The sequence below is a fragment of the Ruegeria sp. HKCCA4633 genome, from assembly GCF_013034605.1.
In the GTDB taxonomy this organism is placed as follows: Bacteria; Pseudomonadota; Alphaproteobacteria; order Rhodobacterales; family Rhodobacteraceae; genus Ruegeria.
In genome coordinates, this window is sequence record NZ_WQGJ01000016.1 from 1 (window position 1) to 44,197 (window position 44,197).

Below are 44,197 nucleotides of genomic sequence, written 5' to 3' on the forward strand. Positions count from 1 at the left end.
TGTGTCACCGCCGCTTCCGCAGCGTCCCAGCGCCTCAGCAGCGCCGGTGAAGGGGGTTCTAAGGTTTACTCCCAAAACCCGCAACCCAAAAAAACAAAAAATCAAAAGTTTTTCTCTGATGCAGATTTTTATACTTAAAATCAATTAGATATGATGGAATTCTCTCGCCCAAAACCGCCTAAACCAGCCAAGAACACTCGAAACTTCAGAGCCCTGCCCCCTTATGCACACGGTTACCCACAGACTCGGCGTCGATTCAGGCGGAGTCTGCAGTTTTGCTTCCGGAAACGAGTCTTGGAGTCGGCAAACGCAAGGCAAGAAGTGTGAGAATGATCGTCAGATAGACAAGCGGCTCGATCTGGAACCCTTTGGCCAGCATCACGAAGTGTAAGGCACCCAACAGAGCGACTGGGTACACCAAACGGTGGAGCTTGCGCCAACGCGTCCCTAACCTGCGCACCGACCAATTGTTGGAAGTCACCGCCAGCGGCACCATAAGAAGGAAGGCCGCCATGCCGACCGTGATATAAGGACGCTTGAGAATATCCGCCCAAATCTGACTGGGAAGCTGTACATCCAAGATCAGCCAAACAAGAAGATGCAGACTGACATATGAAAATGTCAGCACTCCAATCGCGCGCCGGAACTTCATCAGGTTCAGACCCGCAATCCGGCGCAGGGGCGTGATTGCCAGACCAGCGATCAAAAGTTGCAGGGCCAGTTCGCCATAGCGATGCTCCAGCGCTTCGATCGGGTCGATACCCAGCCCCCCGGACAGGCCGAGGTAAAACAGCCAGGGCGCAGGTAGCGCGCCAAGCAGGTAAATGGCCCATACCGGAATACGGCGGAATATCTGGTTCACGGCCTGCATGGGCTTAGTAGTTTTTGGCCAGATCCAAGCCTTCATACAGGCTGGCGACCTCTTCCTCGTAGCCGTTGAACATGAGAGTGGGGATTCGTTTGGCAAACAGACCGCCGCCAATGCGACGCTCGGACGCCTGAGACCAACGCGGATGATCAACCTTCGGATTCACATTGCTGTAAAACCCGTATTCGCGGGGGTTCGACATGTTCCAGCTTGTGGGCGGCTCTACATCGGTCAGCGTGATGCGCACGATCGATTTGATCGACTTGAACCCGTATTTCCACGGAACCACCAAACGCAAAGGCGCGCCATTCTGGTTCGGAATCGTTTTCCCGTAAATTCCGGTGGCTATGAACGTCAGAGGGTGCATCGCCTCATCCAGACGCAAGCCTTCACGATACGGCCATTCAAGAATGGGGAAGCGTGTTCCGGGCATCTCATCCGGGCGGTACGCGGTTTCAAAGGCCACATATTTCGCACTCTCCTGAACTCCGGCCATATTCAGCAGGTCGGCGAGTTCGAAACCGTTCCACGGAATGACCATTGACCACGCTTCAACACAACGGAAACGATAGATCCGCTCTTCGATGGTCATCTCAGACAGAATATCCTTAAAGTCATACTCACCCGGGCGATCCACCAAGCCGTCGATCTTGACGCTCCAGGGTTCGGTCACAAGAGAACCGGCATACTTAGCAGGGTCATCTTTTCCGGTCCCGAACTCATAATAGTTGTTGTAGCTCGTGATCTCTTCCCATGTATTCGGTTCCAACGCGTCTTGCGCTGCAGCCGGGCGCGCCATCGCGGTTAGCCCAACACCTGCCAGACCGGCCATCACCTGCCGCCGGTTCAGGAACGCCGCCTTTGGCGTGACGTCGGCTTGTGTCAAAGTATTGGTCCAGCGATGCGCCATGTATGTCTCCGTCGTGTCCACGTGTCAGTCTTGACTTAATGCGCTGATAGCACAGCGCCAGCGAAACAGGCGTAACGATTGAGCGAAGTGACTGTAACGTTCTCAAATCGGACGCCTCGAAAAGACCGGAGCATTCTGCCTGTTCAGCTCTTCTTTTCGACTGCTTTGGCCGAGCTATTTATCGGAAACCTTTACAAAAGCGCCTACCGGACTGCACTCTGTCACGCAGGCATCGCACGCGTTCCTGCGCGTTGCTTGTCTGTTATTGTAGCCGTTTCGCCGCAAAAGGGAGGAAGAACTATGTGTGACATCTGTGTAATGAATGCCGTCAAGGACAGGATGCTGTCTCGGCGCGGGTTCTTCAAAGCTGCAGCTGCGACAGGCGTTGCCGCCGTCGCAACCGGTGGTACGGCCCCCGCATCGCTGGCCGCAGGACATGGCGGCATCGAGGATATGACCCACACGCTCAGCCCGGAATTTCCGACATGGGGCGGTGACCCTGGCATTTCGGCAGAACAGGCTTTCAACTTTGCAGATCACGGTTTCAACCTGTTCAATTTGTCGATCAATGAACACACAGGCACCCATATCGACGCCCCGCTGCACTTTTCCGCGGATGGCACATCGGTCGATGAGATCCCGGTCAACGACCTGGTCGCGCCATTATGTGTAGTCGATATCGCCGCCCGCGCGGCTGAGGACGCAGACACACGAGTCACGCCAGACGATCTGAAGGCATGGATATCGGCGAACGGAGACATCCCTGACGGTGCCTGCGTGGCGATGCATTCCGGCTGGGGCGGAAAAACAGCCACAGATGAATTCCGCAACTTCGATGGCGAAGCGCAGCACTATCCCGGCTTTCATGTCGAAGCGGCGCAGATGCTGATGGAAGATACCGGCGCGCGGTCGATTGCTGTGGATACGCTGTCGCTGGATCACGGCATGTCGGCAGATTTTGCCACCCATTATGCGTGGCTGCCTTCAGGCCGGTTTGGGATTGAATGCCTGGCCAATCTGGATCGGGTGCCGCCATCCGGCGCGACGCTGGTCATAGGCGCGCCAAAACACGCAGGCGGTACTGGCGGCCCAGCGCGGATTTTTGCGCTAGTGTAAAAAACTGCACAAAATAAAATTAAGGCTCACCCTGATGGTGAGCCTGTTTTGAACTGATCCCCAGCTGTCAGGATGTTCTGCTTGACCTAAAGGTACCTTGAGCAATCAAGGTGCCTCGGGAAAGCCAGATTGAATCAGAAAGTCCCGATCATGCACATCCTGACCGTCCTTGACCATCCAGACCCAAACTCATTTACCGCCGCCGCAGCGCGGATGTTCATGGATGGTGCGAAGGCAGCCGGTCACACGACAGAATTTGCTGACTTGCATGCCGAGGAATTCGATCCGCGTTGGACTGTGGCGGACATAGAGGGGGATTCGGCGTCCGCACCACTTGCAGACATACGATACGAGCAAGAACGTATCTCTCGCTCGGATGCTATCTGTCTCGCGTTTCCGCTTTTATGGTGGGGAATGCCGTCAATGATGAAAGGTTGGGTTGACCGCGTCTGGTCATGGGGTTGGGCATATGATCAGTTGGATGATCGCGAAAAATCGCTGCAACGGCCCAGATCCGGGGTCTTGCTGATACCCGCTGGCGCGCGATCCGACGAAATGGAGGACGCCGGATATCTGAATGCAATGGAAACCCTCTGGACACAGGGCACATTCGGATGTTTTGGGTTCTCGCCCCGCAAGCTGGAAATCCTCTGTGGATCCACAGGGTCAGAAGAACGTCGCGAAGCCCTTCTGGAGCAAAGCTACAACGCAGGTCTGACCATACCGCCACCTCGGCAGCCCAGAGGTTTATGGGCGCAATGGAACATCAGGCATTGATATATGGTAGATGCTGAAAAAAGACCCGCTGAAACAGCGGGTCTCTCTTTCCGTTTTGATCAATGCACCACGGCATCATCCGGGCGAGGTCGGTCTGACGTGCCCAAACGGTCGCCTATGATCAGACCATCGGTTCCGGCGGTCACCGGAACGGTCTCTCCATCCTTGATCTCGCCGGCCAGCAGCGCTTCGGCCAGCGGGTTCTGCAAGGCGCGCTGAATCACACGCTTCAAGGGACGCGCGCCAAAGACCGGATCATAGCCTTCATTGGCCAGCCACTCCTTGGCACCGTCGTCCAGCACCAGCTCGATCTTGCGAGCAGCCAGTCGTTTCTGCAGACGCGCCATCTGGATATCAACGATGCCATCCATATCGGCCCGCTTGAGCCGGTCAAAGATGATGGTCTCGTCCAGACGGTTCAGGAACTCGGGCCGGAAATGCGCCCGGACCGCATCCATCACGTCACGCCGCGCTTGCGCGCTGTCCGCACCTTCGGGCAACTGGCTCAGCGCCTGAGAGCCGAGGTTCGAGGTCAGGATGATCAGCGTCTGCTTGAAGTCCACGGTGCGGCCCTGACCATCGGTCAGAACGCCATCATCCAGAACCTGCAACAGCACGTTGAACACATCAGGGTGCGCTTTTTCGACCTCGTCAAACAACACAACCTGATAGGGCCTGCGCCGTACGGCTTCGGTCAGCACACCGCCTTCGTCATAGCCGACATAGCCCGGAGGGGCACCTATCAGACGGGCAACCGCATGTTTTTCCATGAACTCGGACATATCGATGCGGACCATCGCATTGTCGTCGTCGAACAGGAAATTCGCCACGGCTTTGGTCAGCTCTGTCTTACCCACACCGGTCGGGCCAAGGAACAAGAACGAGCCCAGCGGACGACCTTCGTCGTTCAGCCCCGCACGCGCACGACGTACGGCATTGGCGACAGCGGTCACCGCTGCATCCTGACCGATCACGCGAGAATGCAGATCATCTTCCATCCGCAGCAACTTCTCGCGCTCACCTTCCAGCATTTTCGAGGTCGGAATACCCGTCCAGCGTTCGACCACAGCAGCGATCTGCGTCGGGCGCACCGTTTCCTCGGCCATCATGGCGTTGCTTTCGGCGTTTTCGGCCTCGGTCAGCTTTTTCTCAAGCTCTGGGATGACGCCATAGGACAGCTCACCGGCCTTGGCCAGGTTACCTTCGCGCTTGGCGATTTCCAGATCAGCCCGCGCTTTGTCGAGCTGCTCTTTCAGATCACGGGCACCAGCCAGCTTGTCGCGTTCGGCCTGCCATTGGGCCGTCATCTCGGCAGATTTCTCCTGCAGGTCGGCCAGATCCTTTTGCAAGGTTTCCAGACGGTCCTTCGAGGCCGCGTCGTCTTCAAGCTTCAGCGCCTCTTCCTCGATCTGCATCTGCAGGATCTGGCGATCCAGCTGGTCGAGCTCTTCCGGCTTACTATCCACCTCCATCCGCAGGCGCGACGCTGCCTCATCAACAAGGTCGATGGCTTTATCTGGCAGGAACCTGTCAGTGATATAGCGATGCGAGAGCGTCGCCGCCGACACCAATGCCGAATCCGAGATGCGCACGCCATGGTGCAGCTCGTACTTTTCCTTGATGCCCCGCAGGATGCTGATCGTATCCTCGACGGTTGGCTCGGTCACCATCACGGGCTGGAACCGGCGCGCAAGGGCCGCGTCTTTTTCAACATATTTACGGTACTCATCCAGCGTGGTCGCGCCGATACAATGCAGCTCACCCCGGGCAAGCGCGGGCTTGATCAGGTTGGCGGCGTCCATCGCGCCGTCGGACTTCCCGGCCCCAACCAGCGTATGCATCTCATCGATGAACAGAATGATCTCACCAGCGGCCTCGGTCACTTCGGTCAGAACGGCCTTCAGTCGTTCTTCGAACTCACCACGGTACTTCGCACCAGCAATCAGCGCGCCCATGTCGAGCGCGAGCAGCTTCTTGTCCTTCAGCGATTCCGGCACGTCGCCGTTGACGATGCGCAGGGCCATTCCCTCGGCAATCGCGGTTTTACCCACGCCAGGTTCCCCGATCAGAACCGGGTTGTTCTTGGTGCGGCGCGACAGAACCTGCATCGAGCGGCGGATTTCCTCATCCCGCCCGATGATCGGGTCAATCTTACCTTCAGCCGCAGCTTCAGTCAGATCGCGCGCATATTTCTTGAGCGCGTCATAGCCCTCTTCCGCCGATGCGGTATCAGCGGTGCGACCCTTGCGGATGTCATTGATCGCCTCATTGAGTTTCTGGGCAGACACCGCACCAGCCTCCAAAGCGTCCTTAGCTTTGGATTTCACCATGCACAGCGCCATCAGCACCCGTTCAACCGGCACAAAGCTATCGCCCGCTTTGGTGGCGATCTTCTCAGCCTCGTCCAGAACTTTGGCGGTCTGTCCGTCCATGTAAATCTGGCTCGCGTCGCCGCTGACCTTCGGGATTTTGCCCATCGCGACGTCCAGCGCCTCGACCACGCGGTTGGGCGCGCCGCCAGCACGTGTGATCAGGTTGCTCGCCAGCCCCTGATCGTCATCCATCAATGCTTTGAGTATATGTGTTGGCTCCAGCCTCTGGTGCCCCTCGCGCAGCGCAATGGTCTGCGCAGCCTGCACGAATCCCCGTGCCCGCTCAGTGAACTTGTTCAAGTCCATGATATTCTCCTTTTCCAAGCGCCCCGTTTTGACATGCCCGCTTGGCGGCACATATCGGTCGAAGCCTCACATTCAATCTGGGAAATATCTTTGCCGGTTCAAGAGGCTAAGACGCAGAAATCGCCGTCATTCGCGCTGTATGGTGTAGACGGTGTAACCTCCGGTCTCGGCGACCTGAACCGCACCCAGATCATCCACGAGGGACTGTGCCGCCGCGCTTCCTGTCGGGCATGACACCAGATCAGCCGTATGGTCCAGGAATTCCACGGTAAAACCCGTTTCGCCCGTAAGCTGGCACCAATCATCCTCGGACCTGTAGCCACCCACAAGACGCAGATCATCATTTGTGGGTGCAGGAGCAGCCCCGGTTTCCGGTGTTTCGGGCGGGGTTTCGTCACATGCAGCCAGCGCAACCAATACGCCCAGCACAACCAGCTTTTTCATTTTCTGTCCCTTGCTGTGAAATCAAATACTCAATACCCGGCACGATAGCACAAAATGAACGTGCCCGCGCCCGGCTTCGAAGATGGACAGAACCGCCCGAACCCGCTAGGAGGCAGACGTTTGCCAAAAAGGAGCGCCCCATGTCCGATGATCGCCTTATCGTCGCCCTCGATGTCCCTAACGCCCTGCAGGGTCTGGCCATGGCTGAACGGCTGGGCGACAGCGTGTCCTTCTACAAGATCGGCTTGGGCATGTTGACGGGTGGCGGGCTGGCTTTGGCCAATGAGCTGAAACAGGACCACGACAAACGTATCTTTCTGGACATGAAACTGTTCGACATTGGCAATACGGTTGAAAACGCAGTGCGGGGGCTGGCGCAGTTCGATCTGGATTTCCTGACTGTACATGGCGACCCACATGTTGTGCGCGCCGCCAAAGAAGGTGCATCGGGCAAGGATTTGAAAATCCTTGCTGTGACCATCCTGACTTCGCTGAACCGCGACGATCTGGACGCCAGCCTGATCAAAGCTGGCGACGTGCAGGACCTGGTGGTCGAACGCGCAGCCAAAGCGCTGGAGGCCGGGGCTGATGGCGTTATCGCCAGCCCGCAGGAGGCTGCCCTGATCCGCGCACTGCCTCAGGCCGACGGTCGCCTGATTGTCACCCCCGGTGTGCGTCCAGCAGGCGCAGCACTTGGTGATCAGAAACGAGTAGCAACACCGGCCAACGCGATTCGGAATGGTGCGGATCACATCGTCGTGGGCCGTCCGATTTATCAGGCAGAAGATCCAAAAACCGCCGCCGAGGCTGTTCTGGCCGAGTTAAATTCTCTGAAAGTGCACTGACCATTTCAAGTGTTTCGGACGGTTTTCGTGTTCGAGTTTCACCGCAACAAGTTGACGTTGCGTCAATTTTTTGCAGAACCGCGCCAAATCGTCCCTGTGCCAGAAAACACACATTCAAAAGGTGAGTTTTGGCGACACGGCCTTCCACCTATCGAAAACCGAAAAATTTAGCGATTCTTTGGGGAAGTTACTCCCCAACGGACCATTTCTTCCTGAGGTTCGTTACTTCCCCCCGCCACATTGCGGGGGGTTTTCTTTTCCTCAATGACCTATGATCGAAGTTGAGGAATGTTATAAAGAAACCCCAAGCCAACTGCGGAGCGCATGAGGACGCAGATGCCCGGTCTTTGCCGAGATTGCCTGACACCTTCAAGGAACGAACGTCGCTGTGCAGCCTGCGGCAGCCCAAGGGTCAAGTCGCACCCTGAACTGTTTGACCTGTCCATCGCGCATATGGATTGCGACGCCTTCTACGCATCAGTGGAAAAGCGTGACAATCCCGAGCTTGCGGACAAGCCCGTCATCATAGGTGGCGGGAAGCGGGGAGTTGTATCGACGGCGTGTTATGTGGCGCGCATACGCGGCGTCCGATCGGCGATGCCCATGTTCAAGGCTATCCAACTCTGCCCCGAAGCCGTCGTGATCAAACCACGCATGTCTGTGTATGCCGAAGTATCGCGCGAGATACGCGCCATGATGGATGAATTGACGCCGGTCGTGGAACCGCTGTCTCTGGACGAGGCATTCATGGATCTTTCCGGCACCGAGCGATTGCACGGGGTACCCCCCGCGATCATGCTGGCGCGGCTGGTCAAACGAATGAAGGAAGAGTTGGGCGTGACCGGCTCTATCGGGCTGAGCCACAACAAATTCCTCGCCAAGGTCGCGTCTGATCTCGACAAGCCGCGCGGCTTCTCTGTGATCGGCAAAGCCGAGACGGCAGATTTTCTGAACGACAAACCTGTGCGGCTGATCTGGGGTATTGGCCCCGCAGCGCAAGAGTCGCTGGAACGGGCCGGGATTCGAAGCTTCAACGATTTGCTGCGGTGGGATCAGGAGGCGCTCACCGCGCGCTTTGGAGCGATGGGGTATCGCCTGTGGCATCTGGCCCGGGGACAGGACAAACGGCGTGTCTCGGCCCATGAGCCTATGAAATCCATCAGCAACGAGACCACATTTTTCGAAGACACAGCTAACCCTGAAATTTTAGACGGACATCTGTGGCGCATGGCCCTGAAAGTCTCGGACCGGGCCAAGGCCAAGGATCTTGCAGGGCGGGTTGTCACGCTCAAGCTCAAGAAGGCCAATCACAAAACCCTGACAAGACGCGTGTCCCTTCGGGATGCGACGCAGGTTGCCGACCGGATCTATCGCACGGCAAAGGGGCTGTTCGATCAGGTGGGTGATCAGGGACCCTATCGGCTTTTGGGATGCGGCCTGTCTGATCTGTGCCCGGCTGATCAAGCTGATATGTCGGGTGATCTGCTTGATCCTGGTGCATCCCGCAGATCGCAGGCTGAACGTGCAACTGACGAGATCCGCCAAAGGTTCGGCTCAGACGCCATTGTGAAAGGTCGCGCGCTGCGCTGAGGTTATTCGGCCGCCAGACGAACCGAGTCCGCTCCGATGTTGGCAATCTCGCGCACCACCTGCCGCAGAAGTTTCGCAAACGCCATGAAATTGGAGTTTGGTGCGATCCTCTCTTCGTCCATATAGAGTGCGCGGTCGATCTCGATCTGGATTGCATGCTGATGGCGACCGGGACGTCCGTAAGTCTGAGTGACATAAGCCCCGGCAAACGGTGCATTGCGCGCCACGTTCAGACCTGCCGAAACAAAGGCCGATTCAACCAGATCCACAATTTCCGAAGACGCCGACGCGCCAAACCGATCCCCCAGCACGATTTCGGGCCGCTTGCTGCGGGCTGTACCGGCCATCGAAACCGCCTCATGCGGCATAGAATGGCAATCCACCAAAATCGCCTGACCGAACTTTTCATGCGATTCGTTCAGCAAAGACTTCAATCTCGCGTGATAAGGGCGCCAGTAGGTGTCGATACGCAGCCGCGCCTCATCCATGGTCAGCTTTCCACTGTAGATCGCCCGACCATTGGCCACGACGCGGGGAATCACCCCCAGCCCCGAAGCGACCCGCGGATTATGTCCATGCCGGCGCGCGCCGCTGATCAGGGCGGGGTCAAGTTCATCCAGGCTGCGATTCAAATCCAGATATGCGCGGGGCATGGCCGCTTTGATCAATGGCGCACCGCATTCAGCAGCAGGCGCAAATAGTTGATCCACAAAGGCATCTTCGGATGAACGAATCACGTTTTGGTTCAGAACCGAACGCTTCAGAAAGGCCGCCGGATACTCTCGCCCGCTATGAGGGGACGAAAAAACCACGCATGAACTGCGGTTTTCGGGCATATCCAATACAAAGGCTGCGTTCTGCATGATTTCTCCATGTTCGTAATCAACATAGACTGGAAAATTGTTCTTCCAAACCCCTTGAACCCCTGAACGACTCCTTTTATAGACCCCGCTACCGGCGCGGTGATCCGCGCCCCATTTCGTTATGGGGCTGGGCACGCAAAGGGAAAGTGGGCGGTTAGCTCAGCGGTAGAGCACTTCGTTGACATCGAAGGGGTCACAAGTTCGATCCTTGTACCGCCCACCATCGTTTCACTGTTCCGGGTTTCCGGGGCACCCGCTAACCCAGGCGCTGGCCACGTCCTTGATGAAGGCGCCGCAGATTGGAGACAGACCCATGAAGGTCAAGAACTCGCTCCGCTCGCTCAAGAACCGGCACCGTGACTGCCGTATTGTGCGTCGCAAAGGCCGCGTCTACGTGATCAACAAGACGCAGCGCAAGTTCAAAGCCCGCCAAGGCTAAGAACTGCGAAAAATCGTTTTCAGAAACCGCGCCTTCGAGCGCGGTTTTTTTTGTTTTTTTGGCACCTTTATCGTGAAAAGAATCCTGAAAATTAGAGAAAAGCAGACTTGCGACCATTTTGACCAAGTAAAACTGTCGGAATTTCTTGCATCCAATGTGAAATAGTATAATTGAGCAAAACAGTCGGGTTAATCTCCGACACGAAATTCAATTGTTGGAGTACACTATGCTGAAATCCACAACCTGCCTGGCTGCCGCCCTGTCGGCATTGGTTGCCACCACCGCTGTCGCTGAAGGTGAACTGAACCTGTATTCATCGCGCCACTATGACACTGACGAGCGCCTCTACACCGATTTCGAAGAGGCCACTGGCATCACCATCAACCGAATCGAAGGCAAGGCCGACGAGCTGATCGCGCGGATGGAAGCAGAAGGCGCCAACTCGCCCGCAGACGTAATGCTGACCGTTGACACCTCACGTCTGGCGCGCGCCAAGGACGCTGGTATCCTGCAGTCGATCGAAAGCGCAACTCTGGAAGAGCGTATTCCTGGTAACCTGCAAGACAGTGACAATCAGTGGTTCGGCTTTTCGCAGCGTGGTCGGATTATTTTCTACAACAAGGAAAACGTCACCAACCCACCGGCCACCTATGCCGATCTGGCCAAGCCGGAATACAAGGGTCTGATCTGCATCCGGTCTTCGACCAACACGTACAACCAAACCCTGTTGGCATCGATCATTACCCATGAAGGCGCGGATGCGGCCAAAGCCTGGGCAGAAGGTATCGTCGCCAACATGGCACGTGATCCACAGGGGGGTGACACCGACCAGCTACGCGGCATCGTTTCGGGTGAATGTGACATCGCTGTATCGAACACGTATTACTTTGCGCGCGCGGTCCGCAAAGATGTCAAAGGTCTTTCGGCGGATCGCGACATGATCGGCTGGGCTTTCCCCAACCAGGACAGCTATGGCGCGCACATGAACCTGTCGGGCGGCGGCGTTGCGGCACATGCACCGAACAAGGAAAACGCGGTCCTGTTCCTTGAATATTTGGCAAGCGATCAGGCGCAGCAGTACTTCTCTGCGGGGAACGATGAATACCCGGCCGTTTCAAGCGTCGAATTGGCCGAGTCGGTTGCCACCCTGGGTGAGTTCAAGGCTGACGAAGTGAACCTGTCCGAGGTTGCCAAGAACATCCCCGAAGCGCAAAAGATCTTTAACGAGGTTGGCTGGAAGTAACCGCCCAAATCGTTAATACCCATGAAGGGCGCGAGATTCTCGCGCTCTTTTTTGTTTACATTTTGTTTATTTCGTATAATTTTTCTCATATCTGAGAAATTTTCTACTAACTGCCTATGCTCGACACCCTTTCAAATCGCCTTGCCAATCGACTGAATGAGCTGCGTCGCGGGCGCGGGTGGTCTCTGGACCAGTTGTCTGAACACAGCGGCATAAGCCGTGCCACACTATCTCGTATGGAAAAAGGTGATGTAAGCCCAACGGCAGAAAACCTTGGCCGTCTCTGCGCGGCTTACGACTTGCCGATGTCACGTCTGCTTATGATGGTCGAGGACAGTTTTGACCCCAAGATCCCGTTTGAACGCCAAGCCGAATGGAGCGACCCTGAAACAGGCTACACCCGCCGTGCAGTGTCCCCCCCCGCGAATGGTCTGAACGCCGAAGTGGTGGAAGGCCACCTGCCTCGGAACACGGTCATCACCTATGATACGCCCCCCAAATCCGGGCAAGAGCATCACCTCATTCTGGTCGACGGCGCGCTTACGCTGACGGTCGACGGAACACCACACACCCTGAACGCAGGGGATTGTATGCGTTATCACCTGTCTGGCCCGACCCGGTTCGAAACAGGCACAACGCGGGGCGCCCGGTATCTTCTGGTGCTGGTATGATCACACGTTTAACCGGATCCGAATTTGATGCGGCACTGGATGACCTGACCGAGATTCTGCACACCTGTGTTCATGACGGGGCCAGTATTGGCTTTATCCTGCCGTTCACCCAAGAAGACGCGCGCTACTATTGGCAACAAAACGTGCGGCCCGGCGTGAACGCAGGTGCATTGGAAATCTTTGCAGCGTATGACGGTCCACGCGTTGTGGGCACCGCGCAATTGATACCAGCGGCAATGCCCAACCAACCCCACCGTGCCGATGTGGCCAAGCTTTTGGTTCATCCGAACGCCAGGCGCCGCGGATATGGCCGCGCTTTGATGGAGACCCTATTTCAACGCGCGCGCGACTTGCACCGCTCGACTTTGGTGCTGGACACACGCAGCACCGATCCCTCTCGGTTGCTGTACGAAAGCCTTGGGTTTCAGATTGTGGGGGAAATACCAAAATATTGCCAAAACCCGTTCGAACCCAGGTTGGAGCCGACGACATACATGTACAAAGACCTGTCCGCCTGACGGTGGACTGCGTGATTACTCGGCTGCCGCGACCTTTGCGGGAAACTTGTTGGGCAGCAGCCCCAAACCACGCGCGTTCCGAATATCGGCCAGAAGGTCGCGCTCGGCCGCTTCGAACAAATCCTCGGGATCATCCAGAACAAAATAGCCCATCTGATGCATGTCGATACGGTACGGTGTTCGCAAGATGGTTAGGATATCGAACGGGTCCCGATCTGGAATGTCACTGCTCACGGCATAAACCAGCTCGGTCGGAGAAGACGCTAAGCCCGATCCCAGTGCTTTGATCTGGCCATCCTGGCGGCGTAAACCAAACTCGATGGAAAACCAGTACAACCTGATCAGCCAAGCGTAATCCGCATCTGTCGCCTGCTGGCCTGCCTGCCCGATGGCGTGGCTAAACGCGGCAAAACGCGGGTCGCTCAGCAATGGGGTGTGACCGAAGATCTCGTGAAAGATATCCGGTTCTTCGATATAGTCGAAATCCTCGCGCGACCGGATAAACGAAGCTGCGGGAAAAACGCGATCCGCCAGCATACCGAAAAAAGTCTTGAAACCGATCAGCGCCGGTACTGGCTGCACCCGCCACCCCGTCAGGTCCAGCAACCGATCCGAGATATCCGCGCAGCACGGCACCTTGGTTTTGGGCAAGTCCAGCCGGGCAAGCCCGTCCAGGTATTCGCGCGCCATATAGCGCTGCACATTATCCGCCTGCGCTGCGTAAAGATCGGCCCAGACAGCGTTTTCTTCGTCGGTATAGGCTATGCGGCCGCGCGCGTCAGCGACCTTGGCAACGTACTTGGTCGATTTGGGCATCCGTTTCCTCCTGCTTAAATACAGGATACCGCGCCCGGCGCGGTGGATTTGTTTTGATAACTGAATTTATTTCACTAAAATGAAACAATTAATCCGGTTGGTGACAATAAGTGAAACAAATGCTTCATCCTGCTGATATAGATATTCTCCGAGAGCTTCAGATCAGTGGACGTCTGTCGATGCAGGAACTGGCAGATCGAACCGGGTTGTCGGCCTCGCAATGCTGGCGACGAGTACGCGATCTTGAAGCAAGCGGAGTGGTCACGGGTTATCGCGCGCAGGTACCAGCTAAGGCCGTTGGCCTGAATGCCATCGCCTATGTCCATGTCGCGCTCAAAGATCACCAGGAAAAGAGCATCGCGGATTTTCTGCGTCTGGTCGAAACAGAGCCGCAGATCGTCGAATGCGCCTCGATCACCGGGGATCATGATTTCATCCTAAAGGTCTACGCCAAGACGCCCGAGGATCTGGAGGTGTTTATCATGCAACGTTTGTTGAAATCTGGTCTTGTTCGCGACACCCGAAGCAATTTTGTTCTTCGGCAAACCAAGACCCGAGGACCTTTACCGATACTATAGGGGCGACGGGCGTCCGTTTGAAATCGGTCATGGCCGTCACTACAAAAAACGCCCGGTCATCTGAAGTGGCGCCCGGGCGATCCATGCTTGGTTTCAAAAAACCGTGTTTAGAAGTGCGCCGACTTCGTGCCAGCTGGTTTTTCAACCGAAGGCGCGAACTTAGTCAGGTCGATGCCTTCAACAGCGGTCTTGTATTCGTCGATATTGGGCGTCCGACCCAAAATGGCAGACAACACCACAACCGGGGTCGAGGCCAGCAGGCTTTCGCCTTTCTTGTCGGGTGCATCGGCCACGACGCGGCCCTGGAACAGACGGGTCGAGGTGGCCAGAACAGTGTCACCCTTGGCGGCTTTTTCCTGGTTGCCCATGCAAAGGTTACAGCCGGGGCGTTCGAGATACAGGATATTCTCGTACTCGGTGCGCGCCTTCTGTTTTGGGAACAGGTCGTCAAACTCGAAGCCCGAGTATTTTTCAAGCACTTCCCAGTCGCCTTCTTCCTTCAGCTCATCGATGATGTTGTAAGTCGGGGCCGCGACCACCAGCGGTGCCTTGAATTCGACTTTACCGGTTTCCTTTTCTAGGTTCTTCAACATCTGGGCAACGATCTTGATGTCACCCTTATGCACCATGCAAGAGCCGACAAAGCCCAGATCCACATGCTTTTCAGCGTTGTAGTATGAAATCGGGCGGATCGTATCGTGGGTGTACCGCTTAGAGACATCGGCGTTATTCACGTCGGGGTCAGCGATCATTGGTTCGTTGATCTGGTCCAGATCCACAACAACCTCGGCAAAGTATTTTGCGTTATCATCGGGTTGCAGCGCCGGTTTTTCACCAGACTTGATCTGAGCAATACGCGCATCAGCAATGTTGATCAGCTTTTGCAGCATGCCGTTTTCATGCTCCATGCCTTTGTCGATCATGATCTGGATGCGTGACTTGGCCAATTCCAGCGAACCGATCAGGGTCTCGTCATTCGAGATACAGACCGAAGCCTTGGCCTTCATCTCGGCCGTCCAGTCGGTGAAGGTGAACGCTTGGTCCGCCAACAGCGTACCGATATGAACCTCGATCACCCGGCCTTGGAAGACGTTATCTCCGTGCTGTTCTAACATCTGCGCCTGTGTGGCGTGAACCACGTCGCGGAAATCCATGTGATCCGCCATTTGGCCCTTGAAGGTCACCTTGACCGATTCCGGGATCGGCATCGATGCTTCACCCGTTGCCAGTGCCAGCGCCACGGTGCCCGAGTCGGCCCCAAAGGCCACACCTTTGGACATACGCGTGTGGCTATCTCCGCCGATAATGACCGACCAGTCGTCCACTGTGATGTCGTTCAGCACCTTGTGGATCACGTCGGTCATCGAATGATAGACGCCTTTCGGGTCACGACCGGTGACAAGGCCGAAGTCATTCATGAACTTCATCAGACGCGGCGTGTTGGCTTGCGCCTTGGCGTCCCAGACCGACGCAGTGTGACAGCCGGACTGATAAGCCCCATCAACAATCGGGGACACAACAGTAGCTGCCATCGCCTCAAGTTCTTGCATGGTCATCAGGCCAGTGGTGTCCTGCGACCCAACGATGTTGACCTTCACGCGCACGTCCGATCCGGCGTGCAGGGTCTTGCCCGGCGTTGTGCCGACCGCGTTCTTGTTAAAGATCTTCTCGACAGCGGTCAGGCCCTGACCTTCATGGCTGATTTCTTTGGACGGAGCAAAGACCAAAGGCGCTTCGACGCCCAGCGTTTCGGCCGCAAATGTTTGCAGCTTCTTTCCAAAGACAATGGCGTAAGAGCCCCCGGCCTTCATGAATTCCACTTTTTGCGGGGTAAAGGACGAGGACACGTCAACCAGCTCATCGCCATCCTCGCTCAGCAGCTTGTGGTCTTTGGTGTTGATCTTCAGAACTGTGCCTGTGGCGACCGAATACTTTTCTTCCAAGATCGGGTTGCCATCGTTGTTCAGGATCGCGTTGCCGTCTTCGTCCACCTTCTTGACCCAATTTTTCAGGTCAAGACCGATGCCGCCGGTCACACCGACGGTGGTCAGGAAGATCGGAGAGATGCCGTTTGTACCCGCAACAATTGGGGCAAAATTGACAAAGGGCACATATGGGCTGGCCTGCTTACCCGTCCACAACGCCACATTGTTCACGCCGGACATACGCGAGGAACCTACACCCATGGTACCCTTTTCAGCAATCAGCATGACGCGTTTGCCGGGGTGCTGAAGCTTTAGATCCTGGATTTCCTGCTGCGCCTTTTCCGAGATCAGGCACTTGCCGTGCAATTCGCGGTCAGCACGCGAATGCGCCTGGTTGCCTGGTGACAGAAGGTCCGTAGAAATGTCGCCCTCGGCAGCCACATATGTGACGATTTCAATTTCTTCGTCGATGTCAGGCAGCTTGGTAAAAAACTCAGCCTTGGCGTAGCTTTCCAGAATGTCCCGCGCGATTGTGTTGCCGGCCTCAAGCGCGGCCTTCAGACGGTTTGTGTCCGCATCATAAAGGAAGACCTGCGTTTTCAATACCTCGGCTGCCTTGCCTGCGATTGCAGCATCATCACCCAGCGCAAGATCCAGAAGAACCTCGACCGAGGGGCCACCTTTCATGTGCGACAGCAGTTCGAACGCAAAGTCCTGCGAGATTTCTTCGACGTCAGCTTCGCCCAGAATGATCTCTTTCAGAAAGCTAGCCTTTTCGCCGGCCGCGCTGGTTGTGCCGGGCAGCGTGTTGTAGATGAAATAGTTCAGCGAGTCTGCGCGATGGTCGTTCTGGGGATCACGGATCTGATCAATGATTTCCTTCGCCAAAGCCCCGTCATCGATGGGTTTAGGGCTCAGGCCCTGCTCTTTGCGGGTTTCGATTTCATTCAGGTAATCAGTATAGAGGCTCATGACGGGTCCGACCATTTAGCTGGGTGTACCGGCAGTCAAAAGGCCGGCACTTTCAATTTGTATGCGGCGGTATACTAAAACTGCGCCGCATGCAAGCCCCAGACCTGCGACCCGGTGTCCTGAGCCGGTTGCAGCCTGCCAAGGTCGTTACCATCGCAAGCGCGGGATGAAGAGGTCTGTTAAGACGAATCGTCCCCAAAGGCTGTAATCAACGCCTGCGCCAACGGCAAGGAAGAGTAGCCAAACCGGGATGGCGTCAGACCCATCCGTAGAACAACCATGTCATGCGAGGGGAAAACGCCGATGAACTGACCATCGTGCCCCTGCAGCCAATAGGCATCTTCGAACGGTGGAAAATCTCCGGGGGCTTCCAACCAAAGGTGCCCTTTGGCATAGCGCCCGTCCGAGGCATCAACAGGCTCGACCATCCAGTCCACAAAACCTTCGGGCAAGATCCGGGCGCCGTCCCAAACTCCCTTTTGCAACAAAAGCTGACCAAACCGGGCCCAGTCACGGGCCGTGGCATACATATAGCTGGACCCGATAAACGTATCGTTGGCATCTGTCTCAAGGATCGCCGAGGCCATACCCAGTGGCGTAAACAGAGCCGTTTGCGGATATGTCAGCCCACCGTCAGGCAGCTTATCCTGCCACACCCGCGAAAGAACCGTGGTTGTTCCCGAGGAATAATTGAAGTCTGTGCCGGGTTTGGCTTCGGGCACTCGTTCCGCTGCAAAGGCAGCCATATCATTACCGAGATACAGCATCCGCGTGACGTCCGAAACGTCGCCATATTCCTCGTCCCATTGCAAGCCGCCGGTCATGGACAACATATCGGCCACAGTAATGCCCCGGCGCGCATCCACGGCCCAGTCCGGAAAACTGTCGACCAGATTGTCCGCAAGGCTCATCCGACCGGTTTCAACTAAAGTGCCGATCAATCCAGCCGTTATCGTTTTGGTCATGGACCAACCCAGCAGTGGGGTTTGCGCGTCGAACCCATCGGCATACGTCTCGGTCACAATGCGCCCATTTCGAACTACCACGACAGCGCGATATCCTTCGCCAAGCAAAGCCTCGTCAGACATGATGCTTTGAATCTGCGGGTCCTGCGACAGCGCAACATCATCGCCTGCTGGCCAAAGGCCTTGTGCGGGGCGATTGGGGGGAACCAACGACTGATCACTCAGGACCGCATCATGAACATTGGTGCAGCCCAGCCCTTCGCGGAACTGCGATGTCGCCGGGGCAAAGAACCGAAACAGCCGCGCTTGCACCGATTGCGCCTCTTGATCAACGTCGATCGAGACCTGCTTGAGCAGCGGATGCCCCGGTGCCTGCACATCAACGGCCAGCACCTCATCAGGGTCTCGTCCGGCAATGAAAACGTTCGAACAGACGATTTTGGCAGAGTAATTTGTGCCAACCTTCAACAGATCCGGTGGCGCGACAAGCAGGTACCCAATCAAGCCTGCTCCACCCACAAACGTCAAAACGCCAAGTGTTTTCACTATTTTCCCGAACATCCGACAGTGCCGCCCATATTGTCTTCCTGCCACGCGACGTTAGAGGCAACCGAGCAACGGTTTCTAGACTTCCGTTACGTATAAACCTGATGTCATCGGGCCAGGCTTGAAACGAAATACCTGTTTTGATCTGGCGCACTCTCCCAAACCCAAACTGGCACCAACACTGCATGGAATGCGAGCTACGACCACAGAGGGTCGCAAAGTGACGTGACCCGTTAGATGGCCCGTGTTAGTGGCCATTTGAAAGGACGCTCCATGACCGAAGGCCAAAAGTTGCAAAACCCGACAGCTGGTATTGTTTTCATTCTGATCGGAATTTTGGCAATTTCTGTCAACGACATGGTGATCAAGTTTCTGTCGGGTGGTTACCCTTTGCATCAAATGGTATTCACGAGATCGCTGATCGGAATCGGGTTCAGTTTGGCCCTGGTGCAGATGGAAGGCGGTTGGAAAATCTTGAAAACAGATCAGCCGGGGCTCCACCTTTTGCGAGGAGCGCTCATCGTCGTTGCCAATCTGACGTTCTTTACAGCCTTGGCTGTTATGCCTCTGGCCGAAGCGACTGCGGTGTTCTTTGTCGCGCCCTTGATGATAACGCTGCTCAGCATCCCATTACTCGGGGAAAAAGTTGGCCCCATGCGAATTGGTGCCGTAATTGTAGGTTTCGTAGGCGTTATAATAATGACTCGCCCGTGGGAGGCCGGTGGCACACGTGACGTTGGCCTGGTGATGTACGCCCTTCCGGTTGTCGCGGCTTTTACCTACGCGCTTAACAACGTGCTTACCCGCTTACTTGGCGCAAAATCCAAAGCCTCGGCTATGGCTGTCTACATTCAAACGTGTTTCATCGTCGTCAGCTTGTTATTCTGGTCGGTGGCGGGAGATGGACGTTTCGCCTCAGCGTTCGAGAACGAAAGCCTGGTTTTTCTACTTCGAGCCTGGGTCTGGCCAGAAGGTACCGATCGGTGGTTGTTTGTCGGGCTTGGGTTTAATTCCGCGATCATCGGCTATTGCCTGGGCCAGGCTTACCGTTTGGCAGATGCTGCCACGGTGGCTCCATTTGAATATGTCGGCCTTCCAATGGCGATTTTTTGGGGATGGGCAATCTGGGGCGAATTGCCAAACCTGCCGGTCGCAATTGGTATCACGCTGATCTTGGGATCGGGATTGTTTGTCTTCTTGCGTGAGCGCCAAAAGAAAAGAAACGTGGTTTCACAAAAGCGCGTGCACCGCCGCTATTAACGGCCCAAGCTGGTTGATCGGCCGGGTCGCACATGGCCGCGACGCGAAATCGGATTGGCTTACTCGGCCCCGCCAGGATAAATAAACCCATTCACCGGGTAGAAACTACCGTACTGGCCCGGCTGGCTTTCGACCCGGACCATCGTCCAGTCGTTGTTTTTTGACACATCCCTGACGCCCATTTTCAAGGATACCTTGTTACGGTGCCAATTGGCGTGATTCACGATGACTTCCCGTTCGGTGACAATGTCAGACACCACGGCCACATGGCCAAGTGGCATACCGCGCGTTGCCCGAAAGGACATAACCGCACCAACAACCGGCTCATTGCCTCGTGCAAAACTATTGCGTGCTTTCCCCCACCAATCCTTTGCATTACCTCGGATTTCGATTCCGCTCAGGGTACGTGCGTAGGGCACACACCAAACTCTTTGCCCCCGAGCGTGTTTTTTCGAGACCTCTTGAAGCGCCACTAGCTGACGTTCCGGATCGAGATCCGCGTCGCTCGGGCTTTGCGCGCAGGCCGAGACAAACGCAAAAAATCCCATCGCAATCACAGCGCGGGATGTGCCGGTCAGCAGCGGCCAAATCGTCGTTTTGCTGGTCCTGTTTAGCAAGAAACTTCGGTGTAGGTTTGAGTGGTGAAGAAGTTTTAAGGCGATAATGCGCGTTATGAAAAGAGCCCTGTTAAGCTCCGGCAGAAATTCGCCGGTTTCCCATTACACTTTTGCACTGGAGTTACACACATGTCCGACTGTTGGCGGCTCACCCCGGACATGGCCGTTCTGTGGGTATGTGCAAAACACATCGCAAATCTACAACCCAATGCAGGTATGCTCATAACGCTGCATGGCACCACTGACTTCCTTGCAGAAAGCCTTTGAATCTGGCCCACAAGTTTGGGCATTCACCATTTCGGTGTCGACTTACACGTGATCAACCCCACACGAGGGGTCCAATTTGATTGCTAGTGAACAACCGGCCTTTAGTGCAGCTGGACAGTGTTTTCCGGGGCCGACGAACGAATGACCTTAAAACATTTAGACATCAGAATATCAGCAATGCATGATAGTTTCGGTCACCGAGTTGCGTCTTTTGGCGTAAATTTTCAGATCCCGGAATCCTGTTTTGGTTCCAAAAAATAGCTACGAGGTGAATAATGAACCTTGCACATTCTGAGGGTCGAACATGAGTGGCCCTGCGCAGCCCTTGATCCGGTTGTCGTCAGCGCGACCGTTCTTGAGCACGTTGAATACTGCCTGTCCGGACGCCGATGAATTGCTAACACGCTTGGGAATTTCTCGATCCTCGTGCGATGAGCCCGAAGCACATAGCCACCCAATAGTTACGTATCATCTGTTTGAAGAGGTGGAAGCCGCCACAAACGACATTGATCTACCGGGGAAGCTTGGCGCTTTTCTAACGCCATTCGAAATTGCCGCGACTGAGCATTCCGGTTCAACTGAGCACCACCTGAACATCTATGGCAGACCCGCCGTTATGTCTGAGAAACGGTGTTTCGAGACACCTTTCGTTCCGGTGCAATTAGTGGCGTTTTTTGCCTGCTTGTTTTCAGAGATTGCTGCAAGAGTTGCCGGGAGTAGTTGGTCTGCCGACAATACGTTGGTAAACGTAAGCGATCCCAACGCATTACTAGATGACTTCAAAGGTTCCAAACCAATCCTGGCACAACTGACCAAATTGACTTGCGTGGACGAGGGCACAAAACACAATGGAATTGCTTGATCCTATAGAAATCGACAGCTTTGGCGCCGTTACAATTGGGATATTGGTCTATTTCCTCGGTGCACGGCTGACCCGTCGCTATGCCGTCCTGTCCAAGTACAGCATCCCAGAACCCGTCAGCGGAGGCCTCTTGGCCGCCGTTCTGGCTCTGCTTGTAGTTTTGGCCACGGGCCGGGCGATAAGTTACGAACTAAGCGCCAGAGATTTCTTGCTGGTCTACTTTTTCACAACAGTTGGTCTCAACGCCCGTTTCGCTGACCTGCTCAAAGGTGGGCCCCTTCTTGTGCTCATGCTAGGGCTCACGATTGCCTTTATGCTCGTGCAGAATGTGGTTGGCATGGTTGGTGCGCTCGTGTTCGGTTTGCCGTCACAAGCAGGTGTGCTGTTGGGCACCGCATCTTTGATTGGTGGTCACGGCACAGCCATTGCCTGGGGCCCAACCATAGAAAACAGCTATCAAGTCACTGGCGCTTCAGAACTGGGAATAGCCACTGCCACAGTTGGTCTGATTTTAGCCAGCGTTCTGGGCGGTCCCATCGCCCGATTTCTCATCCAAAAGAACGATCTGACAAGTGCCCCGGACGTTGAAGAGGAGGTCGCGACGGTTGCGGAACCAGCCACCGACCAACCATCGACCCTGACCCATGTTGACCTGATGAATTGCGTGCTCTGGATTCACGTCGCCATTGGAATTGGATATTCAGCCTTCGAAGCACTTGAGGCGGCGGGGATCAAACTGCCTTTATTCGTACCCTGCCTTTTAACTGGTATCCTGCTATCGAACTTGTTGCCGCCGCTGCTTCCAAAGCTCTCATGGCCGGCGCGAACCCCTGCGATGAACGTGATTTCCGAATTCAGCCTGTCCGTGTTCTTGGCAATGTCGCTGATGAGCATGGAGTTATGGACCCTTGCCAGCAGCGCTGGCGTGCTGATCACAACCATGCTCTTGCAATCCATTGCGGCTGTAGCGTTCATCATTTTCATCGTCTTCCGTCTGATGGGGAAAAACTATTTCGCAGCTGTGATATCGGCAGGGTTCGCTGGTTTCTCTTTGGGCGCAACGCCAACCGCCATCGCAAACATGACTGCGGTCACACAACGCTATGGTCCTTCGCCAGTCGCGTTCATAGTGTTGCCGTTAGTCTCAGCGTTTTTTGTGGATTTGGCCAACGCGTTCATCATTCAGTGGTTCCTTGGATTTGGGTAGAGCACTGTGTTGCGCCAACGGGCTTGAAGTAAGCTCTGCAAACAAATGCCTGTTTTCCTCTCAGAACGTCCAGCCAGTTACCCCAGACCAGAGCTGCTTGGATTGCCAGATGACCAACCATCGGCTTAAGCGCGTTGAATTCTGTCCACAAAGAAACTCTGTGACTTCTATCGTATGCCCTTTAAACTGCGATCTTGTGTGTTTCATTGGTTTGCGCGGGAGCTCGAACGCAGGTGGATGGGAAGAGGACATCGGAAGAAGCCGGAAGTTCAGCGTCGTCATCTGCGCACAGTGTGGGGCTCAGCGCGGATGATCAGCAGGCGCGGTTCGAAGCAACCGCACGGGTTATGCAAGCGATCTCCGAGACCAAGGATGATGTACAGCCGGTATGCGACCTGATTGTAACACTGGCAAAAGATCTCTGTGATGCCTTTTTTGCTGGTCTGGTTCTTGGACGCGAAGGGGATGCGCGTCAGAAACTGGTTGCCAGCGTCAATCTACACCCGGATATCCAACAGCTCTGGCGCGACGGCAAGTATACGATGGAGCCGGGCAACTCGATCGTAACTGACACTATTCTCAGCGGTGAGACCAGACGCGTTGTCGACATGGGCGACACCGATTTCCATAGATCAGGAGATGAGCGCTTTAAGCTCATTGTCGACACGCATGGGTGCCGGAGCAATCTGTTTGTCCCGTTAAAGGTAGGTGGCAGCGCAATCGGTTGCCTGATGCTGGCACGGAACGAAGTGAGACCATACTCTGACGATCAGGTGCAGCTGGTTGAAACTTTCGCCGCTCAGGCGGTCATCGCGATAGAAAATGTTCGCCAGTTCAGCGAGTTGCAGGCCCAATTGGCTCGCGAAGGTGCCACGCGCGACGTTTTGGAGACGATCACCCGGTCTCGGGATGATGAAGCACCGGTATTTCAGACGATCTTGGAAAATACGGCCCGGCTTTGCGAAACGGACGTAGCTACATTGAGCCTCGTAAATGAGGCGGGAACCCATCTGGAATATGCGGCCCATTTTGGCGATCAATTGGCCACATATAAAGTCGGCGTGGATCGTTGGTCTTTGGATTCGAATTTACAGATTGCCGAAGCCGTGCGGGAAGCGCGGGTCATTCACAATGTCGATTTGCGCCAGACAGACCACTACATCAACGGGGATCGTTGGCGCCGCCAATTGGTTGATGAAGAAGGCGTCCGATCGTTTCTGACGGTTCCTTTGATGTCTGCGGATGGTGATCCTGTAGGCGTCATCGGGATTTACCGTCGGGAAGTGCGGCCCTTTACAGACAGCGAGATTTCTTTGGTCGAAGGCTTTGCGGCGCAGGCTGTGATCGCAATCGACAATACCCGCCAAATGAAAGAGCTGCGCTCTCAATTGGAACGGCAAACGGCGACACAGGAGGTACTGAGTGTCATCAGCAAAAGCCGTGACAATGACGCACGAGTCTTTGAAGCCGTGCTTCAGCAGGCCACGGAAATCTGTGACGCGGATCAGGCGGCGCTGGTTTTGGTCAACGCTGCGGGAACCCACATTCAATTGGCCGGTGCATGGGGGCACGATAGAACCGACGTTGAATTAGGAGAGGAGTGGCCTCTTGATGGTTCGGTCACGGCAGCGGCGGCGATACGAAATTGCAAGGTTGTACGTGTCGAGGACATCGCCGACACCGAGTTCTACCGCTCGGGTGATCCTACGGCTGTTACAATGGTCGAAATCGAAGGCATCAGGTCACGGGTTGTTGTGCCCTTGATGCAGGGGGAACAGGCGATCGGTGCTATTGCGGTTAGCCGCCGCGAGGTCCGCCCGTTTTCTGATCCCGACGTGCAATTCATCGAAGAGTTCGCCAAACACGCAGTCATAGCGATAGAAAATACGCGCCAATTTCGAGAGGTTCAGGAACGGCTAGAGCGCGAAAAAGCATCGCGAGAAATCCTCGAAGTCATAAGCCGCAGCCGCGATGACGAAAGACCTGTATTCCAAAGCATTCTCGAAAACTCCAGCCGTTTGTGCAAAGCGCCGTTGGCCTTTTTATGTGTCGCTGATCACGAACGCGGTCTCGCAACGATCCCGGCCAATATTGGCGCAAGAACCGATTTTGACGAAGCGCTCAAAAACTTTGTAGAGCCGCTAACGCGCACTGAATTAATTGCGATCAAACCAATGATCGATGGCGAGGTCATTCGCCAGGACGACATCGCGGACGATCCTCTTTACTTTAGGGATCGTGACCCAAAACGGGTTCAGATGGTTGAGATTGAAGGAGCCCGCTCGGTTCTGGCGGTTCCGTTGATGAAGAACGGCACCGGTCTCGGGGTGATCGTGCTCTATCGTCGTGAAGTTGCACCTTTCTCAGACGACGATGTGGCTCTGGTCCAAACCTTTGCAGCTCAAGCCGTAATCGCAATGGAAAACGTCCGCCAGTTCCGGGAAGTGCAGGATCGGACAGCCGAAGTAACGCAAGCCTTGGAATACCAGACCGCCACCTCTGACGTGTTGTCGGTCATCTCGCGATCTCCAGACGAGCTGAGACCGGTGCTCGAAGAAATCCTGAGGGTCGCAAGCCGAATCTGCGAACCAAAATACGCCGCTATTTCCTTCCTGAATCCCGAAGACGGCCTTTATCACACTGACATCATGCTCGATTTTGACAGCGAATTCATGAAATTCATGAAAGCTAACCCGGTGCCAGCAGGACACGGGAGCGGCATTGGTCAAACAGCTGCACGAGGCGAAACAGTCTATTACAAGGATACCGAGGCGGACGAGTACAAATGGAAAGAGGCCGCGCGCATCGGGAATTACCGTTCGCTCCTGGGCGTACCACTGATCAAGGGCAAAGCTGTGGTCGGAGTGATAGTCTTGTGCCACGACAAAGTCGCACCGTTTGATGCAAAGCAAATCGCCCTTTTAGAAACTTTTGCGGCTCAGGCCGTAATCGCGATCAACAATACTCAGCTGTTCGAAGAAGTTCAGGCCCGTACAGCCGAAGTTGAAGAGACACTGAAGTACCAGACAGCCACATCTGAGGTGCTTGATGTCATCTCCCGGTCACCCAACGATCTACCGCCTGTGTTGGATGCAATCCTGGAGGTATCGTCGCGCATCTGCTCGCCAGAGTATGCGTTCTTTGCCATGCGAGATGCCGACGATGGGCTTTATCGCGTGGTTGTGTCCCATAATGTAAGCGACGCGTTCCTGGATTTCTTGTCAAACAACCCAATAGCTCCTGACGAAGGTTCATGTATAGGGCGAACCGCGTTGCATGGAGAAACGGTCTATATCGAGGATACTCGGAACGATGCCTCTTACACGTGGAAAGAAGCCGCGGAGATAGGAGATTACCTTACTACATTGGGGGTCCCACTTGTCAAAAATGGTCGCACGCTTGGTGTTATTGTTATGGCACACAGGCAGGCGTCGGCATTTAGCGGCAAACAGATCAACCTTCTGGAAACATTCGCGTCCCAGGCCCTGATTGCTATCAACAACACGCAGCTCTTCGAGGAAGTGCAAAGGCGCACGGCAGAAGTTGAAGAATCGCTGGAGTATCAAAAGGCCACGAGTGAAGTACTCGAAGTTATTTCCCGATCTCCGGACGCCTTAGAGCCGGTATTGGAAGCGTTGCTTGCCGTTTCGTCCCGTATTTGCCGCCTTCAAGATGCTTTCGTGGCGCTGAAGAAACCTGAAGATGGCAAGTACCATTTCTTTGCTGGCCACAACGTGTCAGACGCATTCACCGACTTTATCAAAATGCACCCATTTGAACCGGGGGAAACATCTGCAACTGCACGGGCGCTGTTGTATGGGCGCGCCGATTACGTCGAAGATACTCAGGCCGATCCCAATTATGATCCAGTTCTGAAGTCGAACCTCGACGGTTATCGATCCGTCCTTTCGGTACCGTTGATACGTGACGGCGACACAATTGGTGTCATCAGCATGGGGAGCAGAACCCCCGCGGCTTTTGACGAGAAGCAAATCAAGCAGATGGAAACTTTTGCGTCGCAAGCGATAATCGCCATTCAAAACTCGCAGCTTTTCAATGACACGCAAACTGCACTTGCCCGCCAAACAGCAAGTGCGGACGTTCTCAGAGCTATTTCTGAATCCCCAACCGATACCAAACCAGTATTCGAGAAGATTGTCGGACTGGCAACGACGCTGATAGACTGCGACCTGGCTATTGCCATTCAAGCCAATAGAACTGAGATTTGGCAAGTCGCTGTCGCAACTCCTCAAGGTGTGGAAGAAGTCAAGTGGACGGATCGGCTGCCGATTGATCCCGAGGACAATTTACCTTCCTGGTCGATCAAAAGTGGTAAGACGCTAAACATGCCAAAGTGGCGCTACGACGAATTACCGCGGCGCGACAAAAAAATCTTTCGCGAAAAGGGATTTAAATCGTCTTTGATGGTGCCCTTGATGCGCGGGAAAGACTGTTTCGGCAACTTGGTATTTATTCGAAAGACGTCAAAGGTTTTTACGGACGACGAAGTGTCGATTGCCGAGTCTTTTGCAGATCAGGCCATCATCGCGCTGGAAAACGTGCGCTTGTTTAACGAGACTCAAGCTTCTTTGGCGCGTCAGACTGCGAGTGCGGACATTCTACGGGTGATCAGCCAATCTCCTGACGACATCAAACCTGTCTTCGAGGCCATTGCAGAGGCGGGCGTACGGCTGGTTTCCTGTGACATGGTAGCCGCCATGACGGCGCAAGATAATACGTTCGAGGTTCTGGCAAGGGTCAGTGCAGAAGGAGTTGCCACCCTTGAAGGCAACCAAAGTTTTCCGATCGACCCGGATCCGATGTCCAGCTTTCCTGCTCAGGTTCTTCATCACAAGAAGATGCTTCATCTGCCCGATTGGGACACGATCGAGCTCTCGCCATTCGAACAGATTACGTATGATCGGCATGGCGTTCGCGCCGCTTTGTTGCTGCCCCTGATGAAAGGCAAAGCGTGTCTGGGCGTGTTGGTGTTCGCTCGGAAAACAGCCGGGGCTTTCACCAAAGATGAAATCGACCTCGCGTACTCGTTTGCGGATCAGGCGGTAATTGCCATCGAGAACGTGCGCCTATTCCGTGAGGCCGAAGAGGCGCGAAAGGCCGCTGAGGAAGCAAACGAAGCAAAAAGTGCTTTCTTGGCGACAATGTCCCACGAAATTCGAACTCCCATGAATGCCGTAATCGGGATGAGCGGGCTGTTGATGGACACAGAGCTGGATGCCGAGCAAAGTGACTATGCGAATACGATCCGCGATAGTGGCGATGCGCTTTTGGGTATCATTAACGAAATCCTCGATTTTTCGAAAATTGAAGCTGGACAGATGGATATCGAGAACCATCCGTTCGACCTGCGCGAATGTATAGAAAGCGCGCTCGATTTAGTCAGCGGCAAGGCTGCCGAGAAACAACTCGATTTGGCCTATGAGTTCGATGACTCACTCCCCCAGGCGATCAGCGCGGACCTGACCAGATTGCGGCAAATTTTGCTGAATCTTCTCTCTAACGCTGTGAAATTCACCGAAAGCGGAGAAGTGGTTCTGTCAGTTGAGCAATCTGCCGAGGTAAACGGATCACTGGAGCTGACGTTTAGAGTCCGAGACACAGGTATCGGCCTATCTAAAAAGGGTATGAGCCGCCTATTTCAGTCTTTCAGCCAGGCAGACAGTTCAACGACCCGCAAATATGGCGGCACTGGTCTGGGTCTTGCGATCTCGAAACGCCTCGCCGAACTTATGGGAGGGACCATGTGGGCTGAAAGCGAAGGAGAGGGAAACGGTTCCACCTTTGTTTTCAAGATTCAGGCAAAACCTGCAAAACCAGTTAAGCCGTCCTCCCGCAATCTTGTCGGCCCTCAGCCTGAACTTGAAGGCAAACGCATTTTGATGGTCGACGATAATGCCACCAATCGCAAAATCCTGTCTCTTCAAACCGAGAAATGGGGCACCCGGACCACGACGTGTGCATCTCCGTCAGAAGCGCTGAGTATACTTGGAGAAGGCATCGAGTTCGATTTAGCAGTTCTAGACATGCATATGCCTGAAATGGATGGGGTAGAGCTTGCCAAACAGATACGCGCCAAGAAGCCTGGGTTGCCACTAATCCTTTTCAGTTCACTTGGCCCGCGCGAAATAGATTTGGAGGATGGGCTTTTTGCTGCCAACCTTGCCAAACCTTTGCGCCAATCCCACCTGTTCGATACCCTGGTCACACTGTTCGCGACTGAAAAGCTGCGCGTAAAGCCGTCAAAACCACAGGACAAACCCCAAACCGATCCGGACATGGCAACGCGCCATCCACTGCGAATTTTGCTGGCAGAGGATAATTTGGTGAACCAGAAACTTGCACTCCGCCTGCTGGAACAGATGGGCTATCGCGCTGATTTGGCCAGCAACGGTGCCGAGGCTGTCGAAAGCGTCAACCGGCAGACATACGATGTCGTTTTCATGGATGTGCAAATGCCCGAGATGGATGGGCTTGAAGCGTCTCGCCGTATCAACAAAGCGCATCCGGATGGAAGCCGTCCTCGCATAGTCGCGATGACCGCCAACGCCATGCAGGGCGACCGTGAGATGTGTCTGGAAGCAGGGATGGACGACTATATCACCAAACCGATCCGCGTGCCTGTCCTCATCGAAGCCCTATTAAATTGCCCCAGAACAAGAAGGTGATCCATGACAGACAGCCCGATTGATCATGAAATCTTCATGGAGCTAAAGGACGCCACAGGCGAAGAGTTTGCAGCAGAGCTTGTGAACACCTTTCTCGACGAAGCGCCAAGTATGATTGGCGAATTGAAAGCGGCCGCGAACGAAGCCGATGCCGACCGATACCGCCGTGCTGCACATTCTATCAAGTCGAACGCCAACACGTTCGGTGCAACGGCTCTTGCCGAACTGGCCAGGAAAGTCGAACTGGGAGAACTGCCCGAAGCCGGAGACTTAACAGAAGCTGCCGCTTTAGAGACCGCCCTCGCCACTGCAGCTACTGCCCTACGGAGCCTGATTGATGTCTGACGCCCCCGGTCATTTGCTCATCGTCGACGACAACAAGGTCAATCGCTTGCTTTTGTCTCGCAGTGTAGAACTCTTGGGCCATCAAGCATCGGTCGCGGAAAACGGCCGAGTGGCGATGGAGATGTTGTCTGGTCAGCCATTTGACTTGCTTTTGCTGGATATCGAGATGCCGGAAATGGACGGTTTCCAGGTTCTTGAAGCTGTCAAATCGGACACCGAACTGCGGGATTTGCCAGTGATCGTGACGTCGTCTGTTGAGGGACTCGACAATGTCGTACGCTGCATTGAATTGGGTGCCGAAGACTACCTGCCGAAACCAGTCAACAAGACACTTCTCAGTGCGCGCGTCTCCAGCGGCCTTGAAAAGAAAAGACTCAGGGACGAACAAAAGCGACTGCTAGAGCGTTTTGCAACAACTGAGGTGGCCCAAGACCTACAGGAATCTGGCTTTGCCATAGGTGGTAAGCGCGCCAATGCTTCGGTTCTATTTTGTGATATTCGCGGCTTTACGACCTTGTCGGAAAACCTCGCTCCTGAGGATACGATTGACCTGCTCAACACCTTTTACACCTTGATGTTTGAGGCAGTTACCAGCAATGGCGGGATTGTCAGCCTGATGCTGGGTGACGGGTTGATGGCTCTTTTCGGAGTTCCGCAGCCCCTGCCCAACTCGGCGCAAAGTGCAGTGGCGGCAGGACATGAAATGCACAACATGATCGAGATGTTAAATCTCGAACGGCGCGCAGAAGAGAAAAGCGACCTAAAGATCGGTATCGGAATAGCGACTGGCGAAGTCGTCGCTGGCTATGCCGGGACAGACAACCGGGCGACGTATACTTGTATCGGATCGACCGTAAACCTTGCTGCGCGCCTGGAAGCAGAAACGCAGAAAACCGGAAGCCGGATGTTGATTGATCAAGAAACCTTCGATCTTTTGGAAGGGGCTGACGTGTTGCAGACATTTGGTGGCACCAGGATCAAAGGTTTCTCTGATCCGATCGATATTCATGCGCTTTGACCATTCGCGCAGCGCAGTGGGTGAACTCCGTTATTCAATGAACTCAAAATTTATGAAGCAACGCCATGAGCACACCGGCACGGGTTTAGCAGACAGGTAACTATCGAGACCTGTCCAAGCGTCATCAGCTAGGACTTCGTGCAATTCGAAAACTTGGGCGTTACTTCGGCTCAAGAAGCTTTTCCAGTTCGACACCTTGGTTTGCGGCGCTCGAAAGTACGGCTTCGCGCAACGCCTTACTGCGCTTAACAAGCCTCCGGAATTTTTCTTCATCCAAAACCAATAAGGTCGTGGGTACAATCGCTTGGACGGAGGCGCGGCGTTTTTGGCGGAGCAATAATTCAGCTTGCCCAAAAATTTCACCCCTACCCAACCGCCAACTCTGGCCGCCCATCTCCAATTCAACTGCTCCTGACGCAATGAAGTACACGCTTCGCGCCGGAGCGTTTTTTTGGATGACAACTTCGCCTGCCTCAACATAGCGCGTCTTCAAAGCGCGGACGAGCTTTCTAAGCCTCGCGGGATCCACGTCTGAGAATACGGGCAATTGTTTTACAAGCTCGGTGGCCCGCGGTGCAATGTCGATCCTTGGGCGTTCTTCTTCCTTTGCACGTTTCGCGGAAACATCATTCAAGAGTACGGAATAGAGTTCTGCACCTATGAGCCCTTCATCGAACATTTCGGTGTACTCTCGTTCTTCCAGCCGCAGAGCAATTCGGCGAATGAAACGACGCTGAACTTCTTCTGCAAAACCCGGGTACTGAAGCTGAAGGCCGTCAAGAGCTGTATCGACATATTCTGCGCGCCGATCAACAAGCTCCCTTAGAATGTCCGTCACCCTTCGCCCATGTATTCGGCGAATGCGTCGTTCTAAAAACCGATAAACGTCCCGCAGAACGAGGCGTTGTGCAAGCAAGACTTCAAAACGGTGCGCGGTCACACGGGCAAGTGGTGTTTGCAGCCGGAGCTTGTTGTTTAAAAAAGCGGCAATGCGAAACAAACGTCCGTAGTCCACAGTGCGACGTGCCGCTCGCAAGTATCCCGTGCGGCCCTGCAAGCGTGTTGCTTCAATAAGCCGGTCAATATCCAGAAGCGCCTTTTCGGCCAGTCGAATAGAAAGTGATCTGTCGCGCATGTGGCTAAGAACAAAATTTCGTTCCGCTCCTGCCAGGGCAAGGAGGCCCAGGGTTACGCGGTCCCGGTCAAGAATGTCTTTGCGCTCTTCGGCCGAGCGAACCTCTGTTTCCAGTCTTTGCCCGAACTGAACAGCTTCAGACCTGATGATTTCCGGATTCAGTTCGTAGCTCGCAGTTGTTTTTTCCACATCTTCCCGAACTGTCTGGAGCGACACAGCAACAACCTGGCGGGACAAGGCTTCGTCTACTGATGAAAGCTTATCGAGCCCAAGGCGACGTATGAAGGGCCTGAGAGTCGGCCCTTGAACGATCAGGGTAAATAGGGTGAAACCCGTCGCGAGGATACCAACGGCGCGTTGCGTCTCGGCGGCGACTTGATTGTTCTCGGTGACAGCAAGCGCCAATGCCAGCGTCACCGCACCTCGCATACCGCCCCAGAGTATTGCGTAACGAAACGGACGTTCCACAAGTGGTGAAACACGTACGAGTGACAAAAATGGCAGAAAACCAAACAGAATGAAGACCCGCGCGGCAACTGCGGCAACAATCACAACCAAGATCAGCACAAAGTCTGTCCACTGAACACCGCTTAACAGTTTGGGGATTAAAAGCGCCGCTAAAATGAAGATCAAAGCTCCGGCCCAATGCGCAAGAACGTCCCATACATCTGTGAGGCTTGTCCAAGCTTGGGGGGTCAGTCGGCCGGGCGCAGATAGGTTCAATGTGATCCCAGACACAACAACCGCGATTACACCCGACGCGCCGACACTCTGCTCTGCAATGACATATGTCAGATAAGGTAAGGCAATGGAGATCGAGATTTGAGCGAGCTCGAAACCTTCAATCAAGTTCATCAACCATAAGCTGGAACGCGCGAGAACCCATCCTGTCACAGCCCCCCCAACCAAAAGTAACGGAAACTGAACCAAAGCATCTTGCGGTCGCGGGTCGGGCGCGCCGACCATGACGAATCCTATGAACAGTCCAAATAGGGCGATTGCGGCTGCATCGTTCAAAAGGCTCTCGCCTTCGATTATTCGCGCCAGTCTTTGCGGGGCGGCAATCGAGCGAAAGATGCTAACAACCGCCGATGGGTCCGTCGTTGAAATGATGGCGCCCAGCAGCAGGCAAGCAACGGTAGGAAGGGAACTAACTGCCGCAAGAGCAAACCCAACGGTGAATGTCGCCACAAATACCGCGACAATAGCCAGAACGAGTATCGGCACCCAGTCGTCCAGCATACGTCGCAAGTTCATACCCAACGTCGCCTGAAAGAGTAGCGTGGGCAAAAAAATGTAAAGAAACACATTCGCGCGGATTGGAAACCCGAGGATTGCTTCCGCCACCGGGTTCATCACTTCCGTCAGATCAGTCTGAAGGAAAAAGGTCGCGGCAACACCAATTATGATGCCTAGAACCGCAAGAACGACGCTGTATGGAATTTGAAGGCGTGCCGCAACTGGCTCGGCAAGGCCGATAACCACGAAAAGCGAAGCAACCACTGTTGTTACAAGAACAATGTCCATCAAACGTCGCCTGTTATGATGTCACGAGGCACGCTTTCATTCGCGCTCACGCGGATCACCCCCGTAAGATTCATCAGTCCTTGGGGAGCTGGCATTACGTGGAATGTTTCATTCCATACAGACTTTATCCTTAAGAACATGGGGTTCTTGTAGGATACAGGTTCTGAAAATTCGATTGCCTGAGCGGATAGAGCAAAGCGCCACCTTTCGTTTTTGGCTTCGACATCTTGCCGATGACTCTCGCCAGCTTCACCAGCATAGTGGTTGAAATCCTTCACGGTAAAACCTTTTCAAGTGCAGCCGCTTCCCCAATTACGTCGGCAAGCCGTCAGAGTATCTATCAAAAAAACTAAAGCTGAGACCCGATTGGTAAAATACTTAGAAATCCGGCGACTATATGATCCCAGGCCGACCCCGTCGGCTCTGATCGATATTCGAGAACGTTGCCATCCTCTCCTCTTGTCGTCCATTTTAGTTGACCAGCTTGCTCTAGCGTCACGTTATAAGTGTATGCGGGTAGCGCCTCGTCCAAAACACCCATGGTTTGCGTGGTCAAGGTCGGCGAATCTATCAGAATTCCCATTTCCGTGTTTATGTTGACAGAACGCGGATCCCAGTTGAACGATCCCACAAACAAGTAACGGTCATCAACTGCGAATGCCTTGGAATGTAAGCCCGACCTGGACTGAGCCCAGTTGATACCGCGGCGTTGGACCTGATAGGCGTCAGGCCGTAGCTCGTAGAGTTCTACTCCACCGCGTAATAGTGCTCGGCGTTTTTTGGCATAGTGCGCATAAACGGGTGCGACATCGTTAGATGCCAGGGAATTGGTTACAACCTTTACGTCGACACCGCGGCTTTCTAGTTCGGTCAGCCATTTTACACCATTGTTGCGCGGCACGAAATAGGCGGACACGATATTCACTTCACTGCTGGCATTCTCGAAATACGGAAGCAATTGAGACGCAAGAATTGGATCTGAGTTCTCGAGACCTGCGGCTTTTGAAGGCGGATCAGCATACAGTTTTGCGGGCAACCAATCCAATGATAGGGCTCCGTCCGCAAAATTCTCTTTTGCTGACTTTCTGAGGGCCGCGCCGTACTGCGTTTGCTTCGCTTTCTCGACCAGTTCATTCAACATGCGGCGCGCATCACCAAGATCAAATTCTTCAGGTTCACCAACGACCACACGCGCAGAAACGGCGAACTCGCTGTTCCAATACGCATCGAAACTGCGGGAGACCTCACTTACAACAGGACCTGCTGCCAATACGTCCAAATCTGCGTAGTTCATTTCCTTCCGTGCCAGAAAATACTCGGCACCGATGTTTCTGCCACCCACTATTGTAAACACGTTGTCAGCCGTCATGGACTTGTTGTGCATTCTGCGATTGATGCGTTTGAAATCTGTCAGCCCTGCAATCAGCAGGCTTTGATCCCTCCAAAACGGGTTGAACAGCCTGATCTCTATGTTCTTGTGGTTGTCCAAAGCGGCGGTCATCGCGTCATAGCTGGACGTATCCATGTCATCCAGCAGAAGCCGGACACGAACACCCCGATCTGCTGCCTGCAACAGACTGGCTGCGAATAGGTGGCCCGTGGGGTCGTCGTGCAGAAGGTAATATTGTGCGTCAATTGTTCGCTCGGCTGCAGCGGCCATCAACAGCCGAGAGACAAGCGCTTCTTCCCCATCACTGATTAGCTTGACACCCGACCGACCGTCTTTGGGGTCGCCAAGCCGGTTGGCTGCCTGTCCCAAAGTTGTATTTGCACTCGCTGGCAGCGAAGCCGTCACTGTCTTTTCATATGTACGTGTTTTGGGGGCACAAGCGACCAGTGCAACCGTGCAGAATAGATAAACCACGAATTTCCACGGCGCCATCGACATCCTCCAAAACCCATGCCCTAGGTGACTACGACGGGGCACGCGATTGCAAGTTTGTTCTTTGAAGCCATTGGTTGTTTCTTTTGCCGGTGTTGTATTCGCAGGAGTTTTGTCGCTGACCTCTGGAGTCGCGATTTTGACTCTATCCCATTTCAAACGCACTCTGACATCAGCCAAGTGGGGACGGGAGCAATGCCTCACCAAGAGAACAGAAATGACCCCACCCCGGATTCTGCGCCGCAAGCCGCGGTATGTGGCTCTGTTCCCTGTGGGTTTCCTGCCCACCACAAGGTCCCGTTCGAATTTGTTTGATAAATTCTAATTCAACACAGGTGGTTGAGCCAAGCTCACCTATGGAGCGCACGTGCTGCCCGATCTAAAAGGCCTCTCTTATCTGGGCGCGCTGGTCTATTTCCACGACGCCGCTGAAAGCCTGAGCTTTTTGCGCGCCACCCAGGCGCTGAACGCGGCGCCATCGGATAACCGCGCTGGAAGACGCCAAGCCGCTGTTTGACACCAAGGCCAACCCGGTCGCTGCGCTTGGCGCCCAGATCGGCGAGGCGTTCTGGAAAGAGGCGCTTCCGCACATCCATTAACGCGACCGCTCGACCTGGCGTCACTGGCTGAACGCGGTCGGCGCTCCGACCGACTTTGCCGAGCGAGGCTAAGTGCTGACAAACCCCATATGGTTCGGGAGGCGGCGGGTTACAGACGGGGCATCGCCATCGGCTTTTTCCCTTTATTGACAAGTTCCTTGACCAGTGGCGGCTTGACGGCGTCGGAACGCAATCGATCAGTTCGAACCGGGGCTATTTCTGCAGGTGAATTCTGGCGCCAGACTGCAGGCCGAGGCCTTCGTCGACTGAGTTGCGGGTCAGGCGGAAGAGTTGATGGTTCGGCCTTAGGCTCAGGACCTGAACCGCTCCAACACGTTCCGGGTGATCTGTTCGACCTGCCAGTCCCGCCGGGTGAGGCCCATGACCCATTCACAGGTGGCGGCGTTGAAAATCTCTCCCTCGCCGCGCGCCCAATGCAGGATCACGCCGTTACCGCGGGTGCTACGGTCCAAAGAGTCCTGTGTGATCTCGCCAAAAACGGTCTGCGCTTTGAACTGCGCGTCGTCGTCGCCGATATAGACTGTTTCGCCCCACACCCCATGCGCGGGTTCCACATTGGTGGCGAGCCCAAGGGCCAGTATCTGGATTGCCGGGTCCGCCCCGTCGCTGCCGGTGGGAAAGGGCAAGCCGTCCTCCATCCGGTAGTCCACCCCGTCGACTTCGTAGCCAAAGATGCGAGAGGCCGCGCCCAGCTGATCGCCATAACCCAACTGCGTGTCCTGGAACGCCCAATGTTCGGGCCGGTAGACCGTGAAACCACCACTGCCCTGGCCGACGCAGCGGCCCAGGCCGGCATAGACGCCTTTCAGCCCGTTTGCGCCGAAAGTCTGGGCTCCCGGCCAGTTCACCGGGTCCACCTCCCACGCCGCCGTGACCAGATGCGCCTGATCGGTTCCGATCAGAGGATCGCGTTCGGCGTTGTATTTGTAGCAAATCTGGGTGCGGCCTTCGTCCTCGATCCGGGTTTGCCACAGGAAGTTGCCACCAAACCGCGCGACCCGCCCGCCTGCATCAACATAGGCGTCGACCGCATGACGCATATTGGCGGACCAGTATTCGTCGTGACCCACGAAAATCACGCATTTGTAGCGGCTGAGTAGCTCTGGATCAGCGTCGAGGTCATGTTGGGTCGCATAGTCCAGTTCGAAACCCTGCGCCTCGGCCCAGCGCGCGAAATGGCGTTCGTAACTGGCCCAGCCGGCGGAAGCGTATTTCTTGGAATAGCCATAGGCATAGGCCCATTCCATGTAGGGATATCGCACCATGCCGCCGGGCACATGCGGAGCCTCGGGCACCGCGCGGGGGGCGCCTTCGGGCAGTTTGCAGAACCCCCGCGTCCACGGGCGCTGGGTGGAAACGACCGGTGAGAATTCATTGCCTTCGGGTCCGTGGATTCCTTCGTAATGGTTCGAGCCACCCCAGCAGTTATAGGCCAGCCAAGTGCCTGTTGCGCAGACCAGCAGGTACGGCGCCGGGGGTCTTTCGGCCGCGCGGCGCAGCAGGAACAGGTGATGTTCTTCAACCCGGTCTCCATCGCGTTCTGCGCTGAGTGTGACCAGATAGCCGCCCTCGCGCCAGCCTTCCGGAATGGTGAAGTAATAGGAACCTTTCCACCCGCAACCGCTGACGGAACACTCGACGGGCGTGTCCTGATGCACGCCGGTTAGCCCGGTTTCGGACAGCAGCGGTTCATAACGCAGTCCGTCGCGTCCCATCTCCACGTTCCACTGCGCCGCGGTGGTCGACACCCGCAACGTCACTGTGTCACCTGGGGCATAGGTCATCCGGTCGGTATACCCCCAGATCTCAAGCACTGCGTCGTCGCGCGCCGGACCGATATAATAGTTGTCCAGGATATGCCGCGCCTTGGCCCGCGTGCGGGGCGTCGTGGCAGGGCCTGGCCTTTCCGAGCGTGTCATCTCACCATCCTATTCCGGCAGATATTTTTCGGACCAGCTTTCGCTTACTGTTCCAGCAGTGATCATTGCCTTGATCTGGTCGCCAGAGAAGCCGATTTCGTTCAGAATCCGACGTGTGTCGGATCCGTATTTGGGCATTGGCCCAGGGATCCCGATCGCCGCGCGCGCAGGACGAACCGCATTTGGCGCCACCAGATCACACCAGCGGCCCATCGGATGCTGGTTGTGTCGGATCACGCTAAAGGTATTCCCCGCCAGGTCGATTTGCCCCTCACTCTCAGGCTGCAAAACCGCATCGCGGGTTTCATGCAGCGATCGCAACGGCATTGCTGTGGCAGAACTTCCGGCAAAAGCCTGCGCCCAGTGAGCCGCGTCGTGAATTGCGAACCGGTCTGAAAGTGCTGCAACCATTTCTTCTTCAGGTATCTTGGCCAGGTCAGCCAGTTCCGGCACGCGCATCAGCGCGCCTCGTTCCTCGGTGGGGGCCGCAAAAAACATCCAATCATCTGCAGCCCGGTAGCAGTGATAAAACGGACCCCAGCCCAAGGCCTCGCGTCCTGAAGGTTCATCAAAAGGGGCACGGCCGTCAAAATCGTACATCAATTGCGCCTGTATTAGATTTCCCGCACCGGCCAGCGCAGCACGGGCAATGCCGCCTTTGCCGGTCTTTTCAAGCCGCAGAAGTGCCGCCCCCAGAGCTACGCAGGCACAGAACCCGGTCAATACGTCGATGGTTCCGAAGTGCGCGTGTTCTTCAGGCGTTTGCATACCACCGCCAAAACGCACCATGACCCCGGTCGCGGCCTGAGCCAGGTCATCGTAGCCCAGGTGATCAGATTTCGGACCGCGTGCTGGACCGCCAAAGGCGTCAAGCTGTACCAGAATCAGGCGCGGGTTGATGGCTGCAAGCTGCGTTTCACCCAAACCCAAGGCATCGCGCTGTTCGTCAGTGCCGTTCATGGTGATCACGTCTGATCTCTTGATCAGTTTGCGCAAGGCCACCTGCCCATCCTCTGAGCGCAGGTTCAACAGGACACTTTCCTTGCCGCGATGCGCATGCAAACCGAAAACGACAGTGTTCCAGGGATCAACCGAAGGTTCCACCGGCTGCACGGACGTCACTTGCGCTCCGAAGCGGGCCAGGGTCGATCCGATGGTCGGACCGGCGATTACGTTGGTCAGGTCCAGCACCTTCAACCCGTCGAGCCAGCCTCCCGCGCTGTCGCCGCCTTTTCCCGTCCGGGGAGCCTCAGCCAGGATGTCGGTCAAAGGGGCGCTATCTGAATCCGGCCCCGGACGTTTGACCAAGGCACCCTCATCTCCGGCCAACCACGCTACGTTCCCCATCTGCCGCATGGCACCATGGCGCGGGTCGTCGACCTCCAGCACCAAACCTGAGGCCAGCGCATGAGGATCCGCCAGCCATTCCCTGGTAAATCGTTGCGCCGTGGCTGGCGCCTTGGCCGCGCCAAACAGGACCTCCCATTCTTGCGAGGGCTTGGTCAGAAACGCAGCCTTCATGGCTGCTGACACGCGCGCCCGGTCCCGGTCGCCAACGGGGTAGTTGCGCAGGGACCAGTCATCCGGCCAGTCCACCGTATCCAGATAAGCATCGAAATCAGGCAACTCATCCGCCAGTTCTTTCAGGCCCAGCGTCTCCAACACCCGACGTGGATGTGTTTTGACGCTGCCCGCCACGACATAGAACCCACGCCCGTCCGCGCAGGTATAAGTGCGGTAGAACGGATCCAGGAACTCTTCCAGCTCACCAAAGCTGAGGTCCATGGACAGACCTTCGGCCGCACGCCGGTCAAGCTCTAACTCACGCGGGGATTTGTAACGTTCGGGGTAATCCTCGATCTGTTCACAGTTATAGACCAACCCCTCCAGCAGCGAAGAGGCCAGCGGAACCTCAATGTGCTCTCCTCCATTGCGGTTCCGGGCAAGCAGCGCAAATTGAACCGCCATTGCGCCGAATGCCGCCCCATAAGCCGAAGCAAGCGTCAGCGGAGTAAAGGACGGGTTGATCCCCATCAATCGCCGGTTCAGGCCCATATCAGTGAACTGCCCAGTACGCGCAGCGATTACGGCCTCCCAGGCTGGCAGATCTGCCAGAGCCGGGTCTGTCGAGGCGAAGCCTGGCAAGGACAGCGACACGATGCGCGGGTTGATTTCGCGCAGTGCCTCAGGCTCCAGACCCAACCGCTCCATCACACCGGGTCGGAAGTTTTCGATCACCACATCAGCGCGCGCGACCAGTTCGCGTGCCGTCCTCAGGTCCGCCTCGGTTTTCAGATCCAAAGTCACCGCAGTTTTCCCCCGCGACAGCATGTCGGTGGCGGGGTCCTTCAGCCGCGGCCCACCGGGCGGGTCGATGCGGATCACGTCAGCCCCCATATCGGCCAACATCATGCCGACCAAGGGACCAGCCAGATATTGGCCAAAATCAAGCACACGGATGTGGTCAAGGGGCCGTGTCGTCATATCAACCTATCTCCTTGTCGGGCTTCTAGCACTGAACTGACGTTACGATTGCGTTTCCGAAGCCGCCGAACCAATATTGCCAAAAAACGCGCGGATTCTGCCAAGATGGCTCCACTCACCATCACAGTTCTTTTGTCGGAGCGGTTCTCTAACATCGTCCTCGCCTGCCTGCTGGAACCTCTGCGTGTTGTGCGCGACAGCGGTGGGGCAGACATCCGGTGGACAATTCTGACGGTGAATGACGCGCCTGTGACCAGCTCAAGCGGCATTCGGGTTGCGCCAGACGACTGCCTTAAACACATGGAAGCGGCCAACCTGACGCTAATCGTAGGCGGGGATGACTTCCGCAAAGAGGCCGCAGAAAAACAACTCTCACGGCAGCTGCGCCCTCTGCTGCGGTCAGGAGTGGTGATCGGAGCAGACACTGGCGCATGGCTGATGGCAACCTTGGGGTTGCTTAACGGTCGACGGGCAACCATTCACTGGCAGCTCTTTGACGAGTTTTCTGAAAGCTTTCTGGCCACTGCGGTATCACCTGACCGGTTTGTGCAAGATGGGCGGTTTTGGACCTGTGGCAGTGCGGCAACCGCGCTTGATCTGATTCTGGAATTTATTACTGGCCACTTCGGGGCCGCCGCTGCGCAAGAGGCGCCGGCCATGTTCCTGCAGGACAACACAACTGCGCAACTTTCCGGCTCCGCGCTGCATGGGCTCCGCGCCTTCGGCTCCGAGAAGCTGCGTATGCTGTCCGCCAGGATGGCTGACACGCTGGAAAAACCCCTGCCTCTGGCCGAGCTTGCGGCCTGCGCCAACATGTCTGAACGCAGTCTGGCGCGCCTGTTCCACCAAGAACTCGGAGTGTCCCCTGGACGGCACTACCAGGCCATGCGCCTGACACGTGCGCGTGATCTGAGCACACACACCCGGCTGAGCATCGAGGAAATCGCCCTGCGCTGCGGCTTTTCTTCAGGCTCGGGGCTGCGCAGGGCATTTCAAAAGCAATATGGCCAGCCGATCCGAAGGAGAACCGGCAGCCCCCCGTAGCGGGCGTCCACGGCAGAGTCATTTCTGTGTTCAGGATCAGACATGGTCCTCGTTTGCGCTTGGCTGCTGGTAGAGTACGTTTGAATTGAGGTTGCGTCAAAACCACCAGCCTTGATTGGATGGCCGAGGTTTTCGCGAAATCAACGTCCTGAGACAAGACAACCTCAAGTTTCACAATGGCTGGCATCCGAGGTGAAACTAGGAACCTGACCTTCAGTAGAAACCAATCTCGCTGACATCTACGCGGGCCTCGTGATCGTGCCCGTAGGCTACAACTCCAACTGAAGTGATTTCGTCAGCAATGGGAGTAGCACGCAACATGGCACCTGAAGCCTTGAAACCTGACAGAGGTAAATGAACTTCGGTCCAATCGTCAGAAGTTGCGAACTCGGCCTGATAGTATTGCCACGGTAGCACTGTGCCACGCGTTCTGAGGTGAACAAAGTAATGTTCGCCGTTCCCCCGCACCAATAACCTGACACCTGATACACCATCATCCGGTCGATCAGACAACTTGCGTCGGAACTGGATGAAGCCCCCGTTATTTTCTGTACTCACGGTTCCGGTCAACCGTGCGAATGCAACATCACCTTCCGAACGAAACTGCACGTGCCCTGAAGAAACTCCTCCCATCACCGTGTCGGCAACGTAGTCCCAACGCGTCTCCGGAGACTTGGAGAAGTCTTCAGTCAGTTTTCCATCAGCCTGAGCCATTGTGCATCCGATGATAACAAGACCTGAAACAAGTCCAATGAAGTTGGCTCGCATATTGTTCCTTCTCAGTTCAGTAGCGCAATTGAAAGGTTCAGCGCCGTGGCAAATGCAACCCATGCGAAGTACGGCAGGAAGGCCAGCGCGGAGACACGATCAGAGTGCCTGACCCGAGCAATGAACGTGGCGATGACAGCCAACAACGCAACAATAACCACAAGGGCAAACCACGGCAGCTGCAGAACGAAAAAGGTTGGAGACCACAAAAAGTTAAGACCCATCTGCGCCCACCAAAGATTCATTGCGGTCGAGCTTCGGTCTGTTTCGAACTGACGCCAACCGACCATGGCAATCAATACATAAAGCACAGTCCAGACCAGGCCAAATATCCAATTTGGTGGATTGAAAGCCGGTTTAGAAAGCTGCGCGTACCATTCGTCAGGTGCAGTCAGTGTCCCAATCAGGATGCCGCCGCCCACCACAAGCGCAAGGAATGCTATGCGGATCAACCAGTTCGACATTGTAGGATAGCTTTCAGCAGTCCTTGGTCGTCACTTTAACAAATGCTTCGGAAGAGAAGATCGCAGTACTGGTCTCACCCTCATCGGTAAATGACACCGTGGCGCCTTCGATCTCTGACCCTGTTACGGTGATTTCGCGTTGCCCGATAGTGTCATCGACATCAATGGTAAAGGAGAGTTTGTCCCCGGCTGCGAGGGAGGCGATCTCAAGTTCAATTGCATCTTGCCCGTCCACGACCGCGGGAATTTGTCGCAAGGCATCCGCACCCTCAACGAATTCAAGCGGTTGGAAGACCTCTACACCCGCACCCTTTTCGGTAACGTCGAAAATCAAACGTCCGGCAGATTGCGACAAGTCAATTTTGACGGTCGAGGCTTCTACTTCGCAAGCTCCGACGTTTGTCAGAACAAAACGGTCTTTGGGTGCGCCTTCTATAAAGCGAATTTGTACACCAGCCTGAAGCGAAGTGGCTGCAAATAATCCAAAGGTCGCCGCAAGAATACTCTTCGGGAGCATATTTATCTCCTTGCTTAAAGGTTCTTGATAGATACGCTTCGACGGGTTTCTTGGATCAGACTTATGCCCTTAAGCTTTCGTGGTTCAGCCGACAAGACCTTTCGAAGTTCCATGCACCGCTGTCCTAAGGATTACGTCAAAACATGCCATTGTCATTCTCACTGTTTGCTGGAACTTCCTGAAGAACATCCCAGTGCTCGACAACCTTTCCTTCAGCATCCAGGCGAATGATATCGATCCCTGCGTACTCGAGACCATCGGGCCAGATTCGATGGCAATGCAGAATAAGCGCGCCGATTGACTTGGGACGGAGCATTGTTTCCAAGGTTATTGCCGAATTCACCCAAGAGAACCCTGCCATCTCAATCGAACTGTCCCTCTCAGACGGCTACGTCGACCTTGTAGGCCAGGGTTTTGACCTCGCCGTTCGCTTCGGCAACATCACAGACAGCTCGTTCAGATTGCGAAATCTAGGAAGCTACCAACGGTTCGTATGTGCATCCCCTAGTTACCTAACCTCATTTGGAACGCCTGAAAAACCAGAAGATCTATTAAACTACAACTGCTTGGTCATGAGGTTTGGCGACATGATCGACAACGTTTGGGAGTTTGGATCAGGACCAAATGCCCAGCGCGTATCAGTAAAAGGAAATCGAATAGTCAATGATGGTTCACTCATCCGCGATTGGGCGATTGCAGGCCATGGGGTCGTATTGAAGTCGGAGCTGGATGTCGGCGACGATGTTCGATCTGGCATGTCAATCGGCATTGAACATTGACCCCCTATCGGCATCCAATATTGACCCCGGTT

37 protein-coding genes and 1 tRNA gene are annotated in these 44,197 nt (G+C 55.2%); 20 read left to right on the forward strand and 18 right to left on the reverse strand.

What is annotated here, in order from left to right:
• Positions 1 to 256: 256 nt before the first annotated feature.
• Both msrQ and msrP read right to left on the reverse strand, forming a co-directional pair.
• Positions 257 to 871, reverse strand: a complete 615-nt coding sequence (msrQ, locus tag GOV85_RS21040; RefSeq protein WP_171181893.1) for a protein-methionine-sulfoxide reductase heme-binding subunit MsrQ — start codon at positions 869 to 871, stop codon at positions 257 to 259.
• A 4-nt stretch (positions 872 to 875) separates the two neighbouring features.
• Positions 876 to 1,778 (reverse strand): protein-methionine-sulfoxide reductase catalytic subunit MsrP, encoded by a 903-nt coding sequence (gene msrP, locus GOV85_RS21045; RefSeq protein WP_171181896.1) that lies wholly within the window; start codon positions 1,776 to 1,778, stop codon positions 876 to 878.
• A 300-nt stretch (positions 1,779 to 2,078) separates the two neighbouring features.
• On the opposite strand from msrP, the gene GOV85_RS21050 reads away from it, so the two are divergent.
• Together GOV85_RS21050 and GOV85_RS21055 are read left to right on the forward strand one after the other, a co-directional pair.
• Positions 2,079 to 2,894 (forward strand): cyclase family protein, encoded by an 816-nt coding sequence (locus GOV85_RS21050; protein WP_171181897.1) that lies wholly within the window; start codon positions 2,079 to 2,081, stop codon positions 2,892 to 2,894.
• A 129-nt stretch (positions 2,895 to 3,023) separates the two neighbouring features.
• Positions 3,024 to 3,671, forward strand: coding sequence for an NAD(P)H-dependent oxidoreductase (locus GOV85_RS21055; RefSeq protein ID WP_171181899.1), 648 nt, complete (start codon positions 3,024 to 3,026; stop codon positions 3,669 to 3,671).
• A gap of 59 nt (positions 3,672 to 3,730) precedes the next feature.
• On the opposite strand, the gene clpB is transcribed toward GOV85_RS21055, so the two are convergent.
• On the reverse strand, positions 3,731 to 6,349 hold the full coding sequence (gene clpB, locus GOV85_RS21060; RefSeq protein WP_171181901.1) for an ATP-dependent chaperone ClpB: 2,619 nt from the start codon (positions 6,347 to 6,349) through the stop codon (positions 3,731 to 3,733).
• Positions 6,350 to 6,475: 126 nt separating this feature from the next.
• Positions 6,476 to 6,793 carry a hypothetical protein gene (locus tag GOV85_RS21065; protein ID WP_171181903.1) on the reverse strand — a complete coding sequence of 106 codons (318 nt, stop codon included), beginning with the start codon at positions 6,791 to 6,793 and terminating at the stop codon, positions 6,476 to 6,478.
• A gap of 140 nt (positions 6,794 to 6,933) precedes the next feature.
• On the opposite strand from GOV85_RS21065, the gene pyrF reads away from it, so the two are divergent.
• Positions 6,934 to 7,638 carry an orotidine-5'-phosphate decarboxylase gene (gene pyrF, locus GOV85_RS21070; protein ID WP_171181905.1) on the forward strand — a complete coding sequence of 235 codons (705 nt, stop codon included), beginning with the start codon at positions 6,934 to 6,936 and terminating at the stop codon, positions 7,636 to 7,638.
• A gap of 336 nt (positions 7,639 to 7,974) precedes the next feature.
• The gene (locus GOV85_RS21075) at positions 7,975 to 9,228 is read left to right on the forward strand and encodes a DNA polymerase IV (protein ID WP_171181959.1); all 1,254 of its coding nucleotides are present in this window, start codon (positions 7,975 to 7,977) and stop codon (positions 9,226 to 9,228) included.
• A 2-nt stretch (positions 9,229 to 9,230) separates the two neighbouring features.
• Here GOV85_RS21075 and GOV85_RS21080 read toward each other — a convergent pair whose 3' ends face one another.
• A complete protein-coding gene (locus tag GOV85_RS21080) occupies positions 9,231 to 10,091 on the reverse strand; it encodes an N-formylglutamate amidohydrolase (protein ID WP_171181907.1) in 861 nt (286 codons plus the stop codon).
• A 148-nt stretch (positions 10,092 to 10,239) separates the two neighbouring features.
• Here GOV85_RS21080 and GOV85_RS21085 point away from each other — a divergent pair.
• The 5 genes from GOV85_RS21085 (at position 10,240) to GOV85_RS21105 (ending at position 12,962) form a co-directional block, all read left to right on the forward strand.
• Positions 10,240 to 10,314, forward strand: a tRNA-Val gene (locus GOV85_RS21085).
• Between the two features lie 90 nt (positions 10,315 to 10,404).
• A complete protein-coding gene (ykgO, locus tag GOV85_RS21090; RefSeq protein WP_008755722.1) occupies positions 10,405 to 10,530 on the forward strand; it encodes a type B 50S ribosomal protein L36 in 126 nt (41 codons plus the stop codon).
• Between the two features lie 226 nt (positions 10,531 to 10,756).
• Positions 10,757 to 11,773 (forward strand): Fe(3+) ABC transporter substrate-binding protein, encoded by a 1,017-nt coding sequence (locus GOV85_RS21095; RefSeq protein ID WP_171181909.1) that lies wholly within the window; start codon positions 10,757 to 10,759, stop codon positions 11,771 to 11,773.
• A gap of 116 nt (positions 11,774 to 11,889) precedes the next feature.
• Positions 11,890 to 12,444 carry a helix-turn-helix domain-containing protein gene (locus tag GOV85_RS21100; RefSeq protein WP_171181911.1) on the forward strand — a complete coding sequence of 185 codons (555 nt, stop codon included), beginning with the start codon at positions 11,890 to 11,892 and terminating at the stop codon, positions 12,442 to 12,444.
• Positions 12,441 to 12,962 carry a GNAT family N-acetyltransferase gene (locus GOV85_RS21105; RefSeq protein WP_171181913.1) on the forward strand — a complete coding sequence of 174 codons (522 nt, stop codon included), beginning with the start codon at positions 12,441 to 12,443 and terminating at the stop codon, positions 12,960 to 12,962. Before GOV85_RS21100 ends, GOV85_RS21105 begins: the two co-directional genes overlap by 4 nt.
• A gap of 15 nt (positions 12,963 to 12,977) precedes the next feature.
• Here GOV85_RS21105 and GOV85_RS21110 read toward each other — a convergent pair whose 3' ends face one another.
• Positions 12,978 to 13,844 (reverse strand): phenylalanine 4-monooxygenase, encoded by an 867-nt coding sequence (locus GOV85_RS21110; protein ID WP_348540161.1) that lies wholly within the window; start codon positions 13,842 to 13,844, stop codon positions 12,978 to 12,980.
• A 53-nt stretch (positions 13,845 to 13,897) separates the two neighbouring features.
• On the opposite strand from GOV85_RS21110, the gene GOV85_RS21115 reads away from it, so the two are divergent.
• The gene (locus tag GOV85_RS21115) at positions 13,898 to 14,356 is read left to right on the forward strand and encodes an Lrp/AsnC family transcriptional regulator (protein WP_171096703.1); all 459 of its coding nucleotides are present in this window, start codon (positions 13,898 to 13,900) and stop codon (positions 14,354 to 14,356) included.
• Positions 14,357 to 14,463: 107 nt separating this feature from the next.
• Here the strand turns inward: GOV85_RS21115 and GOV85_RS21120 are convergent, their stop codons facing one another.
• Both GOV85_RS21120 and GOV85_RS21125 read right to left on the reverse strand, forming a co-directional pair.
• On the reverse strand, positions 14,464 to 17,253 hold the full coding sequence (locus GOV85_RS21120; RefSeq protein WP_171181917.1) for a bifunctional aconitate hydratase 2/2-methylisocitrate dehydratase: 2,790 nt from the start codon (positions 17,251 to 17,253) through the stop codon (positions 14,464 to 14,466).
• 179 nt (positions 17,254 to 17,432) lie between these two features.
• Positions 17,433 to 18,764, reverse strand: a complete 1,332-nt coding sequence (locus GOV85_RS21125) for a serine hydrolase (RefSeq protein ID WP_217358305.1) — start codon at positions 18,762 to 18,764, stop codon at positions 17,433 to 17,435.
• A 273-nt stretch (positions 18,765 to 19,037) separates the two neighbouring features.
• Here GOV85_RS21125 and GOV85_RS21130 point away from each other — a divergent pair, with 273 nt between their 5' ends.
• On the forward strand, positions 19,038 to 20,024 hold the full coding sequence (locus GOV85_RS21130) for a DMT family transporter (RefSeq protein ID WP_171181922.1): 987 nt from the start codon (positions 19,038 to 19,040) through the stop codon (positions 20,022 to 20,024).
• Between the two features lie 59 nt (positions 20,025 to 20,083).
• Here the strand turns inward: GOV85_RS21130 and GOV85_RS21135 are convergent, their stop codons facing one another.
• On the reverse strand, positions 20,084 to 20,641 hold the full coding sequence (locus tag GOV85_RS21135; RefSeq protein ID WP_245223323.1) for a CHAP domain-containing protein: 558 nt from the start codon (positions 20,639 to 20,641) through the stop codon (positions 20,084 to 20,086).
• Between the two features lie 129 nt (positions 20,642 to 20,770).
• Between GOV85_RS21135 and GOV85_RS21140 the strand changes: the two genes are divergently transcribed.
• The 6 genes from GOV85_RS21140 (at position 20,771) to GOV85_RS21165 (ending at position 31,026) form a co-directional block, all read left to right on the forward strand.
• Complete coding sequence (locus GOV85_RS21140) at positions 20,771 to 20,908, forward strand: hypothetical protein (protein WP_171181923.1); 138 nt, start codon at positions 20,771 to 20,773, stop codon at positions 20,906 to 20,908.
• Between the two features lie 304 nt (positions 20,909 to 21,212).
• Positions 21,213 to 21,770: a hypothetical protein gene (locus GOV85_RS21145; RefSeq protein WP_171181925.1), complete on the forward strand. Its 558-nt coding sequence runs from the start codon at positions 21,213 to 21,215 to the stop codon at positions 21,768 to 21,770.
• A complete protein-coding gene (gene gltS, locus GOV85_RS21150; protein WP_171181927.1) occupies positions 21,757 to 22,977 on the forward strand; it encodes a sodium/glutamate symporter in 1,221 nt (406 codons plus the stop codon). Before GOV85_RS21145 ends, gltS begins: the two co-directional genes overlap by 14 nt.
• Positions 22,978 to 23,210: 233 nt before the next feature.
• Positions 23,211 to 29,663, forward strand: a complete 6,453-nt coding sequence (locus GOV85_RS21155) for a GAF domain-containing protein (protein WP_171181929.1) — start codon at positions 23,211 to 23,213, stop codon at positions 29,661 to 29,663.
• Positions 29,664 to 29,666: 3 nt separating this feature from the next.
• A complete protein-coding gene (locus GOV85_RS21160; protein ID WP_171181931.1) occupies positions 29,667 to 30,008 on the forward strand; it encodes an Hpt domain-containing protein in 342 nt (113 codons plus the stop codon).
• Positions 30,001 to 31,026, forward strand: a complete 1,026-nt coding sequence (locus GOV85_RS21165; protein ID WP_171181933.1) for an adenylate/guanylate cyclase domain-containing response regulator — start codon at positions 30,001 to 30,003, stop codon at positions 31,024 to 31,026. Before GOV85_RS21160 ends, GOV85_RS21165 begins: the two co-directional genes overlap by 8 nt.
• Positions 31,027 to 31,186: 160 nt before the next feature.
• Here GOV85_RS21165 and GOV85_RS21170 read toward each other — a convergent pair whose 3' ends face one another.
• The 3 genes from GOV85_RS21170 to GOV85_RS21180 all read right to left on the reverse strand — a co-directional run bounded on the left by GOV85_RS21170 (position 31,187) and on the right by GOV85_RS21180 (position 35,570).
• Positions 31,187 to 33,688, reverse strand: coding sequence for a cation:proton antiporter (locus GOV85_RS21170; RefSeq protein WP_171181935.1), 2,502 nt, complete (start codon positions 33,686 to 33,688; stop codon positions 31,187 to 31,189).
• Entirely contained in the window at positions 33,688 to 33,966 is a 279-nt protein-coding gene (locus GOV85_RS21175) for a cupin (RefSeq protein WP_171181937.1), read from the reverse strand. Before GOV85_RS21175 ends, GOV85_RS21170 begins: the two co-directional genes overlap by 1 nt.
• A gap of 71 nt (positions 33,967 to 34,037) precedes the next feature.
• Positions 34,038 to 35,570, reverse strand: a complete 1,533-nt coding sequence (locus GOV85_RS21180; protein WP_171181939.1) for a phospholipase D family protein — start codon at positions 35,568 to 35,570, stop codon at positions 34,038 to 34,040.
• Between the two features lie 367 nt (positions 35,571 to 35,937).
• Here GOV85_RS21180 and GOV85_RS21185 point away from each other — a divergent pair, with 367 nt between their 5' ends.
• The gene (locus tag GOV85_RS21185; RefSeq protein WP_171181941.1) at positions 35,938 to 36,087 is read left to right on the forward strand and encodes a hypothetical protein; all 150 of its coding nucleotides are present in this window, start codon (positions 35,938 to 35,940) and stop codon (positions 36,085 to 36,087) included.
• A 393-nt stretch (positions 36,088 to 36,480) separates the two neighbouring features.
• Here GOV85_RS21185 and GOV85_RS21190 read toward each other — a convergent pair whose 3' ends face one another.
• Entirely contained in the window at positions 36,481 to 38,109 is a 1,629-nt protein-coding gene (locus GOV85_RS21190; RefSeq protein ID WP_171181943.1) for a N,N-dimethylformamidase beta subunit family domain-containing protein, read from the reverse strand.
• Between the two features lie 9 nt (positions 38,110 to 38,118).
• Complete coding sequence (locus tag GOV85_RS21195; RefSeq protein ID WP_171181945.1) at positions 38,119 to 40,593, reverse strand: CoA transferase; 2,475 nt, start codon at positions 40,591 to 40,593, stop codon at positions 38,119 to 38,121.
• 105 nt (positions 40,594 to 40,698) lie between these two features.
• Here GOV85_RS21195 and GOV85_RS21200 point away from each other — a divergent pair, with 105 nt between their 5' ends.
• The gene (locus GOV85_RS21200) at positions 40,699 to 41,637 is read left to right on the forward strand and encodes a GlxA family transcriptional regulator (protein ID WP_171181947.1); all 939 of its coding nucleotides are present in this window, start codon (positions 40,699 to 40,701) and stop codon (positions 41,635 to 41,637) included.
• 213 nt (positions 41,638 to 41,850) lie between these two features.
• On the opposite strand, the gene GOV85_RS21205 is transcribed toward GOV85_RS21200, so the two are convergent.
• The 4 genes from GOV85_RS21205 to GOV85_RS21220 all read right to left on the reverse strand — a co-directional run bounded on the left by GOV85_RS21205 (position 41,851) and on the right by GOV85_RS21220 (position 43,702).
• Positions 41,851 to 42,405 carry a CIA30 family protein gene (locus tag GOV85_RS21205; RefSeq protein ID WP_171181949.1) on the reverse strand — a complete coding sequence of 185 codons (555 nt, stop codon included), beginning with the start codon at positions 42,403 to 42,405 and terminating at the stop codon, positions 41,851 to 41,853.
• Positions 42,406 to 42,416: 11 nt separating this feature from the next.
• The gene (locus GOV85_RS21210) at positions 42,417 to 42,869 is read right to left on the reverse strand and encodes a TspO/MBR family protein (protein ID WP_171181952.1); all 453 of its coding nucleotides are present in this window, start codon (positions 42,867 to 42,869) and stop codon (positions 42,417 to 42,419) included.
• 13 nt (positions 42,870 to 42,882) lie between these two features.
• A complete protein-coding gene (locus GOV85_RS21215; RefSeq protein WP_171181954.1) occupies positions 42,883 to 43,386 on the reverse strand; it encodes an aggregation factor core in 504 nt (167 codons plus the stop codon).
• A gap of 136 nt (positions 43,387 to 43,522) precedes the next feature.
• Positions 43,523 to 43,702, reverse strand: coding sequence for a hypothetical protein (locus tag GOV85_RS21220; RefSeq protein WP_171181891.1), 180 nt, complete (start codon positions 43,700 to 43,702; stop codon positions 43,523 to 43,525).
• Here GOV85_RS21220 and GOV85_RS21225 point away from each other — a divergent pair.
• On the forward strand, positions 43,689 to 44,165 hold the full coding sequence (locus GOV85_RS21225; protein ID WP_254443011.1) for a substrate binding domain-containing protein: 477 nt from the start codon (positions 43,689 to 43,691) through the stop codon (positions 44,163 to 44,165). The genes GOV85_RS21220 and GOV85_RS21225 overlap by 14 nt on opposite strands.
• Positions 44,166 to 44,197 lie beyond the last annotated feature (32 nt).

What these genes read in the sequence shown, in the direction of transcription:
- GOV85_RS21180 (WP_171181939.1), bottom strand. Translation starts at nt 35,570, where the DNA reads ATGGCGCCGTGGAAATTCGTGGTTTATCTATTCTGCACGGTTGCACTG.
- GOV85_RS21200 (WP_171181947.1), top strand. Translation starts at nt 40,699, where the DNA reads ATGGCTCCACTCACCATCACAGTTCTTTTGTCGGAGCGGTTCTCTAAC.
- GOV85_RS21105 (WP_171181913.1), top strand. Translation starts at nt 12,441, where the DNA reads ATGATCACACGTTTAACCGGATCCGAATTTGATGCGGCACTGGATGAC.
- GOV85_RS21115 (WP_171096703.1), top strand. Translation starts at nt 13,898, where the DNA reads ATGCTTCATCCTGCTGATATAGATATTCTCCGAGAGCTTCAGATCAGT.
- GOV85_RS21080 (WP_171181907.1), bottom strand. Translation starts at nt 10,091, where the DNA reads ATGCAGAACGCAGCCTTTGTATTGGATATGCCCGAAAACCGCAGTTCA.
- GOV85_RS21145 (WP_171181925.1), top strand. Translation starts at nt 21,213, where the DNA reads ATGAGTGGCCCTGCGCAGCCCTTGATCCGGTTGTCGTCAGCGCGACCG.
- GOV85_RS21065 (WP_171181903.1), bottom strand. Translation starts at nt 6,793, where the DNA reads ATGAAAAAGCTGGTTGTGCTGGGCGTATTGGTTGCGCTGGCTGCATGT.
- GOV85_RS21120 (WP_171181917.1), bottom strand. Translation starts at nt 17,253, where the DNA reads ATGAGCCTCTATACTGATTACCTGAATGAAATCGAAACCCGCAAAGAG.
- GOV85_RS21075 (WP_171181959.1), top strand. Translation starts at nt 7,975, where the DNA reads ATGCCCGGTCTTTGCCGAGATTGCCTGACACCTTCAAGGAACGAACGT.
- GOV85_RS21190 (WP_171181943.1), bottom strand. Translation starts at nt 38,109, where the DNA reads ATGACACGCTCGGAAAGGCCAGGCCCTGCCACGACGCCCCGCACGCGG.
- GOV85_RS21140 (WP_171181923.1), top strand. Translation starts at nt 20,771, where the DNA reads ATGTCCGACTGTTGGCGGCTCACCCCGGACATGGCCGTTCTGTGGGTA.
- msrP (WP_171181896.1), bottom strand. Translation starts at nt 1,778, where the DNA reads ATGGCGCATCGCTGGACCAATACTTTGACACAAGCCGACGTCACGCCA.
- GOV85_RS21165 (WP_171181933.1), top strand. Translation starts at nt 30,001, where the DNA reads ATGTCTGACGCCCCCGGTCATTTGCTCATCGTCGACGACAACAAGGTC.
- GOV85_RS21205 (WP_171181949.1), bottom strand. Translation starts at nt 42,405, where the DNA reads ATGCGAGCCAACTTCATTGGACTTGTTTCAGGTCTTGTTATCATCGGA.
- GOV85_RS21215 (WP_171181954.1), bottom strand. Translation starts at nt 43,386, where the DNA reads ATGCTCCCGAAGAGTATTCTTGCGGCGACCTTTGGATTATTTGCAGCC.
- gltS (WP_171181927.1), top strand. Translation starts at nt 21,757, where the DNA reads ATGGAATTGCTTGATCCTATAGAAATCGACAGCTTTGGCGCCGTTACA.
- clpB (WP_171181901.1), bottom strand. Translation starts at nt 6,349, where the DNA reads ATGGACTTGAACAAGTTCACTGAGCGGGCACGGGGATTCGTGCAGGCT.
- GOV85_RS21050 (WP_171181897.1), top strand. Translation starts at nt 2,079, where the DNA reads ATGTGTGACATCTGTGTAATGAATGCCGTCAAGGACAGGATGCTGTCT.
- GOV85_RS21130 (WP_171181922.1), top strand. Translation starts at nt 19,038, where the DNA reads ATGACCGAAGGCCAAAAGTTGCAAAACCCGACAGCTGGTATTGTTTTC.
- GOV85_RS21210 (WP_171181952.1), bottom strand. Translation starts at nt 42,869, where the DNA reads ATGTCGAACTGGTTGATCCGCATAGCATTCCTTGCGCTTGTGGTGGGC.
- GOV85_RS21170 (WP_171181935.1), bottom strand. Translation starts at nt 33,688, where the DNA reads ATGGACATTGTTCTTGTAACAACAGTGGTTGCTTCGCTTTTCGTGGTT.
- GOV85_RS21195 (WP_171181945.1), bottom strand. Translation starts at nt 40,593, where the DNA reads ATGACGACACGGCCCCTTGACCACATCCGTGTGCTTGATTTTGGCCAA.
- pyrF (WP_171181905.1), top strand. Translation starts at nt 6,934, where the DNA reads ATGTCCGATGATCGCCTTATCGTCGCCCTCGATGTCCCTAACGCCCTG.
- GOV85_RS21160 (WP_171181931.1), top strand. Translation starts at nt 29,667, where the DNA reads ATGACAGACAGCCCGATTGATCATGAAATCTTCATGGAGCTAAAGGAC.
- GOV85_RS21100 (WP_171181911.1), top strand. Translation starts at nt 11,890, where the DNA reads ATGCTCGACACCCTTTCAAATCGCCTTGCCAATCGACTGAATGAGCTG.
- GOV85_RS21095 (WP_171181909.1), top strand. Translation starts at nt 10,757, where the DNA reads ATGCTGAAATCCACAACCTGCCTGGCTGCCGCCCTGTCGGCATTGGTT.
- ykgO (WP_008755722.1), top strand. Translation starts at nt 10,405, where the DNA reads ATGAAGGTCAAGAACTCGCTCCGCTCGCTCAAGAACCGGCACCGTGAC.
- msrQ (WP_171181893.1), bottom strand. Translation starts at nt 871, where the DNA reads ATGCAGGCCGTGAACCAGATATTCCGCCGTATTCCGGTATGGGCCATT.
- GOV85_RS21220 (WP_171181891.1), bottom strand. Translation starts at nt 43,702, where the DNA reads ATGCTCCGTCCCAAGTCAATCGGCGCGCTTATTCTGCATTGCCATCGA.